The organism is Pseudarthrobacter oxydans, assembly GCF_013314975.1.
GTDB classification, from domain to species: Bacteria; Actinomycetota; Actinomycetes; order Actinomycetales; family Micrococcaceae; genus Arthrobacter; species Arthrobacter oxydans.
The window spans coordinates 53,801-111,471 of sequence record NZ_JABTYH010000002.1 but is presented as its reverse complement, the minus strand read 5'-3'; the positions used below and the strand labels follow the sequence as shown (position 1 = coordinate 111,471).

Annotated in this window: 49 protein-coding genes (1 of these 49 cut by a window edge); 27 read left to right on the top strand and 22 right to left on the bottom strand. The window is 65.2% G+C overall.

Annotated features, from left to right (window positions below; translation table 11 throughout):
• Positions 1–161 precede the first annotated feature (161 nt).
• Complete coding sequence (locus tag HTS88_RS02080) at positions 162–1,253, top strand: SDR family oxidoreductase (RefSeq protein WP_174174990.1); 1,092 nt, start codon at positions 162–164, stop codon at positions 1,251–1,253.
• Between the two features lie 78 nt (positions 1,254–1,331).
• Here the strand turns inward: HTS88_RS02080 and katG are convergent, their stop codons facing one another.
• The 5 genes from katG to HTS88_RS02055 form a co-directional block, all read right to left on the bottom strand.
• Positions 1,332–3,626 (bottom strand): catalase/peroxidase HPI, encoded by a 2,295-nt coding sequence (gene katG / locus HTS88_RS02075; protein WP_174174988.1) that lies wholly within the window; start codon positions 3,624–3,626, stop codon positions 1,332–1,334.
• A 97-nt stretch (positions 3,627–3,723) separates the two neighbouring features.
• Complete coding sequence (locus tag HTS88_RS02070; protein WP_174174985.1) at positions 3,724–4,047, bottom strand: antibiotic biosynthesis monooxygenase; 324 nt, start codon at positions 4,045–4,047, stop codon at positions 3,724–3,726.
• Between the two features lie 80 nt (positions 4,048–4,127).
• A complete protein-coding gene (locus HTS88_RS02065) occupies positions 4,128–4,448 on the bottom strand; it encodes a DMT family transporter (protein ID WP_174174983.1) in 321 nt (106 codons plus the stop codon).
• The gene (locus HTS88_RS02060) at positions 4,445–4,801 is read right to left on the bottom strand and encodes a DMT family transporter (RefSeq protein WP_174174981.1); all 357 of its coding nucleotides are present in this window, start codon (positions 4,799–4,801) and stop codon (positions 4,445–4,447) included. Before HTS88_RS02060 ends, HTS88_RS02065 begins: the two co-directional genes overlap by 4 nt.
• Positions 4,802–4,919: 118 nt before the next feature.
• Positions 4,920–5,528: an isochorismatase family protein gene (locus HTS88_RS02055; protein ID WP_343044869.1), complete on the bottom strand. Its 609-nt coding sequence runs from the start codon at positions 5,526–5,528 to the stop codon at positions 4,920–4,922.
• A gap of 164 nt (positions 5,529–5,692) precedes the next feature.
• On the opposite strand from HTS88_RS02055, the gene HTS88_RS02050 reads away from it, so the two are divergent.
• Positions 5,693–6,652, top strand: coding sequence for a GlxA family transcriptional regulator (locus tag HTS88_RS02050; RefSeq protein WP_174174980.1), 960 nt, complete (start codon positions 5,693–5,695; stop codon positions 6,650–6,652).
• Between the two features lie 104 nt (positions 6,653–6,756).
• On the opposite strand, the gene HTS88_RS02045 is transcribed toward HTS88_RS02050, so the two are convergent.
• The 9 genes from HTS88_RS02045 to HTS88_RS02005 all read right to left on the bottom strand — a co-directional run bounded on the left by HTS88_RS02045 (position 6,757) and on the right by HTS88_RS02005 (position 17,817).
• The gene (locus HTS88_RS02045) at positions 6,757–10,287 is read right to left on the bottom strand and encodes a glycosyl hydrolase (RefSeq protein ID WP_246255899.1); all 3,531 of its coding nucleotides are present in this window, start codon (positions 10,285–10,287) and stop codon (positions 6,757–6,759) included.
• A gap of 76 nt (positions 10,288–10,363) precedes the next feature.
• Entirely contained in the window at positions 10,364–10,780 is a 417-nt protein-coding gene (locus HTS88_RS22110) for a substrate-binding domain-containing protein (RefSeq protein WP_343044863.1), read from the bottom strand.
• A gap of 281 nt (positions 10,781–11,061) precedes the next feature.
• Positions 11,062–11,385, bottom strand: a complete 324-nt coding sequence (locus HTS88_RS02035) for a putative quinol monooxygenase (protein ID WP_174174976.1) — start codon at positions 11,383–11,385, stop codon at positions 11,062–11,064.
• 68 nt (positions 11,386–11,453) lie between these two features.
• Positions 11,454–12,626, bottom strand: coding sequence for a levoglucosan dehydrogenase (locus tag HTS88_RS02030; RefSeq protein WP_174174974.1), 1,173 nt, complete (start codon positions 12,624–12,626; stop codon positions 11,454–11,456).
• Between the two features lie 68 nt (positions 12,627–12,694).
• Positions 12,695–13,510, bottom strand: a complete 816-nt coding sequence (locus HTS88_RS02025; RefSeq protein WP_174174972.1) for a sugar phosphate isomerase/epimerase family protein — start codon at positions 13,508–13,510, stop codon at positions 12,695–12,697.
• A 62-nt stretch (positions 13,511–13,572) separates the two neighbouring features.
• Positions 13,573–14,556 (bottom strand): ABC transporter permease subunit, encoded by a 984-nt coding sequence (locus HTS88_RS02020; protein ID WP_174174970.1) that lies wholly within the window; start codon positions 14,554–14,556, stop codon positions 13,573–13,575.
• 3 nt (positions 14,557–14,559) lie between these two features.
• Positions 14,560–16,068 (bottom strand): sugar ABC transporter ATP-binding protein, encoded by a 1,509-nt coding sequence (locus tag HTS88_RS02015; RefSeq protein ID WP_174174968.1) that lies wholly within the window; start codon positions 16,066–16,068, stop codon positions 14,560–14,562.
• 55 nt (positions 16,069–16,123) lie between these two features.
• A complete protein-coding gene (locus HTS88_RS02010; protein WP_174174966.1) occupies positions 16,124–17,284 on the bottom strand; it encodes a substrate-binding domain-containing protein in 1,161 nt (386 codons plus the stop codon).
• 50 nt (positions 17,285–17,334) lie between these two features.
• Positions 17,335–17,817, bottom strand: a complete 483-nt coding sequence (locus HTS88_RS02005; RefSeq protein ID WP_174174964.1) for a hypothetical protein — start codon at positions 17,815–17,817, stop codon at positions 17,335–17,337.
• Between the two features lie 217 nt (positions 17,818–18,034).
• Here HTS88_RS02005 and HTS88_RS02000 point away from each other — a divergent pair, with 217 nt between their 5' ends.
• The 11 genes from HTS88_RS02000 (at position 18,035) to HTS88_RS01950 (ending at position 28,689) form a co-directional block, all read left to right on the top strand.
• Positions 18,035–19,099 (top strand): LacI family DNA-binding transcriptional regulator, encoded by a 1,065-nt coding sequence (locus HTS88_RS02000; RefSeq protein ID WP_174175284.1) that lies wholly within the window; start codon positions 18,035–18,037, stop codon positions 19,097–19,099.
• Positions 19,100–19,146: 47 nt separating this feature from the next.
• Positions 19,147–20,880, top strand: coding sequence for an ABC transporter ATP-binding protein (locus HTS88_RS01995; protein ID WP_174174961.1), 1,734 nt, complete (start codon positions 19,147–19,149; stop codon positions 20,878–20,880).
• Positions 20,877–22,895, top strand: a complete 2,019-nt coding sequence (locus HTS88_RS01990) for an ABC transporter ATP-binding protein (RefSeq protein WP_281358965.1) — start codon at positions 20,877–20,879, stop codon at positions 22,893–22,895. The genes HTS88_RS01995 and HTS88_RS01990 overlap by 4 nt, the downstream gene beginning before the upstream one ends.
• Before the next feature lie 404 nt (positions 22,896–23,299).
• Complete coding sequence (locus HTS88_RS01985; protein ID WP_174174959.1) at positions 23,300–23,674, top strand: hypothetical protein; 375 nt, start codon at positions 23,300–23,302, stop codon at positions 23,672–23,674.
• Positions 23,671–24,534: a hypothetical protein gene (locus HTS88_RS01980; protein ID WP_174174957.1), complete on the top strand. Its 864-nt coding sequence runs from the start codon at positions 23,671–23,673 to the stop codon at positions 24,532–24,534. Before HTS88_RS01985 ends, HTS88_RS01980 begins: the two co-directional genes overlap by 4 nt.
• Positions 24,531–24,920 (top strand): holo-ACP synthase, encoded by a 390-nt coding sequence (gene acpS / locus HTS88_RS01975; protein WP_174174955.1) that lies wholly within the window; start codon positions 24,531–24,533, stop codon positions 24,918–24,920. Before HTS88_RS01980 ends, acpS begins: the two co-directional genes overlap by 4 nt.
• Complete coding sequence (locus tag HTS88_RS22390; RefSeq protein ID WP_217432130.1) at positions 24,910–25,278, top strand: helix-turn-helix domain-containing protein; 369 nt, start codon at positions 24,910–24,912, stop codon at positions 25,276–25,278. The genes acpS and HTS88_RS22390 overlap by 11 nt, the downstream gene beginning before the upstream one ends.
• Positions 25,275–26,402, top strand: a complete 1,128-nt coding sequence (locus HTS88_RS01965) for an ImmA/IrrE family metallo-endopeptidase (RefSeq protein ID WP_174174953.1) — start codon at positions 25,275–25,277, stop codon at positions 26,400–26,402. The genes HTS88_RS22390 and HTS88_RS01965 overlap by 4 nt, the downstream gene beginning before the upstream one ends.
• A 71-nt stretch (positions 26,403–26,473) precedes the next feature.
• Positions 26,474–27,082, top strand: a complete 609-nt coding sequence (locus HTS88_RS01960; RefSeq protein WP_174174951.1) for a C1 family peptidase — start codon at positions 26,474–26,476, stop codon at positions 27,080–27,082.
• Positions 27,079–27,678 carry a dTMP kinase gene (locus HTS88_RS01955; RefSeq protein WP_174174949.1) on the top strand — a complete coding sequence of 200 codons (600 nt, stop codon included), beginning with the start codon at positions 27,079–27,081 and terminating at the stop codon, positions 27,676–27,678. Before HTS88_RS01960 ends, HTS88_RS01955 begins: the two co-directional genes overlap by 4 nt.
• 15 nt (positions 27,679–27,693) lie before the next feature.
• Positions 27,694–28,689, top strand: coding sequence for a thymidylate synthase (locus tag HTS88_RS01950; RefSeq protein WP_174174947.1), 996 nt, complete (start codon positions 27,694–27,696; stop codon positions 28,687–28,689).
• Here HTS88_RS01950 and HTS88_RS01945 read toward each other — a convergent pair.
• The 3 genes from HTS88_RS01945 to HTS88_RS01935 all read right to left on the bottom strand — a co-directional run bounded on the left by HTS88_RS01945 (position 28,661) and on the right by HTS88_RS01935 (position 32,464).
• The gene (locus tag HTS88_RS01945; RefSeq protein WP_174174945.1) at positions 28,661–29,749 is read right to left on the bottom strand and encodes a nucleotide kinase domain-containing protein; all 1,089 of its coding nucleotides are present in this window, start codon (positions 29,747–29,749) and stop codon (positions 28,661–28,663) included. The two genes, HTS88_RS01950 and HTS88_RS01945, sit on opposite strands and share 29 nt — an antisense overlap.
• A gap of 484 nt (positions 29,750–30,233) precedes the next feature.
• A complete protein-coding gene (locus tag HTS88_RS01940; RefSeq protein ID WP_174174943.1) occupies positions 30,234–30,458 on the bottom strand; it encodes a hypothetical protein in 225 nt (74 codons plus the stop codon).
• A complete protein-coding gene (locus HTS88_RS01935) occupies positions 30,455–32,464 on the bottom strand; it encodes an nSTAND3 domain-containing NTPase (protein WP_174174941.1) in 2,010 nt (669 codons plus the stop codon). The genes HTS88_RS01940 and HTS88_RS01935 overlap by 4 nt, the downstream gene beginning before the upstream one ends.
• A gap of 288 nt (positions 32,465–32,752) precedes the next feature.
• Between HTS88_RS01935 and metH the strand changes: the two genes are divergently transcribed.
• Both metH and HTS88_RS01925 read left to right on the top strand, forming a co-directional pair.
• The gene (gene metH, locus HTS88_RS01930; RefSeq protein ID WP_174174939.1) at positions 32,753–36,394 is read left to right on the top strand and encodes a methionine synthase; all 3,642 of its coding nucleotides are present in this window, start codon (positions 32,753–32,755) and stop codon (positions 36,392–36,394) included.
• Positions 36,395–36,424: 30 nt separating this feature from the next.
• A complete protein-coding gene (locus HTS88_RS01925; RefSeq protein ID WP_174174937.1) occupies positions 36,425–37,657 on the top strand; it encodes a saccharopine dehydrogenase family protein in 1,233 nt (410 codons plus the stop codon).
• 22 nt (positions 37,658–37,679) lie between these two features.
• Here HTS88_RS01925 and HTS88_RS01920 read toward each other — a convergent pair whose 3' ends face one another.
• Positions 37,680–38,504, bottom strand: coding sequence for an alpha/beta fold hydrolase (locus tag HTS88_RS01920; protein ID WP_174174936.1), 825 nt, complete (start codon positions 38,502–38,504; stop codon positions 37,680–37,682).
• 183 nt (positions 38,505–38,687) lie between these two features.
• On the bottom strand, positions 38,688–39,380 hold the full coding sequence (locus HTS88_RS01915) for a GntR family transcriptional regulator (RefSeq protein ID WP_120692522.1): 693 nt from the start codon (positions 39,378–39,380) through the stop codon (positions 38,688–38,690).
• 139 nt (positions 39,381–39,519) lie between these two features.
• Between HTS88_RS01915 and HTS88_RS01910 the strand changes: the two genes are divergently transcribed.
• Entirely contained in the window at positions 39,520–41,244 is a 1,725-nt protein-coding gene (locus HTS88_RS01910; protein ID WP_174174934.1) for an L-lactate permease, read from the top strand.
• Position 41,245: 1 nt separating this feature from the next.
• Positions 41,246–44,125, top strand: a complete 2,880-nt coding sequence (locus HTS88_RS01905) for an FAD-binding and (Fe-S)-binding domain-containing protein (protein WP_174174932.1) — start codon at positions 41,246–41,248, stop codon at positions 44,123–44,125.
• Between the two features lie 97 nt (positions 44,126–44,222).
• Here the strand turns inward: HTS88_RS01905 and HTS88_RS01900 are convergent, their stop codons facing one another.
• Both HTS88_RS01900 and HTS88_RS01895 read right to left on the bottom strand, forming a co-directional pair.
• Positions 44,223–47,105: an ATP-binding cassette domain-containing protein gene (locus HTS88_RS01900; RefSeq protein ID WP_174174930.1), complete on the bottom strand. Its 2,883-nt coding sequence runs from the start codon at positions 47,103–47,105 to the stop codon at positions 44,223–44,225.
• Positions 47,102–47,659: a hypothetical protein gene (locus HTS88_RS01895; RefSeq protein ID WP_343044862.1), complete on the bottom strand. Its 558-nt coding sequence runs from the start codon at positions 47,657–47,659 to the stop codon at positions 47,102–47,104. The genes HTS88_RS01900 and HTS88_RS01895 overlap by 4 nt, the downstream gene beginning before the upstream one ends.
• Before the next feature lie 118 nt (positions 47,660–47,777).
• Here HTS88_RS01895 and HTS88_RS01890 point away from each other — a divergent pair, with 118 nt between their 5' ends.
• Complete coding sequence (locus tag HTS88_RS01890) at positions 47,778–48,557, top strand: DUF222 domain-containing protein (protein ID WP_174174928.1); 780 nt, start codon at positions 47,778–47,780, stop codon at positions 48,555–48,557.
• Between the two features lie 54 nt (positions 48,558–48,611).
• Here HTS88_RS01890 and HTS88_RS01885 read toward each other — a convergent pair whose 3' ends face one another.
• Positions 48,612–49,085, bottom strand: coding sequence for a GNAT family N-acetyltransferase (locus HTS88_RS01885; protein WP_174175276.1), 474 nt, complete (start codon positions 49,083–49,085; stop codon positions 48,612–48,614).
• 210 nt (positions 49,086–49,295) lie between these two features.
• Here HTS88_RS01885 and HTS88_RS01880 point away from each other — a divergent pair, with 210 nt between their 5' ends.
• The 9 genes from HTS88_RS01880 to HTS88_RS01840 form a co-directional block, all read left to right on the top strand.
• Positions 49,296–50,429 (top strand): alpha/beta hydrolase, encoded by a 1,134-nt coding sequence (locus HTS88_RS01880; protein WP_174174926.1) that lies wholly within the window; start codon positions 49,296–49,298, stop codon positions 50,427–50,429.
• Between the two features lie 75 nt (positions 50,430–50,504).
• Entirely contained in the window at positions 50,505–51,401 is an 897-nt protein-coding gene (locus HTS88_RS01875; RefSeq protein ID WP_174174924.1) for a helix-turn-helix transcriptional regulator, read from the top strand.
• Positions 51,402–51,568: 167 nt separating this feature from the next.
• A complete protein-coding gene (locus HTS88_RS01870; RefSeq protein ID WP_174174923.1) occupies positions 51,569–52,108 on the top strand; it encodes a cyclophilin-like fold protein in 540 nt (179 codons plus the stop codon).
• Positions 52,109–52,159: 51 nt separating this feature from the next.
• Positions 52,160–53,431, top strand: coding sequence for an MFS transporter (locus tag HTS88_RS01865; RefSeq protein WP_246255898.1), 1,272 nt, complete (start codon positions 52,160–52,162; stop codon positions 53,429–53,431).
• A gap of 52 nt (positions 53,432–53,483) precedes the next feature.
• Entirely contained in the window at positions 53,484–54,635 is a 1,152-nt protein-coding gene (locus HTS88_RS01860) for a PQQ-dependent sugar dehydrogenase (RefSeq protein ID WP_174174921.1), read from the top strand.
• A gap of 178 nt (positions 54,636–54,813) precedes the next feature.
• The gene (locus HTS88_RS01855; RefSeq protein WP_174174919.1) at positions 54,814–55,674 is read left to right on the top strand and encodes a PI-PLC domain-containing protein; all 861 of its coding nucleotides are present in this window, start codon (positions 54,814–54,816) and stop codon (positions 55,672–55,674) included.
• 30 nt (positions 55,675–55,704) lie between these two features.
• Positions 55,705–56,745: a metallophosphoesterase family protein gene (locus HTS88_RS01850; protein WP_174174918.1), complete on the top strand. Its 1,041-nt coding sequence runs from the start codon at positions 55,705–55,707 to the stop codon at positions 56,743–56,745.
• A gap of 178 nt (positions 56,746–56,923) precedes the next feature.
• A complete protein-coding gene (locus HTS88_RS01845; protein ID WP_174174917.1) occupies positions 56,924–57,397 on the top strand; it encodes an SRPBCC family protein in 474 nt (157 codons plus the stop codon).
• Positions 57,398–57,446: 49 nt separating this feature from the next.
• A protein-coding gene (locus HTS88_RS01840; RefSeq protein ID WP_174174916.1) for an alpha/beta fold hydrolase crosses the window boundary here: on the top strand, positions 57,447–57,671 show its beginning. It continues 597 nt past the right edge of the window; only the first 225 of its 822 coding nucleotides appear in the window; it begins with the start codon at positions 57,447–57,449; its stop codon lies off the right edge, out of view.

The following is a 57,671-nucleotide window of genomic DNA, read 5'->3' as shown; positions in this document are numbered from 1 at the left end:
CGCAAGCGCGCCGCCCCCGGTCAAGGGTTGCCCGGCGCAGCAGTCCCAGCTCCTTAAGTCTAGGAGTGCCGTGGGGTCGAGGAATATCTTCCGGGGCCGGCGGCTTGCAGCAAGGGGCCAGTGCGCCCACGCGTAATTCAGCACAAACCAGGAGGAGCTCCATGACTAGTGGCGCAGGAACAACCGCAGGGACCGAAAAGACCGCTCTTGTTGTGGGAGCGACCGGCATAGCGGGGTCTGCCCTCGTCGACACACTGGCGGGCGAGGGGTGGAGCGTGCTCGCCCTCTCCCGGACGCCCGGTGCTGAGCGTCCCGGAGTCCGGTGGCTCTCCGCGGACCTGACCTCGGCAGCGTCGCTGGCTGCCGCGCTCGGTCCGGAGAATCCCTCCCATGTCTTCTTCACAGCATGGTCGCGGCAGGACACTGAAGAGGAGAACATCTCCGTCAACGCGGGAATGGTGCGGGACCTCCTGGCGGCACTTCACGGCAAGGACGTAGCCCACGTTGCATTGATGACCGGCCTCAAGCACTACCTCGGGCCCTTCGAGGCGTACGCGGCCGGGGAAATGCCGGACACTCCCTTCCATGAAGAGGAGCCGCGCCTGCCGGTCCGGAACTTCTACTACGCCCAGGAGGACGAGCTCTCGGCAGCCGCGGCGGAGCAGGGGTTCACCTGGTCCGTGCACCGCGCGCACACGGTGATCGGGCACGCCGTCGGCAATGCCATGAACATGGGCCTGACGCTCGCCGCCCAGGCCACGCTGTGCCGGGACAGCGGGGAGCCGTTCGTCTTCCCGGGTTCCGAGACACAGTGGAACGGCCTGACGGACATGACGGATGCGGGCCTGCTCGCCGAGCACATGCTGTGGGCGTCCACCACACCGGCGGCCGCGAACGAGGCCTTCAACATCGTCAACGGCGATGTGTTCCGCTGGCGCTGGATGTGGCCGAAGCTTGCCGCCTACTTCGGCGTGGAGTGGGAGGGATACGAGGGATCGCCCCGCCCCCTGGAGCAGTCGATGGCGGGCCGGGAGGACCAGTGGCGGGACATCGCCGCGCGCCACAACCTCAGCGAGCCGGACCTGAACCGCCTGGCGTCCTGGTGGCACACGGACGGCGACCTGGGGCGCGGCATTGAGGTGGTCACGGACATGGGGAAGAGCCGGGACGCCGGGTTCACCGGATACCGGCGGACGCTGGACGCCTTTACCGCCCTCTTCGACCGCTACCGGGCGGAGAACCTGATTCCGTGAGTCGCCGGTAACCACTGGCAAACGTCCGGGCCGGCCGCAAAACGCAGCCGCCCGGACGCGGTTGTCACTGAGGCAGGATCACTTCAGGTCGAAGCGGTCCAGTTCCATGACCTTCACCCAGGCGGCCACGAAGTCGTTGACGAACTTCTCCCGGGCGTCGTCGCTCGCGTAGACCTCGGACATCGCCCGGAGCTGGGAGTTGGAGCCGAACACCAGGTCAACCGGTGTGGCGGTCCACTTCAGCTCGCCGGTGGCGACGTCGGTGATCTCGTAGACGTTCTCCTCATTCTCCGAGGCTTTCCACTTGGTGCCGGGGGAGAGCAGGTTGACGAAGAAGTCGTTCGTCAGGACCTGCGGCCGGTCCGTGAGGACGCCGTGCTTGGAGCCGCCAACGTTGGTGCCGAGCGCACGCATGCCGCCGATGAGCGCCGTCATCTCGGGTGCGGACAGGTCCAGCAGGTACGCCTTGTCCAGCAGGAGGGTTTCCGGCTGGAGCTTCTCGCCGGGACGCACGTAGTTACGGAACCCGTCAGCGCGCGGCTTCAGGTACTGGAACTGCTTGACGTCGGTCTGTTCCTGGGCGGCATCGGTGCGTCCCGGACGGAACGGCACCGTGACGGGGACGCCGGCGTCGCTGGCCGCCTTCTCCACCGCGGCGCAGCCGCCGAGGACGATCAGGTCAGCCAGCGAGACCTTCTTGCCCCCGGCCTGGGACGAGTTGAAGTCCTGCTGCACGCGCTCAATGGCCTGCAACGCCGTCGAAAGCTGCCCAGGTTCGTTGACCTCCCAGCCGCGCTGCGGCTCCAGCCGGATCCGCGCGCCGTTGGCGCCGCCGCGCCTGTCGGTCTTGCGGAAGGTGGAGGCGGCAGCCCACGCCGTGCCGGCAAGCTGGGAGACGGACAGTCCCGAGTCCAGAAGCCGGGCCTTCAGGCTCGCAATGTCCTGCTCGCCGATCAGTTCATGGTCGACGGCGGGAACGGGATCCTGCCAGAGCTGGGCTTCCGGAACCCACGGCCCCAGCATGTGCGGGCCCACCGGGCCCATGTCGCGGTGCAGCAGCTTGTACCAGGCCTTGGCGAAGGCGAGCTGGAACTCGTCCGGGTTCTCCAGGAAGCGCCGCCCGATCTCCTCATAGACAGGGTCGAAGCGCAGCGACAGGTCGGTGGTCAGCATGGTGGGCCGGTGCTTTTTGTTGGGGTCGTGCGCGTCCGGGATGATCTCCGGAGCGTCCTTGGCAACCCACTGGTGGGCGCCGGCGGGGCTCTTGACCAGCTCCCACTCGTACTCGAACAGGATCTCCAGGAAGCGGTTGCTCCAATGGGTGGGCTTGTCGGTCCAGGTGACTTCCAGGCCGGAGGTGATTGTGTCGCCGCCCTTGCCGCTGCCGTACGTGCTGAGCCAGCCAAGGCCCTGCGCCTCAAGGTTGGCGCCTTCGGGTTCGGGACCTACGTGCGCGTCGGCGTCGCCGGCCCCGTGGGTCTTGCCGAACGTGTGGCCGCCCGCGATCAGCGCGAAGGTCTCTTCATCGTTCATGGCCATCCGCTTGAACGTCTCGCGGATAAACGCTGCTGCGAGCTTGGGGTCCGGATTGCCCATGGGCCCCTCCGGGTTGACGTAGATCAGGCCCATCTCCGTGGAGCCGACTTCCTCCGACATCTGGCCTTCGCCGATGTAGCGCTCGTCGCCCAGCCAGGTGTCCTCCGGCCCCCAGAAGATCTCCTCCGGCTCCCACACGTCCTCCCGCCCGAAGGCGAAACCGAAGGTCTTGAAGCCCATGGATTCGAGGGCGACGTTGCCGGCGAGGACCAGCAGGTCCGCCCAGGAGAGTTTCTGGCCGTACTTCTGTTTGACCGGCCACAGCAGCCGCCGGGCCTTGTCCAGGTTGGCGTTGTCCGGCCAGCTGTTGAGCGGGGCGAACCGCTGGCTGCCGTCCCCGGCGCCGCCGCGGCCGTCGTGGACGCGGTAGGTGCCCGCGGCGTGCCAGCTCAACCGGATCATCAGGCCGCCGTAGTGGCCGAAGTCCGCGGGCCACCAGTCCTGGGACGTGGTGAGGACCTCGGTGATGTCCTGCTTCAGTGCCTCGACATCGAGCTTCTGGAACTCCTCGCGGTAGCTGAAGTCCGGGCCGAGGGGGTTGCCCTTGGGGTGGTGGGCGTGGAGGACGGAGAGGTCCAGCTGGTTGGGCCACCAGTCCGCGACCGTCCGCGGCCGGTGCCCCTTGGGCTGGGGTGAGTCAATGGCCGGGTTTTCGCTCTCGCTGCCGTGCGCGGTGACGCTGCCATGGTCCACCGGGCATCCGCCCTCGACCTTGCTGTCCAGGCCTTGGGCGCTTCCGGGAGTGGGTAGAGGAGGGTGTTCCGGACGATCGGTCATGTGCTTCCTTCCATCTGGCCGAGGCCGTGGAGCGGACTCGGGCGGCCGGTTCAACCTTCCCATTTGAACATAGTCGGCGGGGCTGGGGGAGGGGCAGTCACATGGCGGGTGAGTGGCCCTGCTGGGGGACCGAACTGACCAGGTTGAAGTGCTCGACGACGGGAAACGGCTCGTAGAACCGGTGCAGGAGGGCGCGCCACTGCTGATATTCAGGGGATCCCCGGAAGCCAACGGTGTGGTCCTCCAGCGTGCCCCACTCCACCAGCAGAAGGTACGTGCCGGGGGACTCGACGGACCGCGAGAGTGACAGGGAGCGGAACCCGGGCATGGAGGCGATGATGGGCTGGGCGCGGGCGAACGCCGTCTCGAATGCCTCTTCCTGGCCGGGGACAACAGGCAGCAGGGCGTGTTCAGTAATCACCCGGCAAGTCTTGCAAACTTCGCGCGCCGGAGTGTGCACGTCCAGCTCCTGCCGGCAGTCCGGACGACGGGGGCGGGTGCTCAGTGCGCCGCGCCCAGCTCGATCAGCAGGACGCCGCCGATGATGAGTCCGAGCCCCAGCATCATGACGGGGGTGATTGTCTCCTTGAAGAAGACGCGGCTGGCCAGGGCCGTCAGCGCGACGCCGGCCGCGGCCCAGATGCCGTACGCGACGCCGAGGTTCATGCCCTGTTCGAGGGTCAGCGTCAGGAGGGTGAAGGCCAGGAAGTATCCGACGGCGACCGGCACGTACCAGCGCCGCTTACCGGTGGACGCGACCCGCAGCAACAGGGTAGCGGTCACTTCGGTGAGGATGGCTCCTGCCAGAAACAGCCACATCATGAGAGGACCATTTCTTGTTCGGGTTCTGCTGCCGGCGCCTTGTGCGGCCCCAGTTCAACGCAGAGCACGCCTCCGATCACCATGGCGACGCCGACCATCATCACAGGCGTCAGCGCCTCACCAAACAGGAGGGCGGCCAGCAGCACGGTGAGGGTGACTCCCAGCGCGGCCCAGATGCCGTAAGCGACCCCGAGGCCCAGGCCCTTGCGGAGGACTGCGGCGAGGAAAGCGAAGGAGGCGGAATAGCCGAGAACCACCACGATAAAGAAGGCAGGATTATCAAGGGCCGCCTTCAAGGAGAGGGACGCCGTCACCTCGCTCAGGATTGCGCCGGTGAGAAGAATCCACTTCATGAGAAAAGTCCTTGAATGTCGTTGGGGCTTGGTCCCCGTGTGATGCAACCGCAGGAGTGCTGCTGGTGTTCCCGGGCTTCCCACCGCCGAGAACGCTGGGGAGGCCCGGGACGGCTGGTTACGCCTGCGGGACCAGCTCCAAACCGGCAACTGCGGAGCTTCCGAGGTCACTCCCTGGAAGGGCCTGATTCGCAGCCAGGGCACTGGTCCAGGTGTCAGTATCCGCTACTGCTGCCCAGTTCGAGTTCAGTAGCGCGAGCAGCGTGGTGTGCACGGTCTTCGCGTCGGCGGAGCCTGCGTGGTTGGCGAGGTTGATGGCGCCGGTGGCGTCTGAGAGGACTTCGGTGGTGAAGCCAAGGAACTCTGCCTCCACGGCGGAGGCGAGCACGCAGTTGTTGGTCATGTAGCCGGCCAAGGTGACCGTGTCGACGTCGTGCTTCCGCAGCCATTCGGCGAGATCCGTGCCGGCATAAACGGAACCGTACTGTTTGACCAGCTGCTTCCAGTCGCCGGTTTTACGGCCCTCAACCTCGGGGTGCAGCTCGAACCCGGGTGTGCCCGGGGCAAACACGGGTGCACCAACGCCCGCGGAGTGCTGGATCACGGCAACCGGAATGCCTGCGGCAGTGGCGGCGTCAATTGCCCTAGCAATCGTGGGCAAGGACTCCTGATGCGGCGGGTACTGGATCTCGAGGGGTCCGCTGAAGTACTGCTGCTGCACGTCAATGAGGATGAGGGCGCGGCGGGGGGTGCTCTTAATCTTGTTCTCCCTGGTGTTTCTCTCGGCTGCCTGCTTGCAGCTTTTCCAGTCTTCCCGTCGCGGGCGCAGGCTAACAGTGGCACGAAGGCAGATATACGATGGATTCGGGCCAAGCTGTTGGGAGGGGCAGGATGAAGATCGCGGTCTATGCGTTCGATGGGGCAACGATGTTCCACCTCGCCGTTCCACAGATGGTTTTTGACGAGGTTGCCCGCCAGGGCCTTGCGGAGTGGAAGACGGTTCTTTTCTCTGACCAGGAAGGCGAGGTCACCACCGCTGAGGGCTACCGGCTGGGCAAAGTGGAAGGGCCGGAAGCCGCGGAGGCGGCGGACGTGGTGGTGGTGCCGTCATGGTTCGACGACGGGCGCCTGCCGAGTGATTCGCTGCGGCAGGTGCTCCAAGAGGCGCACGGGCGCGGGGTGCCGATCTTGGGTTTGTGCCTTGGGGCAATCCCCGTGGCCGACGCCGGCTTGCTCGCGGGGCGTCGGGCGGTCACGCACTGGCAGGCGTTCGTCTCCCTTGCCGGACGGCACCCTGATATCGCCCTGGACCAGTCCGTGCTCTACATCGACCACGGCGACGTGCTGACCTCGGCCGGAACAGCCTCCGCGCTGGACGCGTGCCTTCACCTGGTGCGTGCACGGCTCGGGGCGGAGGCGGCTAACCAAGTGGCACGCAGCCTGGTCATCGCTCCGCACCGCGAAGGGGGACAGGCGCAATACATTGAGCGGCCGGTGCCTTCCCGCTCCACGGATGATCCAATCTCCCGGTTGCTGGAATGGGCACTGGGCCACCTGGCGGAGCCGCTGACCATTGACCTGCTCGCCGCCCAGGCACACCTGAGCCGCCGGACTTTCGTCCGGTCCTTCCGGGCAGCAACAGGAACGACGCCGGCCGCCTGGATCCGCGCCCGACGCCTCGACGCAGCCCGGCGGCTGCTCGAAACCACAGACCTGTCAATAGACCAGATCTCCGCCGACTGCGGCTTCGGCAACTCCGTTACCCTGCGGCAGAACTTTGCTGCTGCTTTTTCCACGACGCCCACGGAGTACCGGAGGCGTTTCGGCGTCCGGACTGAAAAGGCTCCCTAGTGCGGTGACTTTCAGGGGCCGCCCCGGGACGGCAGTCAAAGCGGTGGCCCGGCAATGGGCAGCCGCTCCGGCTCATGCAGAGTCGGAGCGGCTGCCTGCAGGGCCTACTTGGTCGAGGCCGTCGTCGACAGCCAGGCGCCGGTGCCAACTTCGCTGACCGCCGCAATCCGCACCTGGTACTGGGTCTTTCCAAGGAGTCCGGTGATCTTGGCGCTGGTCGCAGTGCTGACCCCGTCTCCAAAGGTCTTCCAGTTGACCCCGTCGGTGGAGGTCTCAATCACATAGTCCGTGATGGGAAAGCCGGCGTCGGAAATGGGAGCAGTCCATGACACCAGCAGGGACTTGCCCTGGACCTTTGTCACCGCACCGCGGGGAGCGGATGGTGCGGGGAAGGTGCTGGCGGCCACGGGCTGGGAGAACTCGCCGAGTCCTGCCGCCGATACCGCCTGCACCCGTACCTGGTACTCGGTGCCGGCGCTCAGCCCTTGGATCCGGGCTCCGGGCGTGGACGTTACGGCGTCATACACTGGCACCCACTCCGAGGCGCCGGTGGCACGGTACTGCAGCCGGTAGTCGGTGACCGGAGACGAGCCGGTGACGGTCGGGGCAGCCCAGAGGACATCAATGGCGGAACCGCTGACAGGCGTCAGCTTCACTTCGGAGGGACTGCCAGGCAGCCCGGAGGGCTCCGGATCCGGGTCCGAACCGCCGCCGGTGAGGGTGAGCCCTGCAAAGGGAGCCTTGACCACCGAGGTGGCGAGGTCAATGGTTGACGGCGACGTGCCCAGGACGTTCCATAGCTCAACCTTCATGGAACCATCCACCAGGTTCCCAAGCTCGCCCTCAACGGAGGAGAAGCCGAGTTGCGAGGTGTACCGCTCGTATCCCGCCACCGGGTCGGTGGGGAAGTAGTTGTAGGTTTCGATCCGGTCAAAGGTGCCGTCTCCGGTCAGGTCATATGAGACCCTGATGCGCGTTCCGTTGCCTACACCTGCCGTGTCCACCCCGATATCGAACGCGGTCCTGCTGCCTGCAAAGGTGCCGTTCAGGTTCTCTGCCGTCAAGGTGAGGCCGGTTGCCGGATCACCGATTGCGTCCTGTCCGCTGCGGGGTGCGAGCGTTGCCACCGGAGCGGTCCCCGGCTCGGACAGGAATGATCCGTCGGCGCCGAGGTAGAACGTGGTGGTGGTCGGCGCGGGCGGATCGGTGGGATCCGTCGGCTCTTCCGTGCCGCTCGGCGCACCGCCGCCGCTCCAGGTATGAGCCCCGGACGTTGCCGTCTTGCCTGCAGCGACCTCGAGCACGGTGCCGTCGGAGAAGGTAACAGCCAGGGGTTCCTGGGTGATGTTGCTTGCCACGTAGGTCCTGGCGCCGTTCTTAGTGAAGACGGCGGCCATCGGGTCATCAGCGTGAACGCTGCTGTCCAGGGTTCCCAGGGATGCAAGGTTGGCGATCCAGTGGTAGGTGTGGGCCCGGCTCTCGCCTTCCTCCTCCGGGTATTCGCGGTCATTGTCCAGGGCGGAGAGGGCTGCCTGCCCGTCCCCGAGGGCCAGGTAGGACCAGAGGATGTCCTGCCACACGGTGGGGTTGCCGTTGTTCACATCCACCATTTCGGCGTAGTTGGACACCACGTCATCCGGCCGCAGGCCGAGGTACAGGTGTCCGCCGGTAATGGGCAGGGTGTTGATGCCCTGGATCATCTCGGCTTCGGCGCTGAACCACGTGGAATAGGTTCCGCCGTCGCCCCAGATCATGCCTGCGGTGCTGTGGCCGAACGAGTCGGGCATGGCGCCGGATTCGTCGAACCAATACTGCTGGATTGCGGCGGTCTGGGTTGCGTAGAGGTAGATTCCGGCGTCACGGGTTGCAGTGTCTCCGGTGGCCGTACCCCACTGGATGAGGCCGTTGGCGAAGTTCTGTCCCTCGGAACTTGATTCCTGGTTGTTTCCGGCGCCGAAGGCGCCATGGCCGGAAGCCCAGTCGTGGCCGGCGTAGATGTCGAAGTCGCGCAGGTACGGGTAGCGGGTGTCGGCGCGGTCGAAGTTGTTGGCATCGGCGATCAGTTCATCCACCATGCCCCCGAAAGCCGCATCTGCTGCCCACTCAGGGTCGAACCGTGCCAGTGTGGCAGCCGCCACCACGAAGTAGCCATAGTGGAAATGGTGGTCGTTGAGTTCCTTGTCAGAGCCGTACGACGCCGGGAACCCCACGAGGGTGCCCCAGTTTGAGTTGTAGGCGAAGACCTGTTCGGTTTCGCCCGGTGAGGCGGTGAACCAGTTGGTGAGCGTCTCCTTCATCTGGGCAAGGGCAGTGTCGCGCACAGCCGTACGGTCGAGCTGGTCGGCGATTTCCACGATGCGGGCGGCGCGGCCGAGGGCCTTGCCGGTCCAGTAGGTGTCGTCCTTGTCGATGCTCATCGGGTCGGCGGCGACCTGGTCGAGCAGGACGTCCAGGCGGGCGTTCGCCTCACCGGCGCCTGTCGCCACGGCGGGGACCTCGGGCAGCACGCCGGTGAAGGGGGTGTGTGTGGTGAAGGAGGTGGCGCCGACCAGCGTGGTCATGGCCCCGCGCGGGGACACGTAGGTGCGGTCGAGTTTTGCGCCGGCGGAGGGTCCGTCGCCGGTCGCGCCGCCGAGGTAGGCGCTCTGGTGGGGGTAGAGCGAGAGTACGGTGCCGGAGTTGGTTCCCTCCCGCACCTCGGTCTCGGCCGAGTAGGTGGTCTCGACCACGCTCTCCGCCACGTTGTAAACGAAGTCGGCCCGTGTTCCAGTGACCTTGGCATAAGCGTAGGGCGTGTACTGGTCAGCGACGGCCGTGCGTCCCGCGTCGGTATCGGTGGTGCTTGTCGGCAGTGCGGCCACCGAGAGATACCCCTTGCCGTTAAGCGTGCTGCTCAGTTTTGTCCCGGAGACGGTCCAGGCAGCGCCGGTGGGCGCGAAGGCGACGTAGTCCCCGCCGCCGGAGCTGAACCCGATGCGCTCGCCGTCGTTGAGCCAGATGCGCAGGTCGGCGCCGGCGGTGATAACGGCGTCTCCGCCGGCGATGTCGTACCAGCTAAAGGGCAGACCGTGCCCGATGGTGGCGGTCATTGACCGGGTGCCGTCGCTCCAGGAGGGGGTGACGGTCCAGTCGGTCCAGTCGGCGACTTCGACGACGGGGGCGGTGAGCCCCGCGACGCCGACCATGAGGTCTTGGGCGTAGGCGTAGTGGAATTCACCGATGCCGCCCGGCGTGCCGCTCATCGTCGGCGTCGTGGTGTTGGAGAGCCCGAGGCCGGCAGCCTCGGGGAGATAGGAGAGCGGATGCGCGTGCAGGGGCTCGCTGCCCACGCAGTTGTACTTCTTGAACAGGAGGGAGGACCACCAGTCATTGGTGGGAACCGCCCCGGCCGGGGCGGTATCGGTGACGAAGGCCCGTGCATCGGTGGCGAGCGGCGCGCAGCCCTCGGGCGCCGGTCCGATGGTATCGGTGGTGTAGCTGCCGCTGCCGACTGGCAGGGTCTCCGCGTTGGCCGCCCCGGCCGGGATGAGCCCGCCCAGGAGAACGGCGGCCACGCTGAGCACGGCAAACCGGGAGGCCGCAGGGCCTCTTCTCCGGTTCCCCCCGGGTGCCCGGACGTTGTAATGGATCGTCAAGATGTCCTCCATGTGAGTTTCGTGCCGCATCGTTGCTACACGGGTGAGCCGCCCAGAAGTAAACCCGCACTGGGGGTTATGGGAGCGCTCTCACCAACCCTAGGTATTTGTGATGGGAAACACAAGGATCAGTTTCGAAGCGACCATATCCACCATCGGCCGGGTCACATTGGTCAGGTCCGGTGCGTTGGCCGTCGGGAGGGAATGTGCCCGCGCACGCCCTGGGCTCAGAATGGGAATCGGGCCCGCACCCCTGGCGGCCTAGGTCTTCTGGGGTGCGGGGCCACTGCTCTCGCGGACAACCAGTTCCGTAGCCAGTTTCGATGCTGCGCGGGTGCGGGTCGGTGCCTCGCGCCATGCCGAGAATCATCCGGACGGCTGTTTCTGCCATCTCGCTGAGCGGCTGGTTGATGGTGGTCAGGGACGGGGCCACCCATGCTGCGAGGGGGAGGTCGTCGTAGCCGACGACGGACAGGTCGCGCGGGACCTCCACGTTTCTTTCACGTGCGGCCCGGAGCGGTAGCAGAACTCGGCAGCGTACCGTTGGTGGATGCCGTGGCCACGCATGATGCCGAGGACGGACGTGCCGCGGTATTCCTCGTCAACCGTTCGCTCAGTGAGGAGATGACGGTCACCGTGAACGTGGTGGCGCTGGGCAGGCCAACGGCATAACCTCCCGGCTCCAGCACAGCCGCAGCCCGCCGTCGTCATGCAGGTGGACGGTGGTGCGGGTGAACGGGCGGTCATGTCAGGCCCTCGTGGGCTCGGCAGGCCTCAGGAAAGGGGCGTCAGGGAAGTTACGGAGAACGGCACTGACAATAGCGGGTCCACTGCCCTTACAAACTCCTTGACGTGGTCCTGTTCGTTGTGGGCTTCGAGGTCCTCGCTGCGGGCCCAGCCTTCGAAGAGGACAAACGTGCCGGGCTGCTGTTCGTCAGTGAACACAGTGTATTCCAGGCATCCTGGGTCTTTCCGGCTTAGCGTCTGCAGGGAGTGGAGGGCTTCCTGCAGCTCGGCTTCGTGCCCTGCTTTGGCGATGAATACCGGCATTAGCCAGGTTTCCGGTGTCTCCTGGCGGTGTGGCAAGGGCTTGGGCATCTTGTCTTCCTGGATGGTGGTGGTGCGGTTGGGGGAGGGACAGCCTTTCGCCGTCCCTCCCCAACTGGTCAAGCGGTGATCTGCGGAACTTCCACCCATGATTCTTTCGCGGCGGATTCGACAATGGCGTCGTCGATGAGGGCGACCTGGTAGCCGTCTGCGAAGCTGGGGCTTACGCTGCCGCCCTCAGCAATTGCCTTGAAGAAGTCGTACGCTTCGATGATCTTCGTTTCCCCGTAGCCAATGCCCAGAGCTGGAATCGGCCAGAGGCCTTCTCCGTACGGATGGGCCGGTCCCGTGTAAACGGTCCGGAATCCGCGGCGGTCGGCCTGGTCGGAGGCGAAGCAGACCTGCAGCTCATCGCGCCGTTCGTAGTTGAATACGATGCTGCCCTCGGTTCCGTGGATTTCGAAGGTGATGTAGTTGTTCCTGCCGTGCGCGTTGCGTGTCGCCTCCACGGATCCCACGGCTCCGTTTGCGAAGCGGATCATCGTCATGACCTCGTCGTCGACATCCACCTGGCCCCGCGGGCCCTCTCCGCCCCGTACGGTGCCAAGAGCGTCGGCCCCGCCCGCCTGGAGGGGCCGCTCCGGGATCCAGGTGGACAGGACGGCGTTGACGGCGCTGAACTCGCCGACAAGGTAGCGGGCCATGTCGATGACGTGCGTGGCGATGTCGCCCAGGGCCCCGGAACCTGCGATTGATTTCTGGAAACGCCAGGACAAGGGCGAGTTGGGGTCGGCGCTCCAATCCTGCAGGTACGTCCCGCGGAAGTTGAGAATCTGTCCTATTGCACCTTCCTCGATGTACTTCTTGGCCAACGCGACTGCGGGCGTGCGCCGGTAGTTGAAGGCAACCATGTGGACGATGTTCTTGTCTTTGACTGCGTCATACATCGCCTTTGATTCCTCGCCCGTGCGGGCAAGGGGCTTTTCGCAGATGATGTGCTTGCCCGCTTCAGCCGCGGCTATGGCGATTTCAGCGTGGAGATGGTTGGGCGTTGCGATATCCACGACGTGGATGTCTGGATCCTCGATGATGGTGCGCCAATCCGAAGTGGAATTTTCGAAGCCGAAGCGTCGGGCCGCTTCGGCCGCAAGCTCCGGATTCGCCTCCGCAATGACCTTGCGGACCGGAAGAGCCGGTGCAGGCCAAAAGAACATGGGCATGGCGGCGTAAGCGAGGGAGTGGGCTTTGCCCATGAAACCCCCACCAATGAGGCCGACGTTGAGGTTCTGCATGTGAACTGGGTTCCTTTCGGAAAAGACGGGAGTCGCCGAGGCTGGCTATCCCTGGCGGTCAGGATTGGTTAGAGGATTTTCTCGAGGTACTTCTTGCTGATGGCGGCAGCGTCCCGGGGATCGCCGTCGTAGCCGTCGAGTTCGACCATGAGCCAGCTGTCGTATCCGCTTTCCCGAATCGCGGCGATGATGTCCGGGAAGTCGAGTTCGCCCTGGCCCAAGGGAAGGAAATTGAACGGGTCCTGCTGAAAATCTTTGAGGTGGACGTGCCGGATCCGGTCGGGATACTTCCGGATGACTGCGGCGGGGTCTGCGCCGCCAGCTGCAAGATGCGCCGTGTCCGGGCAGAAGCCTATGCGGGTGAGCGGCATGAGCTTGTCCAGCTCGTCGGGGCTCTCCACGATGGTGCTCAGATGTGGATGGTAGCTTGCCGACAGCCCAAAGCTTTCTGCGATGTCCGTGACGCTGTCCAACGCTTCCCCGAGGCGGCGGTAGTCCTCTTCGTTGGTTCCGGCGGCGCGCCGTGCTCCACCACCAACGACGAGCCGTTCCGCTCCGAAGCCGGCTGCCAGCTCGGCGGCCCGGTGGATCCGGTGCATTTCGTCCGGGAGGATGTCTGCGTAAATGAAGTTGGCCCCGGTATAGACGCTTGCCAGGGAGACTCCCGAACTGCTGAGGATTTCTTTGAGTTCCTCCGGCTTTTCTGCATACTCCGCAAGGTTGCCGTCGAACATCTCAACGCCTTCGTAGCCGACAGATGCAATGTCCCGTACGGCGTCACGCATGGATCCATGGGTCAGATAGAAGAGGTCCTTGACGCTCGTCACGCCTTGGGCGTGGCCGACGACGCCTCCCCATGTGATGGAGCAGTAGCCAAGTTTCATTGTTTGTGCCTTTCGACTGCAGGGATGAATTGCATGGTGGGCGCCGGAATCACTGGCACTGTTTATTTCTTTCGTGCCATGGCGACGGCCAGGATGATGATGGCGCCTCGGACGACCTGCTGCTGGCTGCTGTCCAGCCCGGCGAGGATCAGTCCGTTGTTGATCAGGCCGATCAGGAGGGCGCCGAAGAGGGTGCCGATGATGGAGCCAAACCCGCCGAAGAGGCTGGTTCCGCCCAGGATGACGGCGGCGATGGCGGAGAGCTCGTCTCCCGATCCCCACTGGAACCGTCCGGACTGGAGGCGGCCGGCGTAGAGCATGCCGGCGACGCTTGCCGCCATGGCCGAGATGAGGAGGACCTGGAATTTGATGCGTTTGGTGTTGATGCCGGTGAAGTCCGCCGCGTTGCGGTTGCCTCCCGTGGCCAGGACCTGGCGGCCGAACCGGGTGCGGTTCAGGACGACGGCGCCGATGGCGACGAAGATGGCGCTCCAGACGACCAGCCCTGGGACGGGGCCGAAGTTGCCGGATCCGAACAGCGTGTTGAAGGTGTCGTTCAGGATCGGCTGGGGTGCCGAGGCGGTGATCCATTGGGCGACGCCGACCGCTATCCCCAGCATGCCGAGCGTCACCAGGAAGGACGGGATGCCCAGGAGGCTGACAAGCGCCCCGTTGATTGATCCGACCACCAGCCCGACGGCGAGGCCCGCCAGGATCCCCGGAACCAGGCCAAACTGGGACAGCGCCATGGCCGTGCAGACGCTGGAGAGCCCGGCCACGGAACCGACGCTCAGGTCGATCTCCGCGCATGCGATCACGTAGGTCATGCCGACGGCGATGACGGTGATGGTGGCCGTCTGCCTAAAGATGTTCAGCAGGTTGTTCGGCGACAGGAAGCCCTGGTCGCGCAGCAGGATGGCGAAGAAGATGAAGACGACGACGAAGCCGATGTAGATGACGTAGCGCCGCCAGTCGAGTTCCTTGAGGACGGTGCCGAAATTGCGGGCCGCGGTGTCCCGGGGCGCGATGGTGTTTGACTTGCTCACTGTTCAGACTCCCTGGACTGCAAGTTGGAGATATTCCTCGTCAGCGATCTCGCTGCGGGGAATGTCGCGGATGATGGAGCCGTCCTTGAGGACGAGGACGCGGTCGCTGACCGCGAGTAGTTCGGGATACTCGGAGGAGATGACGATGACGGCTTTGCCGGCACTTGCCAGCTCACGGATCATGTCCAGGATTTCGCTCTTGGTGCCGATGTCCACGCCGGCCGTTGGCTCGTCCAGGATCAAGATGTCCGGATCCGTGCCCAGCCACTTGGCGATAACCACCTTCTGCTGGTTGCCGCCCGAGAGGAGCCGCACCGGGCGGTTGGGATGGGCCACCTTGACTGCGAAACGCTTGATAAGGGAAGCAGACAACGCCTTGCCTTTGGCGCCGTCCAGGAGCGGCCCCCGCTGGATCTGCCCGAGCAGCGGCAGGAGCAGGTTGTCCTGGACGGAGTGCTCCAGGACGAGGCCTTGGGCCCTGCGGTCCTCCGGGATGAGGGCGACGCCGGCGTTGATGGCCTGCTGTGGCGAGGCAAGGTTGACCTTCTTGCCCCGCAGGAGGACGTCACCGCTGTCCAGTTGGTCAATGCCGAAGAGGGCACGGGCCAACTCGGTGCGTCCGCTTCCCATCAGCCCCGCCAGACCGAGGATTTCCCCGGGGCGGAGCGTGAAGGAAACGTCCCGCACCCGGTTCCCGGCGTTGAGCCCGCGGACTTCCAACAGCGGTGCGCCATCGTGGTCCACACGATCCCGTGCCCGGTAGGAAAGCTGCCCTTCGATCTTCTTGCCGACGATGCCTTCAACGATCTGCTCGGGAGTGACGTCCGTCAGAGGCGCGGTGAGGAGGTGGCGGCCATCGCGAAGGATGGTGATCCGGTCCGCCAGCCGGTACACCTCGTCCATCCGGTGCGAGATGTAGATGATCGAGATGCCGCGCTGCTTCAGGCGGTCGATCAGTTCGAAGAGCGCCTCGGACTCGTGCCGGGCCAGGCTGGCAGTGGGTTCGTCCATGATCAGGACCTGGGCGTTCTGGGCCAGGGCCTTGGCGATCTCGGTCAGCTGCCAGTATGCAGTCCCGAGCCGGGAGACCTCCGCGCGGGGGTCGACGTCGACCTCCATCTCAGAGAAGACCTCCCTGGCCCGTTTCACCGCAGTGCGATCGTCGATGAGCCCGCCCCTGCCGAGCGGTTCGGCAGCGAGGAAGATGTTCTGTGCAACTGTCAGGCTCGGTACCAGGCTGAATTCCTGGAAGACCATCCCGATCCCGGCGGCCTTCGCGTCCTGGATGGAGTTGATGGCGGCTGGCTTCCCGCCGATGAGGATCTCTCCAGCGTCGGCTTGGTAGACGCCCTGGAGGATCTTCATCAGCGTGGACTTCCCGGCGCCGTTGCCCCCGGCGAGTGCGTGGACCTCGCCCTTCCGGACGTCGAAGCTGACGTCCTTCAGCACGGAAACGCCGTTGAAGCCCTTGGAGATCGAGCGCATTTCGACGACATTGTCTGCGGTGTTCATGGTTGCCCTTTCGGAGTGGCGCGGGGGTTGGGACCCCCGCGCCGTCGGGTCTTGGCTACTGCTTGTAGGAGTCCTGGATGTCCTTCGGGGCGTCCTCGTGGTAGACCTGCTTCCAGGCTTCCAGGACGTTGGAGTGGTCCACCGGAAGGGCGCTCAGCGCCACGTAGGCGGGTGCTTCCTTGCCGATGAGCGCGCCGGCAGCCAGCCGAGCCTCTGTCACACCCTGGTCGAACGGAACCTGCGCTCCGAGGCCGACGATGAGTTCGTCCTTGGCCAGGGCGATGGCGACATTCTTGCCGAGGTCCTCCGTGGCGATCTTCAGGTCCGGGCGGCCGGCGGCGCGGGCGGCAGCCATGACACCTTCTGCGGGGACGTCCCACACGGCCCAGATGCCGGCCAGGTCAGGGTACTTGCTCAGCATTGCGTTTGCGGCAGCCTGGGCGTCTCCAGCGAAGTCCGGCCCGGCAATACCCTTTTCCTCGACGATCTGGATGTCCGGGTATTCCTTGGTGATGGTTTCCTTGAAGCCGTCGTAGCGCTGTTTGGTGACGAAGAAGTCAGCCTGGTGGAAGACAAGGCCGATCTTGCCCTTGCCGCCGAGCGCTTTGGCCATCTGGTGGGCAGAGACGACGCCGTTGCCGTAGTTGTCAGCGGAAACAACAGAGACATAGTCCTGGCCGGCGGTGAGGCCCTGGGGGATGTTGTCCATGAAGACAAGCTTCGTGCCGGCCTCGGCGGCCTTCTTGTACGCGGAGGCGGTGGCCACGGGGTCCGTGGGGATGGACACGATGATGTCCGGATCCTGCGTCATGACGGTCTCGATGTCCGAGACCTGCTTGTCCGGCTTGAAGTTTGCGTCGGTGGTGGCAATGACCTTGATGCCCAGCTTCTCGAATTCGCTCTTGAGTCCGTTCACCTGGGCGGTGGCCCAGTCGTTGCCGCCGTAGTGCATCACGATTGCGGCTTTGGCGTTGAGTCCCTTGACCTTCTCGATCTCCTCCGGAGTCAGATCCGCGACGGAGGCCGGCGAGGGCGTCTCGCCGTTGGGGCCTTTGCTCAGGACCTGCCCCTTGATCTTGTCGAGGGCCTGCTGGGCCTTCTCGGAAACGCCGGCGTCGGGGGCGTTTGATGTGGCAGTTGTTGAACTGCTGCAGGACGCAAGGGAAAGTGACAGGGCTGCGGCCAGGGCCACGATGGGAAGCCTGCGGATCATCATTGTTCTCCAGTGCTTTTGGGTGGATGGATGGGGTGGATGCCTGCGGTGGATCAGGCGAGCGCTACTGCCAGGGCGGGGGGGACCGGTGAGAGGACCAGCCCGCCGGCTGCCGAGGCTGTGCGTAGAGCGGCGGCTTTGTCTGAAGCTCCCAGGAGGGCTTCTGCATGCCCTTTGTCGACGAAGAGGCCCAGTGAACACGGCCCTTGGTGGGCTTGGACCCACCGCACCGCTTCGCCTGCGGCTTTAGCCATTTCTCCGCCCGACCGGGCCACCGTCCCGTCAATGGTGGACACGGACGCGGGTGCACCGGAATTGTCCACAGAAACAACCAGGCTTGCCCAAAGACAGTTGCCGTCGAAGATTCCGACGACGGCCGAGGAACCGGCGGAGACGAAAGTGCGGACAGCGGCTGCGAGATCCATTGGCGCCGTGTCCTTCAGGAGCTCTTCCAAATGTGCCCACTGCGCCTGGTCGACATTCCGAAGCCCAGTGCCGGGGTCGAGCGCGAGTGCGTCGACGATGCTGTCAGCCATCTCGCTCCCTTCCTCATTGAATTAGCTGCACCGTAAGCGTTTACGAGGTTACCGTGAACGTTTACGGACATCATCGTAAACGTTTACGGACGAGAGTGTCAAGCATCACAGGAATGGACCGTCCGGGCCTGTGGGGCAGCCGGGCCGACGTAAGATTAATCGACGGACCCCAGTGGTTCGGTCCAGGAGGTGCGTGACAGGAGAGAACGTGGCAGGCATGGCGGTTCCCCGTGAGGCGAGCGAGAGGCTAAGGGACGCCCCGATGCGCCGTAAGCCCACCATCAACGATGTGGCCCAGGTAGCCGGGGTCTCTTTCGGAACAGTCTCGCGGGTACTGAATGACGCACCGGACGTGAGCGCGGCAACGCGAAAGCGGGTGTTGCAGGTCATCAAGGACATCGGATACCGCCGGAACCGGGCAGCCACCGCGTTGGTCACCAGTCGGTCGATGTCCATCGGCATCCTGTCCGACGGATCCCCCCGGTTCGGCCCGGTTGGAACACTCATGGCCCTGGAGAACGTCGCTCGTAAGAAGGGCTACGCCACAACTGTCATCAGTGTCGAGAAACCCCACGAAGAGTCAGTGCAGGCAGCCCTGGACACCTTGGATGACACCGGCGTGGGGGGAATCATTGTTATTGCCCCCCTTGTGGAGATGGCAGCAGCCGTCTGGAATGCGTCCTTCCGAGTGCCGGTGGAGATGATTGCGGCAGGGGCGTCATCGACCCCAAACGTCTTCACCTACTCCGAGAACCAGGAGCTCGGAGCACGGCTGGCCACCCAGCATCTCATTGACCTTGGCCACACAGACATCGCCCACATTGCCGGCTCGATGGATTGGTTCGACGGCCGGGTCCGCAAGCGCGGCTGGGAGGCCGCGCTTCGTGACGCTGGCCTCCCACAGGGGCTCTGCATCGAGGGCGACTGGAGCCCTCGATGGGCGTACGAAACCGGCCTCAAGCTCGTCCGCGAGGACAGGGTCCCCCAGGCGATTTTCGCCGCCAGCGACCACACTGCGCTGGGGCTTATTCGCGCATTCGCTGAAAATGGCGTGCGCGTCCCGGAGGATGTGAGCATCGTCGGTTTCGACGATATCGAAGGTTCGGATTTCTTCCTGCCTCCCCTGACCACCGTCCGCCAGGACTTCGCTGCGTTGGCGACTATGAGCATGGAGGTGCTGACCGGTGCGATGGAGGGGCGGGAGGTAGACCGCACTCCGATCGCGCCGACGCTCGTTGTCCGCAACAGCTCCACCCGCGCAGTTCCCAGCCTCCGGACGTAAACTGACCTTCGCACCACCTCTTGTGGACAATGTGTCAGGAGCCGCCCATGCTCTGGAAGCTGCTTGTTGAATACCTGCGGCCGCACCGCACGCTGCTGCTCGCCGTCGTCGTTTTCCAGCTGGCGCAGTCCATCGCGTCCCTGTATCTGCCCACGCTGAACGCGGACATCATCGACGAGGGCGTGGCCAAGGCGAACATCGGCTACATCCTGAGCCTGGGCGGGGTGATGCTGGCGATCACGCTGCTGCAGATCGTGTGCGCGGTGATCGCTGTGTACTTCGCGGCGAAGGCGGCCATGGGTGTGGGCCGGGACCTCCGCGGCGCGATCTTCAAAAGGGTGGGGGAGTTCTCCGAGCAGGAAGTCACCAAGTTCGGCGCACCAAGCCTCATCACCAGGTCCACCAACGACGTCCAGCAGGTCCAGCAGCTGGTCCTTATGTCCGCCACCATGCTGGTCACCGCGCCCATGCTCAGCATCGGCGGCGTGATCATGGCGATCCGGCAGGACGTCCAGCTGTCCTGGCTGATTGCCGTCGCCGTCCCGGTGCTGCTGGTCGCCGTCGGCCTGCTCACCGCCCGGATGGTGCCGCTGTTCCGGAAGATGCAGAAACGGATCGACACCGTGAACCGGGTCCTCCGCGAGCAGCTCACCGGCATCCGCGTGGTCCGCGCGTTCGTCCGCGAGGACATCGAGACCGGCCGCTTCGCCCGTGCCAACGAGGACGTCACGGACACCGCCCTCCGCGCCGGCCGGCTGATGGCGCTCGCGTTCCCGGTGGTGATGCTGGTGCTGAACGTCTCCAGCGTGGCCGTGATCTGGTTCGGCTCGTTCCGCATCCAGGACGGCTCCATGCAGGTGGGCACGCTCATCGCCTTCCTGAGCTACCTGATCCAGATCCTGATGTCCGTCATGATGGCCACGTTCATGGCCGTGATGATCCCGCGCGCCGCCGTCTCCGCGGACCGGATCGGCGAGGTGCTGCGCACCGAGTCGAGCGTCCGGCCCCCAAAGAACCCCCTCAGCAGCGAGGTCCGGCGCGGCGAGCTGGAAATGCGCAACGTCGGATTCGCCTACCCGGGTGCCGACCAGCCCGTCCTTTCCGGCATCAGCTTCACCGCAAGGGCGGGGCAGACGACGGCGATCATCGGCAGCACCGGGTCGGGCAAGACCACCCTGGTGAACCTCATGCCCCGGCTGTTCGACGCCACCAGCGGGGCAGTACGGATGGACGGCGTGGACGTCCGCGAGCTGCACCCGGACCTGCTCTGGGGGCACATCGGCCTGGTCCCGCAGCGGCCCTACCTGTTCAGCGGCACCGTGCGCAGCAACCTGCTCTACGGCAAGCCGGACGCCACCGAGGACGAGCTCTGGACTGCCCTGGAAATCGCCCAGGCCAAGGAGTTCGTGGAGCGGATGGAGGGCGGCCTGGACGCACCCATCAGCCAGGGCGGCACCAACGTTTCCGGCGGTCAGCGGCAGCGGCTGGCCATCGCCCGGGCCCTGGTGAAGCGGCCCGAGTTGTACATTTTCGACGACTCGTTCTCCTCGCTGGACACCGGCACCGACGCCCGGCTCCGCCAGGCCCTCAAGCGCAGCACCGCCGGCGCCACGCTGGTGATCATCGCCCAGCGCGTCTCCAGCATCGTGGACGCGGACCAGATCCTGGTGCTCGACGACGGCAGGATCGTGGGGCGCGGAACGCACAGTGAGCTGCTGGAGACGTCCGAGACGTACCGCGAGATCGTCAGCTCCCAGCTGGCGGCGGAGGAGACGGTATGAGCCGGCAGCCCTCTCCCGGAACCGGCGCCAAAGCCGCACCGGCCCCCGCAGCGGGCGGCGCCGCCGTCGCACGCATTCCCCGTCCCATGGGCGGGCCGGGACGCGGCGGGCCGTTCGCCGGGATGAACGTCCCGGCGGAGAAGGCGATGAACTTCTGGCCGTCGGCCAAGCGGCTGCTGGGGAAGCTGCGGCCGGAGCGGGCGTGGCTGCTGCTGGTGTTCGTGACGGCGGTGGCCGGGGTGGCGCTGTCCGTGATCGGGCCGCGGCTGCTGGGGGAGGGCACCAACCTGATCTTCGCCGGCGTAGTGTCCCGCGAGATGCCTGCGGGGGTGACCAAGGAGCAGGTGATCGCGCAGCTGCGGGCGTCGGGCGAGGGGCAGCGCGCGGACATGCTCAGCGCCATGGACCTGGTGCCGGGGCAGGGGATCGACTTTGCCGCGCTGGGTAGCGTGCTGACGTGGGCGCTGGTGCTGTATGTGCTGTCGTCGGCGTTCATGTGGGTGCAGGCGTATGTGCTGAACGGGGTGGTGCAGCGGACGGTGTTCGGGCTGCGCCGGGAGATCGAGGCGAAGATCCACCGGCTGCCGCTGCGGTATTTCGACTCGATCCAGCGCGGCGAGCTGCTCAGCCGGGTCACCAATGACGTGGACAACATCTCGCAGAGCCTGCAGCAGACCATCAGCCAGGCGGTCACGTCGGTGCTGACGGTGCTGGGCGTGCTGGTGATGATGTTCATCCTTTCGCCCACGCTGGCGCTGATCGCGCTGGTGACCATTCCGCTGACGCTGGGGATCACGGCGCTGATTGCCAAGCGCTCGCAGAAGCTGTTCGTGGCGCAGTGGAAAAACACAGGTGAGTTAAATGGACAGATCGAGGAGACGTACACCGGGCATGCGCTGGTGAAGGTGTTCGGCCGGCAGCGCGAGGTGGAGGAGCGGTTCCGGCAGAAGAACGCGGAGCTGTATGACGCGAGTTTCGGGGCGCAGTTCATTTCCGGGCTGATCATGCCGGCCATGACGTTCATCGGGAACCTGGTGTACGTGGGGATCGCGGTGGTGGGCGGGCTGCAGGTGGCGTCCGGGGCAATGCAGCTGGGCGATGTGCAGGCGTTTATCCAGTACTCGCGGCAGTTCACCATGCCGCTGGCGCAGCTGGGGTCCATGGCGAACCTGCTGCAGTCCGGAGTGGCGTCCGCCGAGCGGGTGTTCTCGCTGCTGGATGAGGAAGAAGAATCTGCGGAGCCTGCGCCTTCTGCCGGGCCCGTGTTTGGGCGGGGGCGGCTGGTGTTTGAGGATGTGTCGTTCTCGTATTCGCCGGACAAGCCGCTGATCTCCGGGTTGTCCCTGGTGGCGGAGCCGGGGCAGACGGTGGCGATTGTGGGGCCCACCGGGGCGGGGAAGACGACGCTGGTGAACCTGATGATGCGGTTCTACGAGCTGGATGCGGGGCGGATAACGCTCGACGGCGTGGACGTCACCTCGGTGCCGCGGCGCGAGCTGCGCTCGCGGCTGGGGATGGTGCTGCAGGATACCTGGCTGTTCGCAGGGACGATACGGGACAACATCGCGTATGGGCGGCCTGGGGCTACCGAGGCGGAGATTCTGGAGGCGGCGCGGGCGACGTATGTGGACCGGTTCGTGCGGTCACTGCCGGACGGTTACGACACACTGCTGGAAGATGAGGGGTCCAACGTGTCCGCGGGGGAGAAGCAGCTGCTGACGATTGCCCGGGCGTTCCTGGCGCGGCCTTCGGTGCTGATCCTGGACGAGGCGACGTCTTCCGTGGATACCCGGACCGAGGTGCTGGTGCAGAAGGCGATGAGTGCGCTGCGGTCCGACCGGACGTCGTTTGTGATTGCGCACCGCCTGTCCACCATCCGCGACGCGGACCTCATCCTGGTGATGGAGGCCGGCCAAATCGTGGAACAGGGCACGCACGCTTCACTGTTGGCCGCCGCTGGGGCTTACGCGCGGCTGTACGAGGCGCAGTTTGCGGCTCCTGCCGCAGAGGTTTAGTCAGCGCGGAACCGGCATAGGATTGTGCTCCCTAGCACCGAGGATCCGGAACTGGGAGCCGCAAGGGCTACTTCTCCCGTGCTGTAAGGGCCGATGACCGGGTCCTGTGAACCTACGGCGAAAGAGGAGAATACTCGGACTCCCGTTCAGCATTGAACCATTGCTATGCAGTCGGAGATTGTGATGCTGATCCAGTAGCAAGACAAAACCGCCTTCAAAGTTTTGGGCAAGGCACTAATCTTCCCCTCGGCCTTGGCATCAGATCCTGAAACCGCCCGGTCTTCAGATGGGCATCAACCTCAGGCAACTGGGACGCGCCGGCAGGCAAAGGGAGGCGCTGGGTTGACCGGCGGATTGGGCCGGAATACTTGACATGTATGTCAGAAAATCTGACAATAGCTTGTATGACAAATAACACGTTGGCGGTGGCGGGCGGGTTCAACCAGCACTCCGCAATACCCGCGCCCGTGATTGGGCCGAACGGCGTGATTTTTGACACGCTGGGGATGCCGATGTCGGTGGCCGCGGCAAAGACGATGACAAAGACAGCCATTGAGGCTGCGTTATCCAGGACTCTGGCAAAGCTCCATCATGAGTCGGTGGATTCTGTCGATGCCACCGCCGCGATAGATTCCATTGAAGTCGTGTTCCTGGTCGGTCGCTTTTACCGGAATCTGGACCGTAAACAGCCGGATCTGAGCAAGATCCACCGTGACCGCTGGTCAAACCTGGAAGGTATCGCTGAGGTCCTCCAGGACACGGTGGGGGAATTGGCATGAGCCTGCACGTCTCGGCCCAGCACATATCGGATGCCTGGATTCAGACCCTGGAGACTGTGAATTCCAAACCTCACGGCACCGCAACTCACACGCTCGTGTCGATCAGCGCCCCGCAGGAGGGTACCCACGCTGAGGTCTCCGGGGTGGTCGACAAGGCGCTGCGCGGCCGTGATAGGCATGGCATCTTCACCGTCGCAAACACTATTTTTCCTTCTGCTCTCTATAACGATCCCGGTCTAGACTGGTCTGCGGAGCTTTCCAGCGAGGAGACAGCTCTACTGGACGGCGCCGCAGCTGAGCTTTACGAGGCTTATCTAGATACGCTGCCGACACTGCGCCATATCCACGCCAACAAGGCGGGAACGTATTTCTCCCGGATGATTTCCTGGCCCGGCAAGAGCGCGACCGGTACAAATCAGCTGGCCGCCCGCATCGAGGCATTGCGAAACGAGCGGCGCCGGCGCGTGGGGACCTCGAATTTCAGCGACATCAGCCTCGCCGGCGAGGCTGATGGAGCAGGGGGAGGGCTGGAAGAGTACGCTGTGTCTGACACACGGACGCAAGGTTTCCCCTGTCTGGTGCACATCGACATCAGTGTCCGCGCCGGAGCGTTGTCTCTTCTAGCCGTTTACCGGCACTGGCACCTCATTACCCGCGGTTATGGCAACCTCATCGGGCTTGCCAGGTTACAGGAGTTCCTCTGCCAGCAGACCGGCTTCACTATAGGGGAGCTTGCCGTCGTTGCCGGCCACGCCAATGCCGAGCACAGCGCCTATTCCGGAAAGTCGGGCGTGGCGAAGATCCTCACCGATGCCAAGGCCGCGCTCGGCAGCGGCGGCGAATCTGCCGCGTCGGCATGATTACCTCACCCATCACCACTGGTGTTGACCTCGTCGACTGTGGTCGTATCGCGAGGATGCTCGAGGAAGACAGAACATTTCTGGACCTCGCGTTCACGGAGGCGGAGCAGGAGGACTGTCAGGCCGACCCAGCTCGACTGGGTGCCCGATGGGCGGCCAAGGAGGCGGCGATGAAAGCGCTCGGTCAGGGGATCGGCGCGATAGCGCCACTGGACATCGGAGTGCGCCGGGATGAAAACGGGGTTCCAATGATGGAGCTGTCGGGTTCAGCAAAAGCCCGGGCAGATGAATTGGGGATTACTGATTGGAGCGTCGCCCTCAGCCATGAAGGTGGCTTCGCCGTGGCGTTCGTCGTCATGTTGAAAGGAGGAGATCGTGTCAGATAACGAGCTACAAGTTGTAGCCGCCCGCATACGGGAGGCCCGGGAGTCGCTTGGACTCACACAGGAGGAAGTCAGTGGGGCGCTTGGGATTCCCCGAACCAGCGTGCACGCCATGGAGACAGGCAAGAGGGGTGTTTCCGCCCTGGAGCTTCGTCGCCTTGCCCGGTTGTACCGCCGCCGGGTGGAGTGGCTGCTGGGAGAGGACGAAGCGCCGGTCGCGGCTGCGGACGGCGCGTTGTTCCGGGCTACTCGTGGTTTGTCGGACGAAGATAAAGACCAGGTGCTCCGTTTCGCGGAGTTCCTGGCGGCGGGGCCGGTTCCACGCGGCCCACGGCCTCATCTACGGAAGGAGGGTTCTTGAGTCAGCTTAAAGCTGTTCAAGCGGCAACTACCGCGCTCAATGAACTCGGGATTGACCAGTCTGAGCCGGTTGATCCCTTTGAGGCGATTGAGGACGCCGGCCTGTTGCTCCGGTTCCAGCCACTGAAGGACCTCCTTGGCGCTGTTCTGCCGGGAGATCCCGGCGGCGTGCTGATCAACAGTGCCCGGCCGGCGTCGCTGCAGCGCTATACAGCGGCCCATGAGCTCGGGCACTGGTACATGGATCAGGACGTGCTGAGTCTTGATACCGATGAGGCAGTGTTCGGGCACCCTCATGGTGAAGCACGCGAGTTGGACGCACAGGTTTTCGCTGCCCATTTCCTGATGCCGCTTGAACTGCTCTATACCGTTGCCCGCCGGTATGGGATACGTCGCGGGCAGGCAGCTGACGCAGAGCAGGTCTACCAGGCGGCGCGTGACATGCACGTCAGTTACGAAGCTACGGTGCGGCAGCTTATGAACACCCGGCTGATTTCTCCGTCCAACGGCAACCAGTTGCTCAAGACACAGCCCGCAGCCATCAAGCAACGGTTGACGGGTGGACTCAGGCTGCCCAATGCGCGGGGAGACGTGTGGATCGTAGAGCATCCCGAGGATCAAGCTGAAGTCGAAGCTTTCGTAGGGGACGCCATCCTGCTCCGGCTCACCGAATATCCTGCCACCGGGTACCGATGGTATGCCGAGGAGACACTGACGGAAGCTACGATCCACCCGTTTCGTCCGGCGCCGCCACCGTTCAACGGGGGCCAGGCATTCACAGATGCTGCCCCCGCACCGGGCGGGGGCGAGGTGGTTCCGTTCCCGGCCATGGCTGAGGCCTCGGATGTTGTGTCCCTTCTGCAGGACAGGTTGGTGCAGGAACCGTATCAGGCGGGGGCAACGGCTGTCGGCGGTGCTGTGACCCGGCTGGTTGCCTACACCGCGGACGCTCCCGGTGACGAAGCCATTCAGTTGAACCACGTCAGGCCGGTCCGGCCGAATGCGCCCGTGTCGCGGATCAGGGTCACTACCCACGTGCGTGGTGTGCCTGAAGTTGAGTTCCGCCGGCGTCTTATTGCCGCGTTTGCCCGTGGTGAGGCGGAAGGAACCGAGTGGGATTACTGATGCGGGACGACATTGATCTTCGCCCTTTAGTGGGCGGCAGCATATTGGACCAAGGGTTCCGCCCCACCTGCGTGGCTTTCGCATCCTCCGTCGGGCACGAAGCGCTGCAGGCCGACTCACCGGTTCAGCATCTTGCGCCGGAGGCGCTGTGGTGGCAGGCGACTGCAGCCGGCCACACCTCCCGCGGCGGCATGGTCTTAAGGAACGTCGGGCCTGCTCTTAGCGGTCACGGGCAGCCTGAGCTGGCCTCCTGGCCCTATAAGCCGACACTGGGTGCGGGTACAGAAGACCCGCCGGCTGGGCTTGGGCAACCTCCCTGGAACCGCGCTGGCCTCACACCCCTTACCCTGCACCATGACGGCATCGAAGACGAACTCGAAGACGCGCTGGCCCGGTCACACCCGGTCATCCTAATCGTGGAGGTCTCCGACGAGTTCCGGGAGCCCGATATCGACGGAATCGTTGCCGTGCCCGACGTCCGGGCCACCGTGGGCGGGTATCACGCGGTGACGTGCGTTGGCGCAGCGACCCACCCGGTCAGCGGAAGGCTTCTGTTGATCAAGAACAGCTGGGGAACGGACTGGGGCCTTGGCGGCTACTGCTGGCTTCCCGTGGACTACCTCATCGCATTCGGCGCTGAAGCTGCAACTGTAAACAACATTCAGGGGAATGTACAATGATGAACCACTCACTCAAACCCGGCACTCTCATCGTCCTGGAAGGCCTGGACAAGACGGGAAAAAGCACCCAGACAAATGCCCTCCGCCAGGCACTGGATCGGAATTCGACCGCCCACGTCCACATGCCCAGCGGCCTGAGCACCTTCACGGATGAGACCTATTCCATGCTGGAGTCCGGATATCGTGCCCCCGCGTCCGGGGTCGCAAAACAGCTTGCCCACCTCGCATGCCACGCGGAGAGCGTTCCCCGCATCAAGGAGCTGCTTGCAACGCAGGCAGTCGTACTGGACCGCTGGTGGTGGTCCACCATGGCCTACGGCTGGTACAGCGGTGACTTCCCCGCGGCCGGCATCACTGAAGCAACGTTCCGGAACCTGATCGAGAGCATCTGGTCCCAACTGAACGCGTCCGTCGTCTTCCTGTTCGACAAGACATACGAGGATGATGCCAACAACTCCGACCCCATCCTGGATGGCTACCAGCAGCTGGCGAAGTCACACGAAGACCTCACCGTCCGCGTCCCCCAGGGGGCACCCTCAGACGTCACGGCGTTCCTGCTGAACGCTCTGCGCGACCGCGAACTGCTCGCAGGCTGAGGCGTAAGCCGGACTATGCGGGCCTTCCACACCATCGACGACGCCTTCCAGGGCATGCTAGCCATTCTGCTCGCCGAAGGAAAGAGGGTCGACAGCCGCAACGGGCCAGCAATGGAACTTCCCTCGCAAGCCTTCGTCATTCAGAAACCCCAGGACCGTTTCCTGCACACGCCCGGCCGCAACAACAACCCCTTCGCGGCGATCGCGGAAACGATGTGGGTCTTGGCAGGCCGCAACGACCTGGGCTATCTCACCCCATATTTGAGGCGCGCACCGCAGTACTCCGATGACGGCGGGAACACCTGGCGGGCCGGTTACGGACCGCGGCTTCGGAACTGGCGCGGGGTGGACCAGGTAGCGGAAGTCCACAACCAGCTCAAGGCCTCCCCATCATCACGGCGTGCCGTCATGAGCCTCTTCGATCCGGAGCTTGATTTCCGGGACAGCGCAGACATTCCCTGCAACAACTGGCTGCACTTCCTGGTCCGGGACGGACGGTTGAATCTCAACGTGGTGGCGCGCAGCACCGACATCTGGTTCGGTTTCTCTGCCATCAATGCTTTCGAGTGGAGCGTCCTGCTGGAGATGATGGCCCGGTGGCTGCACCTTGAGATGGGTGACCTGACTTTCTTCACCTCATCACTGCACCTCTACTGTGAGTTCGAAGACCGGGCACGAACCATATTGGAAAGTCATGCAGGGGCCGTCGACTCCGCAAGCCTAGGCGGCAGCTTTCGCTACGACACCGACTGGGAAAGATCCGCCGAAGCGCACGGGAAGTGGATGGGCCTGGAGCATCGTCTCCGGGCCGGGGCCGACCTTGAAGATTTACACATCCCGTTCAAAGACCCGATGCTCGTCGCTTACGTCCGGGCAATTGATATTTTTTGGTCCTTCAAACGGGGGAACACCGCCGACGCCCTCGAACCCCGTCTGGCTTTGCTGGGGGACAGTGATCTGGGTGCCGCCGCCAGGGAGTTTGTCACCCGAAGGCAAGCACAGGAGCACTGACCGCCCCAAGGATCACAGCATCTCCCCGTCGGTCCTCCGGACCATCAGCCGGACCGTTGCTGGGCAGCACGTTTTTTACAGCGTCATTGATCCCCCACTTTGGCGGAAAAAACGGGGCCGCAACCGCGCGGCCGGGAACGTACCGCTGTTTGATCCGTACCCTCGCACCTATACCGGCGGCCTCGGGGTGGGCGACTCTGGCGTATTTGTCGGTTTCGCAGAACAGGTTCTGGCAGTCGATCATCTTCAGAGGGCGGCCGAAAAGATCCTGGAAGTCAAGCCCGTAACGTTCAAATTCGTCTTCCTGGTGGTCAACCATCCAGCGGATAACGTCTTCGGGCCCGAAACCGTCAGTATCAAGGAAACATTTCGCGAGCCCGCTCCTGGCACCGGGGCCGGCAACAACGAACTCGTTCTCGTCGAAGTCAATGAGGGTGGAGTAGTTCAGGTCAATGGTCAATTGAAAGGCCAAAAAGGGGCCGAGCGAGGGATAGGCAGAAAGAATTCTGTAGACCTGCTGGAGGCTGGAAGCGCCAGCTATTTTTTTGCCGGCTCCGGAAGCCAGGATGTGCTCGATGAGCCGCAGGTGGTTGAGATGTTTCCGCCGCGCCCCGAAGGGCGGGGGTGGGATGATGTACGCGGGGGAGTACACCCGCTCACCGCGCCCCATTGCATCTTCAAGGACGCCGTCCAGGACTCCAATGTCGAATGTAGCTGTTGAGACGACACTGACGGCCTCCTCAATCAGGCACCAGGTCTCCGGTTTGTTGAAAAAACGAAAAAGCAGCGTCCGGAGCAGGATATTATCGGGGTCTTGGGGTCCCTCATATTGAACACGGATAAGATCCTGGGACACCCGATCCGCGGCCCGGTAGGCGTTAGTAAAGCGGTGGGCAGTAAGGATGGGGTCCTCTGACCAAGGCGCGGGCCGACCGTTTAATTTGCCGTGGTAAATCCGTTGCCGTTCCGACGCGACAAACCAGTAACTTCCCAGGACCGGACTTGCCACCAGTTTGCGGGCTCCTACGCGAATGGATCTCACCACACCTCCTACAGGCATACATGTTAATTAGGGGCACAATCTGATCGCGGAGTGTCAGTCGTGCGGCTGCTCACTCAGCCCAGCTTTCTAAGTTCCTAGATTACGCCCTGTAACAGAGCGTACTCAGCAGGTGCTCTGCAGTGATGTCCGCAGCTGTGCTGAATCTTGAGATCAAGGTCCACAGGTCTCCCGTGAAAGATCTCTGATGAAACAGTCCGGGGGTAGGGGAGCGGAACAATCGGGCTTCCCGCTCTGCTCGCACGTCAGGAAAGCTGTCCCTTGATCTAATTTCTCTGGCGTGGAGCTTTCGTGCCTTGCAAGTCCTCCTGAATACTGACGCCTATCGCCGTTGATCCACAGGGCAGCTACCTCTTGTTGTTCCGCACTCCCAGCTGATAAGTCTGAAGAATGAGGCGATACCTTCGCCGTGCATGTATAGGGGTATGAGTGTGTCAGTAGTCCCGGACGGCCAGCGCGGCCGAAGGGGCGATCACTTACTTGGTTAGGTGATGTCAGGAGACTGGGGGAGGAACCGATCGAACAAGGTGCGAAGCTCAGTATCGGTTCCAACGTCGGTAGTTCTGCTTGACCATCCTTCACGGCTGTCATTAACAAATTGTTCATACTCGGACACCCTTCGACCGTGGTCTTCAAGTTCTTCCACCACCGCTGATAAACCAAGATCTGATGCCATTGAGATAAGTCCCTCGATATTCGTGAGGTTCATTCCCTGCGATTCCATAGCATTATACAATAGGCTTCGAAGTCATCAACGAGTTCGACGGGTATGCCGCTCTCAAATAAATTTGTGAAGATATCAAAGGATATAGCCCAGTCTTCGTCATAGTCCGTGTCGAAGGCCAGAAGGAGTGCACGGGCTGATTCTTCAAGAGAAGTCCTATGCTTGGACCACAACGCGCTGTCCATCGCAAATTCAACTATACTTTTCACGGCCGAGGGGGTGCCAATACCGTCCTTCCAGATTCTTTCGATAATAGTCAGTTGTGCGTCCCACCAAGATTCCGGAAACAGTGACTCAAATGAGAGGGTTGAGACTTCGGATAAGTCGTGCACCCTTTGACTCTTCTCACGGTCGTTCATGCAATGGGCACCCTGTACTGGCAGGAGACGCGTTATAGCTCTACTGACGTTGTCTTGTATGCGAGAAAGTGGGAGCGGGCCACTAACGCTGCGGTGCACCAAATAATCTGTTCCCACCCTTGCCAGTCGGGCGATCTGATCTATAGATACGGCATTATCCACAACGGTACTTAGCGCCATCCTATCCGCACGCAAGACTCCGAGGATAAATTCTCGAACCGCCGGACTATGGAAAGAAATATGAACTTCGCCGATAATCTGCGAGGTGCGAAGGAAGGTTTGATCCAAGGTCTTCAAGGATCGCCGTATACGATACCCTGTGATCGGTCCGATTTGGGACTCATAGGGCTTCAGCGAGCCCTCCAGTTCTGAGTACGTTATTCCACCGTAAGAACACATAACTTGCAGTATTGTGCGATCGATCGCGTTGATATGGTTTTCATACGCGTTACTCCAGAGCTCCTGGGGGTTGTCCAAAGTATTTAGAAAGGCCTCCAAATACGGCCCATCCAACTCAAAAGCCAACCTACTCGTCGCATATCCTATGAGGCGAGGATTGTACCCTTTGTGGTCTACTATCTTCTTCCAGGCATCATTGGCAAATTGTTCTCGGTATTCCTGAGGCAATGAGGAGTGGAACAAATGATTGTACAGAATTCGGCCGCGATCACGTCTGTTGTAGTGTGGCATTTCCAAAATGAGGCGGCGGGACGCCTCGATGTCTTTAAGAAGCGGATACGACTGTTCCGCATCTTTCAAAATGTACTCTCGCGTGGTCAATATAAACTTATGCTTTCCGCTTTTTGCAATTTGTTTGATGAAGCTCACAAGTCGGCGATCTTCCTTCTTTGACAGGCGCTCACTGAGGGCGAGTTCTCCGAGGAAATCATCGTAGAGAAACACCTGCTTGGTTGAAGCGTCGAACGCTGCCCACCCTTCCTCAACGTCGCTCGAAATCTCGATTGGCATGTATCCATCGGACATTAAGCCCGCAACTAGTGCGTGGGAGAGCATGGTCTTTCCAACGCCGGGAGCACCCGCTATCAAGCAGACATTTTCATTTTCGAGAGCGGCATTTGCTGCGGCAAAGGCTTGAGTCTCAACGAAGCGCGGAAGTTCCTCTTCGACTCGCTCCGCTAGAGCTCGAGAGCGATTGTGGAGTGAACTGTTCGTGGCCCAAAAAAGCTGAAGACCGGTATGGAGCCATAGCTTGAGGTGACGTGTTTCTACGCTTGGATTTGCGTGGAGCAGATCATTGATCTTTTCTGCACTCCACACGTCCTCAATGGATTTCATCCACTCACTGAACAGGTCGTATAACTGTTCATTCTGAGTTTCTACAGTGGATTGTGAAGTCATGAAAACGTATTGCGATGGGTTATTCTCTCTTACCTTCGGAAGTTCGGCCTTGGCGGCCGCGAGAAGCTGCGAAAAAGTTGACTTAATATAATGCTTACACTGCGCAATTCCTAGGCCGGTGTCTTCATTCCAGATAAGGTCCTTTCCTTTGTCTTTCCCGCTGGCGTACCTTCGCACAGCTACGCCAGCAGTGGTGGCGAGGAGATCAGCGCACAACTCCTCGAACTCGATGTCGGAAAGAACAGAAAAATTTCGCATCTGATCATCATCCAACGATCATTCCGCAAATTGGGAATCAGATGGGGCAGCTGTGCACAGATGGTGTCGCTGGCACGCAAGATACTCAAACCCTCGCCCGTCCGGCCGGGGTTAGCTGCATGTGGCCCCCGCATTTGACCAAGGGCGCCGCGGTTGAAGTGCCGCCTGCTTGAGAATGTTGACGGGACGGACGAACATGAGTGTCAGCACTTGGGACGGCAGGGGCATGGCAAATTGCATCCCCCTGCCGTAGTACACGGACACACAGCGCAACGTTCCGGCCCCCACACGTAACCTGTTTAGATGCCTCGTTTTGCGCTTGATATTGAGTCCGTGCCCCGCCCTGCCCGTTCGCAGGAGCTGCTGGACGCCGTGAACCACCGCGTGGTTATTGCCGACGGCGCCATGGGCACCATGCTGCAGGGCCGGGACCTGTCGCTCGAAACGGACTTCCAGAACCTCGAGGGCTGCAACGAGATCCTCAATGACACGCGCCCGGACGTCATCGGGGACATCCACGACGCCTACTTCGCCACCGGCATTGACGCGGTGGAAACCAACACCTTCGGCGCCAACTGGTCCAACCTCTCCGACTACGGAATCGACGACCGCATCACAGAACTCGCGCTCAAGGGCGCCAAGATCGCCCGCGAACGCGCCGAAGCCGCGGAAGAAACCGACGGCCGGATGCGCTGGGTCCTCGGCTCCATGGGCCCCGGCACCAAGCTCCCCAGCCTCGGACACACCAGCTACGACTACCTCAAGCAGACCTTCGCCCTGCAGGCCGAGGGCCTCATCGACGGCGGCGCGGACGCGTTCCTCATCGAAACCAGCCAGGACCTCCTGCAGACCAAAGCCGCGGTCAACGGCTGCAAGCAGGCCATCGTCTCCAAGGGAATCCGCCTCCCCATCTTCGTCGAGGTGACGGTCGAAACCACCGGAACCATGCTCATGGGCTCCGAAATCGGCGCCGCGCTCACCGCCCTCGAACCGCTCGGCGTCGACGCCATCGGCCTGAACTGCGCCACCGGCCCGGACGAGATGAGCGAGCACCTCCGCCACCTCTCCAAGCAGTCCTCCGTGGCCATCGCCTGCATGCCCAACGCCGGCCTGCCCATCCTCGGCGCCAACGGCGCGCACTACCCGCTCACCCCCACCGAACTGGCCACCGCCCACGAGCAGTTCGTGCGCGAGTTCGGCCTGGGCCTGGTGGGCGGCTGCTGCGGTACGACGCCGGAGCACATGGCCGCCGTCGTCGAACGCCTTGCACCCTTCCGCACACGCGAGACGGGAGCCGGCAGCACCGGCCCCGCCCGCGTCCCCACCGAGCGCGAGGCCGGCGTCGCCTCCCTCTACCAGCACGTGAACTTCGACCAGGACGCCTCCTACCTCGCCATCGGTGAACGCACCAACGCCAACGGCTCCAAGGCATTCCGCCAGGCGATGCTCGAAGAGCGCTGGGACGACTGCGTGGACATCGCCCGCGAGCAGATCCGCGTGGGCGCGCACCTGCTGGACGTCTGCATCGACTACGTGGGGCGCGACGGCGTCGCTGACATCAAGGAGGTCGTCTCGCGTTTCGCGTCGGCCTCCACCCTCCCGCTCGTCATCGACTCCACCGAACCGCCCGTGCTGCAGGCCGGCCTGGAACTCATCGGCGGCCGGCCGGTGGTCAACTCCGTCAACTACGAGGACGGTGACGGCCCGGACAGCCGCTTCGCGCGCATCATGCCGCTGGTGAAGGAACACGGCACCGCCGTGATCGCCCTGACCATCGACGAACAGGGTCAGGCCCGCACCACCGAGGGCAAAGTGGCCATCGCCTCCCGCCTCGTCGACGCCCTGGTGGGCGAGTGGGGGATGCGCGTCGAGGACATCATCGTGGACGCCCTGACCTTCCCCGTCGCCACCGGCCAGGAGGAAACCCGCCGCGACGGCATCGAAACCATCGAGGCCATTCGCCAGATCACCACCAAGTACCCCGGGATCAACACCACGCTCGGCGTCTCCAATGTCTCGTTCGGCCTGAACCCGGCCGCGCGCATCGTCCTGAACTCCGTGTTCCTGCACGAGGCCGTGCAGGCGGGCCTGACCAGCGGCATCATCGACGCCGCCAAGATCGTGCCGCTCGCCTCTCTGCCGGACGAGCAGCGCAAGGTGGCCCTGGACCTCGTTTATGACCGCCGCGAATACGACACCGACGGCAACACCACCTACGACCCGCTGGCCATCATGCTGGACATGTTCGCCGGCGTCGACACCGCAGCGCTCAAGGACCAGCGCGCCGCCGAACTCGCGGCACTGCCCACCGGCGCCCGCCTGGAGCGGCGCATCATCGACGGCGAAGGCAAGGGCCTCGAAGAGGACCTGGACCTGGCCCGCAGCGAGGGCATGACCCCGCTCGGCATCATCAACGACCACCTCCTCGAAGGCATGAAGGTGGTGGGCGAGCGCTTCGGCGCCGGCGAGATGCAGCTGCCGTTCGTGCTGCAGTCCGCCGAGGTGATGAAGAACGCCGTCGCCCTGCTCGAGCCGCACATGGAGAAGTCAGATTCCTCCGGCAAGGGCACCATGGTGATCGCCACCGTCCGCGGCGACGTGCACGACATCGGCAAGAACCTGGTGGACATCATCCTCACCAACAACGGCTACAAAGTGGTCAACATCGGCATCAAGCAGGGCATCGCCGAGATCATGGCTGCGGCGGAGGAGCACAACGCGGACGTGATCGGCATGTCCGGGCTGCTGGTGAAGTCCACCGTGGTGATGAAGGAAAACCTCGCGGAGCTGCAGTCGCGCGGCCTGGCGAAGAAGTGGCCCGTGATCCTCGGCGGCGCAGCCCTGACCCGCGCCTACGTGGAGCAGGACCTGGCCGAGCAGTTTGACGGCGTGGTCCGGTACGCCAAGGACGCCTTCGAGGGCCTCGCCCTCATGGAGCCGCTGGTCCGCGTGGCCCGCGGCGAATCACCGGACGACGTCGGCCTTCCGCCTTTGAAGAAGCGCATCCACAAGGGCGGCGCGAAGTTCACGGTCACCGAGCCGGAAGCGATGCCCGGCCGGTCCGACGTCGCCACCGACAACCCGGTACCCGCGCCGCCGTTCTGGGGCACGCGCATCGTGCGCGGCGTCTCGCTCCACGAGTACGCCGCCTTCCTTGACGAGCGCGCCACCTTCATGGGGCAGTGGGGGCTCAAGCCCGGCCGTGGCGAGGACGGCGCCTCCTACGAGGAGCTGGTGGAACGCGAGGGCCGGCCGCGCCTGCGCTATTGGCTGGACCGCATCCTCGGCGAGGGCATGCTGGACGCGTCCGTCGCCTACGGCTACTTCCCGGTGGTTTCTGAGGGGGAGCAGGTGGTGGTGCTGCACCATGGGGAGGATCGCGACGGCGTCCTGGGCACTGCGGGGCTCCTCGCCCCGGACGGTGGTTCAGGCGGTCCGATCGGCACCGACCGGCTGAGCTTCAACTTCCCGCGCCAGCGCCGCGACCGGCACCTGTGCCTGGCCGACTTTGTGAAGTCCCGCGAATCCGGCCAGATCGACGTGCTGCCCGTCCAGCTGGTCACCGCCGGCTCGAAGATCGAGGAGTTCACCTCCAAGATGTTCGCCGCCAACCAGTACCGCGACTACTACGAGCTCAACGGCCTGGTCATGCAGCTCACCGAGGCGCTGGCGGAGTTCTGGCACGCGCGGATCCGCAAGGAGCTGGGCTTCGCGGCCGAGGAGCCGAAGGACACCGCAGGGTATTTCAAGCTCGAGTACCGCGGTGCGCGGTTCTCACTCGGCTACCCCGCGTGCCCGGACATGGAGGACCGCCGCAAGGTGACCGAGCTGTTGAAGCCCGAGCGGATGGGCGTGATCCTGAGCGATGAGCTGATGCTGCACCCCGAGCAGTCCACCGACGCGTTCGTGTTCCACCACCCGGAGGCCAAGTACTTCAAGGTGTGAGTTGCAGTGCCGCTGTGAAAGGCTGCAGTTATGGACACCTCATCTCGGGAACATGACCTCGTTCTTTATGGAGCGACGGGTTTCGTTGGCAGGCTGATCGCCGCCTACCTCGCCGAGCATGCACCGGCCGGGATGCGGGTCGGGCTCGCTGGCCGGTCCACGTCCAGGCTCGAGGCGCTTCGGTCCGAGTTGCCGGCCGCGGCGCACGGGTGGGCCCTCATCGAAGCCGACTCGGGGGAAGCGGACTCAATCGCCGCCCTGGCTGCGAACACCCGCGTGCTCTGCACCGCCGTCGGTCCCTACGCGAAACACGGACTGCCTGTCGTCGAGGCCTGCGCCCGGGCCGGTACCCACTACGCCGACCTCGCCGGTGAGGTGTCCTTCATCCGGGAGGCGATCGATCGCTACGACGCCCTGGCCAGGACGACCGGGGCACGGATCGTGCACTCCTGCGGCTACGACTCCGTGCCGTCTGACCTCGCCGTACTGCTGCTGCATCAGGCGGCAGTAGCCGATGGCGCTGGCGGTCTGGCCGAAGTGCAACTCGTTGCGAGGGCCAAGGCCGGCATCAGCGGAGGCACGCTGGAATCGATGCGCGGGCAGCTCGATGCGATGCGATCGAGCACCGCCCTGCAGTCATTAGTCGCTGACCCCTTCGCCCTGAGCCCCGACCGCACACGGGAGCCGACGACACCACAGCCTCCTGACGCCGGGCCTGTGCGCCGTTCCGCTGACGGCACCTGGACCGCGCCTTTCATCATGGCCCCGTTCAACACCCGGATAGTGCGCCGCAGCAACGCATTGCAGGGCTGGGCCTATGGCCGCTCTCTTCAGTACGGCGAGGTGATGGAGGTGGCCCCCGGACCGGCAGGAGCGGTCATCGCAAGGGCAATGGCACTCGGGCTCCGGGCATTCACGGGCGCGATGGCATTTCCACCAACCCGGAAGGTGCTCGACCGCTTTCTTCCGGTACCGGGCACGGGTCCGAGCACCAGCATGCAGCCCGCGGGCTGGTTCCACTCCCAGGTGACCGCCCGCACCGAGGACGGCCAGCGTTACCAGGCGATTGCTGCTGGCCCCGGTGATCCCGGCTATGCCGCCACCGCCGTGATGGCAGGGGAGACAGCACTCGCTCTTGCCCTCGACGGTGACCGGCTGCCGCCCGCGAAAGGGTCGCTGACACCGGCCACGGCACTCGGCAACGTGCTCATAGAGCGGCTCCGCGCGGCCGGCCACACCTACCAGGTACGCAAACTCGCCTGAACCCGGATCTGCAGGTCACCTGTCAGGAGCGGGGGTCGAGGTAGTGCAGAATCGCCCGGGCTGTTTCCTCCGGGGCACTGACGTGGGGGCAGTGCCCGGTGGCCTGGAGCTGCACCAGGGTGCTGTGTTCCAGATTCTTGTGCAGGTAGGCACCCACTTCCGGCGGGGCAAGCCGATCGTTGGAGCACTGCAGTATCAGGCAGCTGGTGCGTACCTTTTTCAGTTCAGGGCGGGTGTCGGAGAAGAAAGTTACCCCCGCGAAGTGCCGTGCGATGGTCGGATTTGTCCGGCAGAAGCTAACGCGCAAGTCCTCCGCTAATTCGGGCTCCTGCGGGTTGCCCATCACCACGGGGGCCAAGGCCGCGGCCCAGGCGAAGTAGTCGCTGTCCAGAGATGCCAGCAGGCCCTCGATGTCTTCCCGCGAAAAGCCGCCCACGTAGCCGTCGTACGGGTCATCCGTATGACGGGGCGAAGGAGCAAGCAGGACCAGGTGGGAGAAGCGGCTGGGGTCCTGCACGGCGGCGATCACGGCGATCATGGTGCTGACACTGTGGCCCACCAGGATGACGTCCTCAAGTTCAAGGGCGGCGCAAATCTCCAGCAGGTCCGACGCGTACCCGTTCAGGGACCCGTACTTCTCCCAGTCATAGGCGCTGATGTCGGAGTGTCCTGCGCCAACATGATCAAAGAGCACCAGCCGGTAATCGTCAGCGAAATAGGGCAGCAGCTTCCGCCACATAGCCTGGTCGCAGCCGAAACCGTGGGCAAACATCATGACAGGCCCATCATCCCGGCCGGATATGGTGACGTTGTTCCGGCCGATGACGGCAGCAACTGCTTCGATCACGTTCTCACTGACCCTCCGTCGCGTGGCGTCCTGTCCCAGACTATCGACGGGAAATAGCGAATCCTAGCGATCCTCCCACTATGACTTCCAGGGCGACGTCCGTTCAGCCCCTTGCACGCGGCACGGCTTACGCGGCTCCCCGACTCATCCGGCGCATGAGTACCTGGCATACAGCCAGGCTCGTTACTCGGCTACCAGGTCGGACGGCAACTGGGCTTCAGGTCCGGCCTCGCCACCCATTGCAGCGACCAGCCGTTCACGGGCGCGCCCCAAATGGACGTCGAGCAGGCCGGCGGCCTCGTCGCCCCGGCCTTCCTCAATCAGTTCCAGCAGCCTCTGGTGCTCCGCCTGGATCAGGGCGGTGTCGAGGAGGTGCAGCGACTGTACACGGGACATGCACAGGCGGACTTCCCCAACGAGCGACCGGTACATCTTGCTGATGCGCGTATTGCCCACAGCATCGATCAGGCTGGTGTGGAACCTCATGTCCGGTTCCACCACGTCCAGCGGCGCTCCGCTCTTCACTGCGGCAATGTCCTTGTTCGCCTGCACGGCTCCGGCCGGAACGGTCCGGCCGGAGGCAAGCCGGCGGAGCACTTCGCTTTCCAGGTAGGCCCTGGCCAGGTAGATGTCCCGGACCGACTCCGGTCCCAGATCCACCACGCGTGCCGTCTTGTGCGTTCCCCTGTCCAGCAGCCCTTCGGCCACGAGCTTTTCAATGGAGGCTTTGGCGGTGGGGCGGGCCACCTCGTAGGTGGAAGCGACGTCCGTCTCGGTGAGCGCCTCCCCGGAACCGAGCTCACCGGAGAAGACGCGGCTCCGCAGATCTGCGGCGATCGCCTCCACGATGGAGACTGCTGCAATGCGACCGGGCACGTGCGTTCCCTCCCATGGTTCTTTCCGACGTACTTCATCTTGCCAGACAGAACAACATCGATACTTGACCAACATGTGTACTTGTTAGACAATCGAAGGGCGCCACGGTGTTGTGACGCCTAACACAATCTGGAGACACATGTTTCAGCAGATCCTCGACCCCCTCGCCGGGTCCCTCGTGATTTCAGCCCTTTGCGCGGCACTTCCCCTCGTCCTGCTTTTCGTCCTCCTTGGCGTCTTCAAGGTCAAAGCACCTTTCGCCGCCCTGGCCGGCCTGGCCCTGTCACTGGTGCTGGCCGTCGTCGGCTGGCAGATGCCGGTCAACCAGGCCCTGAGCGCCACGGCGGCCGGCATCTTCTACGGGCTGTTCCCCATCCTGTGGATCCTGGTGAACGCGCTCTGGATCTACCGGCTCACCGTGGCCACGCCGTGGTTCGAGGTTCTGGGGCGCACCATCCGTTCCATCTCCAACGACCTCCGGATCCTGGCCATCCTCATCGCCTTCTGCTTCGGTGCGCTGCTTGAGTCGCTGGCCGGCTTCGGCGCACCCGTGGCAATTTCCGCCGCCATGCTGATGGCCGCCGGCATGAAACCCCTGAAGTCCGCAATTGTCTCGCTGCTGGCCAACACCGCTCCCGTGGCATTCGGCGCCATGGCCGCACCCATCATTGCCCTCAACGGCGTCACCGGCCTGACCCTGAATGAGCTGTCCGCCATGGCCGGACGCCAGACGCCGTTCATCGCCCTGATCGTCCCGCTGCTGCTGGTGTTCATCGTGGACGGCCGCCGCGGCGTCAAGCAGACCTGGCCCGTGGCACTGGTGGCAGGCGCCGCCTTCGGCCTGGCCCAGTTCGTCACCTCCAACTACTTCGCCGTGGAACTCACGGACGTCGTCGCCGCCGTCGTCACCGTGGCCGCGGTCCTGCTCATGCTGAAGGTCTGGCAGCCGAAGGAAACCGTGGGCATGGGCGGCGCCGTGGAGGCTGCTGCGGTCCCCGCCGTCGTCAGCGCCGGCGGAACGGGCGGCTCCGCAGCCCAGGAAGGTACGACGGCGGCACGCGGCAGCGGCGGCAGCGCCCTGCCTGCAGACCCCGCCATCCCCACGGACAACTCGCGGCCCGGGCCGCGCCAGATCTGGATGGCGATCGCGCCCTACCTGATCATCATTGCGGTGTTTTCCGTGGCCCAGATCCCTGCCGTCAAGGCCTGGCTGACCCAGGTTGGCAGCGTCACGTTCGCCTGGCCCGGCCTGGACATCACGGACTCGGCCGGCAAGCCGGTGGCGGCCACCAAGTTCAAGCTGGACCACCTCAAGGCCACCGGCACCCTGCTGCTGTTCTCCGGCCTGCTTACCATGCTGCTCTACAAAATCAGTACATCCCAGGGCCTGCGCATCTACCGCGACACCGTGGTGCAGCTGCGCTGGACCATCGTCACCGTCACCGCCGTGCTGGGCCTCTCTTTCGTGATGAACCTGTCCGGCCAGACCACCACTTTGGGCTTCGCCCTGGCCTCCGCCGGCGGCTTCTTCGCCCTGCTCTCGCCGCTGATCGGCTGGATCGGCGTGGCACTCACCGGCTCGGACACCTCCTCCAACTCGTTGTTCGGGCAGATGCAGGCCACCGCAGCGGAGCAGACCGGACTTTCACCCGTGCTGATGGCTGCGTCCAACTCCTCCGCCGGCGTGATGGGCAAGATGTTGTCCCTGCAGAACCTGGCCGTGGCCTCGGCTGCGGTGGGCCTTGACGGTGCCGAGGGAACCCTGTTCCGCAAGCTCATCGGCTGGAGCCTAGGCCTCCTGGCGCTCATCACCGTGCTGATCTTCCTGCAGTCAACCCCCGTCCTCGGCTGGATGGTTCCCTGATATGGCATCGCTGGACCTCGCAGCCCTCCGCTCCGCCGTCGCCGATCCCGCCCACGTCAAAACCCGGGCCATCGACCTGCACGCAAACGCCCACGACGCCTCCCACTTCCTGCTGATCCCGCAGGCCGTGGTCACCGCCGGAAGCGCAGCCGACGTGGGCGGGCTGCTCCGCGCGAGTGCCGCCCAGGGCGTCCCGCTCACGTTCCGCTCCGGTGGAACCAGCCTCAGCGGACAGGCCGTCACCGACGGCGTGCTGGTGGACGTGCGGCGCAATTTCCGGGACGTTGAAGTGCTCGACGGCGGTGCGCGCGTCCGGGTGCAGCCCGGCGTCACGGTGCGGGCGCTGAATGCCCGGCTGGCACCCTACGGCCGGAAGTTCGGGCCCGATCCGGCCAGCGAGGCCGCGTGCACCATCGGTGGTGTGGTGGCGAACAACTCGTCCGGCATGAACTGCGGCACCGTGGACAACGCCTACCGTACGCTCGAGTCCCTCACCGTAGTGCTCCCGTCCGGGACAGTCATTGACACCGGCGCCCCGGACGCGGACACCAAGCTGCGCGCGCTGGAGCCGGAGCTTTACCACGGTTTGGCCCAGCTGGCGGAGCGGGTGCGCGGAAACAGTGAGTCCGTGCGCAGGATCCGGCAGCAGTTCGCCATGAAGAACACCATGGGCTACGGCCTCAACACGCTGCTGGACTTCAGCAGCCCGGTGGACATCATGGCCCACCTGATCGTCGGCAGCGAGGGAACCCTGGGCTTCGTGGCCGAGGCCGTCTTCCGCACCATCCCGCGGCTGCAGCACGCCGCCACCGGACTGCTCGTCTTCCCGGACCTGCGGGCGGCGAACGCCGCCTTGCCCGCGCTGGTGGAAACCGGCGCAGCCACGGTGGAGCTCATGGACGCGCTGTCCCTCAAGGTGGGCCAGACGCTGAAGGGGACTCCCGCCGTCGTGCGTGACCTGGTGGTGCGGGACCACGCTGCGCTGCTGGTGGAATACTCGGCCGAAGGGCAGGACCAGCTCGCGGAACTGCAGCAGGGCGGTGAAAGCATCCTCAAGGAGCTGAGCCTCTCCGCCGAAGCCCACTTCACGGGTGACGCCAAAGCACGTGCGGGGCTCTGGCACCTGCGCAAGGGCCTGTACGCCTCGGTGGCGGGAGCCCGGCCGCAGGGGACCACCGCTCTGCTGGAGGACATCGTGGTCCCGGTTCCCGTGCTCGGCCGCACCTGCCAGGAACTCATCGGGCTGTTCGACAAGTACAGCTACAGCAACAGCGTGATCTTCGGCCACGCCAAAGACGGGAACGTCCACTTCATGCTCACGGACGGGTTCAGCACCGCGGAGGAGCTGGACAGGTACAGCTCGTTCACCGAGGACATGGTGGACCTGGTGCTGGGGGAGGGCGGCTCACTCAAAGCCGAGCACGGCACCGGACGGGTGATGGCGCCCTATGTGCGGCGGCAGTACGGGGATGAGCTGTACGGCGTGATGCTCAGGATCAAGGAGCTGTTCGATCCGCGCGGGATCCTCAACCCCGGCGTCATCCTGGACGACGATCCCGAGGCGCACCTCCGGCACATCAAAACGGCGCCACCCGTGGCCGAAGAGGTGGACCGCTGTGTCTCCTGCGGCTACTGCGAGCCGGTGTGCCCCAGCAAGGACCTCACCCTTACGCCGCGGCAGCGCATCGTCACCCTGCGTGCCATCGAGGCCGGGCGCCTGGCCGGGGACACGGCACTCGTGGAACAGCTGGAGAAGGACTACGACTACGAGTCCGTGCAGACCTGCGCGGTGGACGGCATGTGCCAGACGGCCTGTCCGGTGGACATCAACACGGGGCTCCTGGTCAAGCGGATCAGGCGTTCCGACGCCGGGTCCGTGGCCAACGGCGCCTGGAACGCGGCTGCCAAGCACTGGGAAGGGGTGACCCGCGGCGCTTCGCTCGCGCTCACCGTGGTCAACAAGCTGCCGGCAGCCGCGCTGGTCCCGCCAAACAAGGCAGCCAGGGCGGTCCTGGGCACCGACACCGTCCCGCTGTACTCGGCCGAGCTGCCGGGCGGCGGTTCCGCGCGGAAACGTCCGACGCCGGACCGGGCACCGGACGCCGTCTACTTCCCCGCGTGCGTGGGGACCATGTTCGGGCCGGCCGGTGCGGATCAGTCCGGCACGCCCGGTCCGGGAGTCCAGTACAGCTTCGAGCAGCTGTGCGAACGGGCGGGGATCACCCTGCTGGTGCCGCAGGGCATCGATGGCCTGTGCTGCGGCACCCCCTGGTCATCCAAGGGCATGGTGGCCGGCCAGGCGACCATGCAGGAGAGGACCCTGGCCGCGCTGCGGGAAGCCACCCGGGACGGCGAACTGGCCATCATCTGCGACGCGTCGTCCTGCACGGAAGGCCTTCGCCAGGCCGTGGAATCGGATGTTCCCCTGGTGGGGCAGCGTCCGCTGCGGATTGTGGATGCGGTGGACTTCGCGGCCGAACGCATCCTGCCCATGCTCCCCGACCACAAGAAGCTGGATTCGCTGGCACTGCACCCCACCTGCTCGTCCACGCGTCTGGGGATCAACAGTTCCCTGGATGCTGTGGCCGGTGCTGTGGCCGAGAAGGTGGATGTCCCTGTGAACTGGGGCTGCTGTGCCTTCGCGGGGGACCGCGGCATGCTTCACCCCGAGCTCACCGAGTCCGCCACCCGGAAGCAGGGGGAGGAGGTCGCGGAGCTGGGCGCGTCAGCCCATGCGTCCTGCAACCGCACCTGTGAGCTGGGGATGACCAGGGCAACCGGTGCTGAGTACCGGCACGTGCTGGAGCTGCTGGAGGAAGTGACGCGGCCCGGGGAAGGCGTCGTAACGACCCCTGAGTTTCGCAGCTCGACGGGTGCATAGGATGGCTTTCCTGGGCAGGAGAAACCGCCCCGACCTTGAGGTCCGCGAGCAGCGCCCTGAGTTTCCCGCAGCGCGAGTGTGGGTCCCAGCGGTTTGCTCAGACCCTAAGGTGCAGCCGGTCCCCGGCCTGGTCGGATGACGCCTGCGGGGCGTGCCCGCCGGCGCCTCCGCCCGCGCTGGAGACCGGCTTCACCCGCCGGAGCGCGGCGAGGATGGCCCGTCCCACCGCGGCGATGCCGATGATGGTGGTGACGGCGCGCAGGGTGTCCCAGCCCGCCGTCGACGTCACCAGCGAGTACAGCAGGAAGCTGCTCAGGTTGGTGCCCAGCGGTGCGCCGGGCACATAGGAGATGCCGGTTCCGGCGCCCACGGCGAACGGCCAGAACCACAGGTTGGTCAGCAGGCCGAACAGGTAGGACGCCACAATGCCGTAGCCGCACAGCATCCACAGTTCCGCCTTGCCGCGGACCCGGCGGGGGAGCAGTCCGGCGCCCGCGCCCACCCACGCGCAGGCGAAGATCTGGAACGGGGTCCACGGCCCGATCCCGCCCCACAGGGCACTTGAAAGGGCGATGGTGGCGGCGCCGAGCAGCATGCCGAACCGGGCACCGAACGCCCGGCCGGCCAGGATCAGCAGGATAAACACAGCCTCCACGCCCCCGACGCCGGTGCTTGCCACCCGCACCGCCGATCCCACCGCTGCCAGGACGCCGAGGAGCGCCACGGTGTGCGCCGAGCGGACCGAGCCGTCCAGGGACACAATGATGGCGACGACGGCGAGCGGCGCGATGGCCAGCGCCGCGTAGGGGAGGGCGGCGGCTGCGTCCTGGGGAAGCGCCGCGGCGAGCAGCGGCCAGCAGAAGGCAGCAAGGGCCAGGAGGTTCGCTGCTGCGAGGACGGCGAGCTCGACGCCGCGCGGCATGCGGAGGCGGCGCTTTCGTTCCGCTGCGGGGGATCCTGGTTCGATGGTCTTCGGTTCCGGTCCGGTTGCTGCGTGCCGGGGGAGCGCGAGGAGCGGCTCGGGTTCTTCGGCCGGTGCCGCTTCGGAGGAGGGCGCGACGCCGTCACGCATCGGCAGGATACGGGCGCCGAGGCTCTGGGCGAAGTCGTGGTCGTGGGTGGCGACCAGGACCGCCGCGCCGGAGTCCGCCGCGGCTGTCAAAGCCGCCGCGACGGCTGTGCGCGCCGCAGGGTCGAGTCCGCGGGTGGGCTCATCGATCAGGAGGACCTGGGGATCGTCCATGGTCTGCAGCGCGATGGCAAGGATCCGGCGCTCGCCGGCAGAGAGGTCCCGGGGGTGCTCATGGCCAATGGGGACCGTGGCGCTGCCCCGCAGCCGGGCCAGGCGCGACGCCGCAAAGCCGGGCGCGGGCTGTCCGCCGTTCTTTCGGCGCGCAAGGCGACGCTCGGCCGCGCGCAGCTCGCCCGCCACCGTATCCCTGGTGAAGAGGTCGTCCGAGGCGTCCGGCACCAGGGCGACCCGGCCGCCGTCGAGCGTTGCCACCACGCCTCCGCTTTCGCCACCAGCCCGTAGACCGCCGCTGCCCTCACGCAGGGCCAGCGCCACCAGGAGGGATGACTTTCCGGCACCGTTCGGGCCCACCAGCGCCACCACTTCACCGCGGTGCAGGGTCAGGGACGCGTCGCGCACCAGGGTGTTGCCCTTGCGGTGGACGGCGAGGTTAGTCGCCGTCAGCACCGGGGCGGGGTCGGCTGGCTGAGAAGGGAGCTGGCGGCCTTCGACCGATGCCGAGGTGGACGACGCCGGGACCCCTGCGGTTGGGATCAATGTGCCGCCCTCGACGGTCCACCAGGAGTCGGCAACCGGGACGAGCGCTGACGCCCGGTGCTCCGCCACCATGACAAAGACGCCGGCGTCTCGGGCCAGGGTGTTGAGCACGGCGATGACGTGCCTGCGGGTTGTGGTGTCGAGGTCGGCCAGGGGCTCGTCCACCAGGAGCAGGGCCGGATTTTCCACCATAGCGGCGGCGATGGCCACGAGTGTTGCCTCGCCCGCGGACAGGGTGCTGACGTTCCGGTCCAGGAGTGCCGCCACGCCGATGCGCTCCGCCACCTCCAGCACCCGGGCCTTGGCAGCCCCGGACGCCACGCCGCGCAGCTCAAGGGCCAGGGAGATTTCGTCCCGGACCTTGGTGGTGGCGAAGGCGGCGCGGGGATTCTGCAGGACGACGCCGACGGCTTGGGCGGTATCGCGCGGCGGCGTGGCGGCGCGGTCCAATCCGGAAACGCGCACGGTGCCGGAGATGTCTCCGCCGTCCACGTGGGAGAGGAGCCCGGCGATGCCGCGCAGGATGGTGGACTTGCCGGAGCCGGTGGGCCCGGTGATCACCGTGATGGACCCGGGCCGCGGCGCGAAGTCCGGGACTTCGACCTGCGCGTCGCCGATGCGGAACTGGGCGTCGCGCACCTGAAGCGGGCCGCCGTCGTCGTTCCCGGGACGGTGCCCTGCCCGGCTCCCGAAGCCGCGCAGCTCCAGGGCCGCGGCAACCCTGCCTGCGTGCTCAAGGGTGCGCTCGAGGACGGGCACCAGGGCGCGTGGGCCGAAGCGTTCGCCCCGCAGCCGGAACGCCAGGCGGACGGAGGTGACGGCGTCGGACAGTGCGGGGAGCGCCGCCCAGGCCACCACCAGCATCCGCCCGATGCCCTGCATGGGGCCGCGGCGGGCCAGGTGGACGAAGCCGCGGGCCACGTCCACAAACGCGTTGAGCAGGCCGAAACCGAGGAACATCGCGGCAATCGGCAGGGCGGACAGGACCGCCGCCCACAGCCCGGGTCCGCTGACCGGGCCGAGGAAAACCACGTGGGCGTACGGGGCAGGCAGGCGCATGGCCGGCAGGTCGAGCAGGACCGGCTCGCCGATGCCCGCCCCGTTGAAAAGGATGCGGTAGATGACCCGCGCCACGATGAAGACGACGGCGAGGGCCGCCGCGGCGCGTAATGGCGCGGGCCGGAAGGTCATGCCGCGGGGGCGGCCGGTTCGCCGTCGACCGTGAAGAGCAGTTCCAGGCTCTCGCCCGGGCTCACCTTCAGGGTGGCGAGGCCCTCCTGGGCGTAGGCCCAGTCACCGGCGGCCGGCTTGACCCAGAGCGCCCAGTAGGCGAAGGCGGCGGGCATGCCCTGGCATTCTTCGCGGTACGTGCCCTCCTTGTGCGTGATGTCGAAGTCCGCGGCGGGCACACCGTTGACCCGGCACACCAGTTCGTTGGGGTACTGCGTGGTGCCCTCTGTCTCCACGTCTGCCTCTTCGAGGATCTCGGCAGCGACCGTGGGCCCGTCCACGGGCACGCACACTGAGGTGTCGGCGGCTTCCTGCTTCAGGGCGCCCGAGTCGACGATGACCTTCACGCCGTCGCAGGGAGCGTCGGCGGCGGTGGATGACGCCGCGGCCGAGGGCGACGGTGCGGAGGTGGTTGGCTGGGTGGTGGCCGGCGCGGAACAGGCGGCGAGGGACAACAGGAGACCGGCAGCGGCGAGGGAGCTCGCGGCGGCGGTGCGCATTTTAGTCAAAGTCACAGGTTAAGGGTAGGGCGTTGCCTGGCCTGATCCGGAGGCGGCCGCGTTTTGTGACGTTGGGCTTCAGGCCGGGGGCAGGCGCGCCTCTTGACGCCAGCGGACGACGGCGGGAGGTTAGGTGGCACAAGTCGCATGCGCGCTCACCATCGGCGAACGCGCCGCAGCCGCCCTGCTGGGAGAATCCCACGCGCTGGCCACGTCCTTGCCGGCGGCACTCGATGCGCTGCAAACCGGCGCCATCGGCTGGCAGCACGCACGCACCGTGGTGGATGAGACAGCCGGCCTCACTCCCGCAGCAGTCTCCGCCCTGGAGGCCCACTTCTTCGGCCCGGACGCGGGCCGCGGCGCCGCGCCCGGAGAGCTGGTGCCCGCCCGGTTCCGGCGGAAGCTCCGGGCCTGGCGTGAACGCCACCACCCTGAGTCGCTCGAGGAACGCCATGCGAAGAGCGTGGCGGACCGCCGAGTGGAGTTCAGTCCGGACCGGGACGGCATGGCCTGGTTGTCGCTCTATCTTCCCGGCGACACGGCCTTGGCCGTCTGGAACAAGTCGACGGCACTGGCCCGCGGCCTGCAGGGCCCGCGGGAACCCCGCAATCTCAGCCAGTTGGGCGCCGACATTGCGGCAGGGCTGCTGCTGGGCAGCGCGAACCAGGACGTTGGAGACGTGCCTTCCCCCAAGGCTGATGTCCTGGTGACCGTTCCGGTCCTCTCCTTCCTCGGCATTACCGACGAACCGGCCGAGATCGACGGGCTGGGGCCGGTCCCGCCGGTACTACCCAGCCGAGCACCCGGACCGGGAACCTCCGTTCATCCCGCCCGACTGCCTGCCGGTTTTTGTCAGCCCCCTGGAACAGGTGCTGCTGACGCGGCTCGCTGCCTGACGCGCTTTGCTGCATGAAGCAGCGCAGCCTGGCACCCCGCGCTGTCTCCGCCGTGTCCGCTGGAGCAGGTCCTACAGACGGAGCTCCATAAAGACGCTGTTGGGGTCCAGGACGTAGCCGGCGAACGGCGGGCACTCCGTGAAGCCGTTGCGGGCGTACAGCCGGCGCGCGGGGGCGAAGTAGTCCTCGGTGCCAGTCTCAAGGTAGACGCGCTCAAGGTTCCGGGCGCGGGCGTCGTCGAGGATATGGCGGAGCATCAGGGTGGCCACGCCGCGTCCCCGGGCGCTTGCCGCAGTGCGCATCGACTTGATCTCGCCGTGCACCGGTGATCCGGGACTAGCTTCAAGAAGTTTGAGTGCGCCGCACCCCAGCAGCCCGCCGTCCTCACGGGCCGTCCAAAAAGTGATGGACGGCGCGGACAGGGCGGAGTGGTCCAGGGCATGGACGCTTTCGGCCGGGGAGGTGGCGAACATGTCCGCCAGGTGTTCGCTGAGGAGCTGATGGACGTCGCCGCGTGAGGGGTCGTCCCGGTCAATGAAAATCACCGAGCCAAATTTACCGGCTGACGCTGCGGACTTCATGACGCCACTATCCGAGGCCGGTTCGCCGCAGGAACCCTTTCGCGTCGTATTCCAAGGGGGCTCTGGCAGGACCAGCCTTAGCAGGGACTCCCGTTGGCCGTTCCGGCCGTGGTGTGCTCGAAAGGACAACGAGGTCCACCACATACGTAACCGACAATCCCAAGGATGAAGACGATGAGCACGGACTGCAACGCACAGGACCCTACGACCCAAGGAATCCAGGCCGGCGTGTCACGCCGCAACATCATCAAGCTGACAGGTGCAGGCGCGGCGGCCATCGGGCTCTCCAGCGCGGCAGGGCTGGCAGGAGCCGGGCCGGCTTTCGCTGCCCCCGCCTCCCGGAAGGACCTGGAACCGGGCGACACCTCCAACGGCGCGGACAACTTCTACACCAGCAACCAGGTCACGGTGAAGAAGATCTCGTTCAAGAACAAGTACGAGATGAAGGTCGTCGGCAACCTCTTCGTCCCCAACAACCTGGACCGGGGGGCCACCCACCCGGCACTGGTGGTAGGCCACCCGATGGGCGCCGTGAAGGAACAGAGCGCCAACCTCTACGCCACCAAGATGGCGGAGCAGGGCTACGTGACGCTCTCCTTCGACCTCTCGTTCTGGGGAGAGAGCGCCGGCAAGCCCGGAAACTCGGTTTCGCCTGACATCTATGCCGAGGACTTCAGCGCCGCCGTCGACTACCTGCGGGCGCAGGCCTTCGTTGCCAAGGAGCGCGTCGGGGCTATCGGGATCTGCGGCAGCGGCAGCTTCGTGATCAGCGCGGCAAAGATCGATCCCCGGATTAAGGCGATCGCCACGGTGAGCATGTACGACATGGGCGCCGCCAACCGCGACGGGCTGGACAAATCGGTAACCCTGGAGCAGCGCAAGGCGTTCATCGCGCAGGCTGCTGCCCAGCGTGACGTCGAGTTCGCCGGCGGCGCGATCGAGTACACCGGCGGCACACCGGATGAGCTCACGGCCGACTCAACTGCCGTGGACCGCGAGTTCTACGACTTCTACCGGACCGCGCGTGGCTACCACCCGAACACCACCACGCACCCGGCCCTGGCCATCAACACCAAGTTCATGAACTTCCACCCGTTCAACGACCTGGACCTGATTGCCCCGCGGCCGCTGCTGTTCATCGCCGGTGACCAGGCGCACTCGAGGGAGTTCAGCGAAGAGGCCTACCGGCTCGGAACCGGCCCTAAGGAACTCTTCTGGGTTCCCGGAGCCGGCCACGTGGACCTTTACGACCGCACCGGCCTGATCCCCTTCGACAAGCTCACGGACTTCTTCCGTGCACAGCTCTAGGAAGGCAGGGGCCGTCGGGAGGGAGGCCCTGGAAGGGACTCCCTCTTGCCCGGGGGTTGGCCTAGCGTGGAAAGCATGGACAACCGAGCTGAAGTACGCGAATTCCTCGTTTCGCGGCGTGCCCAGGTTTCGCCCCAGCAGGCTGGCTTGCCTGCCGGGGCGAACCGGCGCGTCAAGGGTTTACGGCGAAGCGAAGTAGCAATCCTTGCCGGTTTGAGCGTTGAGTACTACACGCGCCTGGAGCGCGGGGCCATCAGCGGCGCCTCTGGCCAGGTGCTGGAGAGCATCGCCAGGGCTTTGCGCCTGGACGACGCCGAGCGGGCGCACCTGTTCGACCTTGCGCAAGCTGCGGGCCCGGCCGCGCGGCCGCCGCGGCGGCGGAGCTCGAAGTCCTATGTGCCGCACCAGAGCCTGCAGTGGGCCCTTGATGCGGTCACAGCCGGTCCCGCGTTCGTCCGCAACGGCCGGATGGATCTGTTGGCCGGCAACCCCCTGATGCGAGCGTTCTACAAGGACTGCTATGACATGCCCGGCCAGCCACCGAACATCGCCCGGTTCACGTTCCTGGATGAACGGGCCCGCCGGTTCTATCCGGATTGGGATGCCTTTGCGCAGGTGACTGTTTCGATCCTGCGGACGGAGGCTGGCCGGGATCCGCGCAACAAAGAACTCCATGACCTCGTCGGTGAGCTGGGAACCCGCAGCGAGGAGTTCCGCAAGCTGTGGGGTGAGCACAACGTCCGTCATCACGGCACCGGGTTCAAGACCTTCAACCACGCCATCGTGGGCGAGATGACCCTGGCGTTCGAGGGATTGGAGATGGCCGCCGAGCCGGGACTGACGCTCACGATCTACACAGCAGAGCCCGGATCGCCGTCGGCTGAGCGCATGCAGCTGCTCGCCTCCTGGGCGGCCAGCGAGTACGGGAATGCCGTCCATGCTGAACCTGGACGGACCCGGACAGAGAGCTGACGAGCGCCGCCCACCAGCTACGAGGGAACCGGCCGACGCCGGGCGTGCCCACCGGTATCGGTAGGGGCCCTCCCAGTACCCCTCACAACAGGGGCTCCCACCCAGCCTTGGCAACTGCTTGGCTGGAATGGACAGAACTTTTCCTGATGGAAGGGGAACCACCTCCCATGCGCCAAGAGAAACCCACCTTGGCAGCCATCATCGCGCTGGCTCTGCCCCTCGCCGGGTGCAGCACCCCTTCACCGGGCACGGACTCCGGCCCTGCACCGCCGACCTCCCCGCAGGAAGCATCCTCGACGGCGGCCGGGTCGTCCCCGCCGTCGCAAGGATCGTCCGCCGCAACAGCAGCAGAAACCACTCCGATCACCATCGACATCGACGGCGGGACCGTGACAGGTGCCTTGTCCAGCAACGCAACTGCACGCTCCCTGATCCAGCAGCTTCCCTTGACGCTCTCCTTCAGGGACTACGGCGGCCAGGAAAAGATCGCAGAGCTGCCGGAGGCGCTTTCGCTCGACGGCGTGCCCGCCGGGGACAGCGCAGAACCACTGACGATCGGCTACTACGCGCCCGATCAGGCCCTCGTCCTCTATTACGAGAGCGTCGGATACTCCCGCGGAATTGTGCGGATCGGATCGTTCGATGACCTCGCGGCGATCCGGGACCAAACAAGCGGTTTTACCGCCAGGCTGGCTCCCGCTGACTGAGCGGGATGACACGGCTGCTCCGAACATTCTCCACAAAAGAACGGAACCGTTTTGACCCGAGCAACCTTTGAGGATGGCGCCCGCGAGGCGCCCATCGATGCCCTGCCCTCCGAAAACACCAGCATCACTGACGAAACAAAGAATTCGGGCCCGGCAAGCGATCCTTCCGTGCCGGCCGGGCGCTTTCCTTGGGCGGCCCTGCTGGTCATGGCACTGATGGGATTCCTCCTGATTTCCACCGAGACCATGCCCGCCGGACTGCTGCCGCAGATCGCCTCGGGACTGGACATCACCGAGGGGACCGCGGGACAGTTCGTCAGCGCCTACGCCCTGGGAACAGTCCTTGCGGCCATGCCCGCCGTCGCGTTGACACGGGGCCTGCGCCGGAAGCCTGTTTTCCTCGCCGGGATCCTCGGCTTCCTGGCCGCGAACCTCATCACGGCATTCTCCACGGACATCGTCCTCTCCCTGGGAGCGCGGCTCCTGGCCGGTGCATTCTCCGGCCTGCTGTGGGGGATGACTGCCGGCTACGCCCGGCGTATCACGGCGCCGCACCATGCCGGCCGCGCCTTGTCCGTTGCGTCGGTTGGAACCCCCGTGGGCCTGGCAGTGGGAACGCCCTTCGGCTCCTGGCTCGGCGCGGCCTTCGACTGGCGCTGGTCCTTCGGCGTACTTTCGCTTCTCACGGTTGCCACCTTGCTGCTGGCGTTCTTCATGGTCCCGGACGCGCCCGGCCAACGGGCCGGGACACGGGTACCCCTCGCGCGGGTCCTGGCCATCCCGGGCGTGGCGGTTGTCCTCGGCGTCATCGTCAGCTGGATGCTTGGGCACAACATGATGTACACCTACATTGGCTCCTACCTCCGCGCGGCAAGCCTGGATCTCCCGGTCGACGTCGCGCTCGTGGTGTTCGGCGCGGCCGCCATTGTGGGGATCGCCATCACCGGTGCCGTGATTGACAAGGGCCTTCGACGTTTGGTCCTGCTCAGCCTTGGGAGCTTCATGGTGGCCGGTGTGATCTTCATTGTTGGCCACACATCCGTGGTGGCAGTCCTGGCAGCGATCGTCCTCTGGGGGATCGCCTTCGGCGGCGCAGCAGCACAGCTGCAGACGGCCATCAGCGCTGCAAGCGGGGACAATGCCGACGTCGCCAACTCGATGCTCGGCGTCGCGTTCAACCTTGCGATCTTCGCCGCGGGTGTGGCCGGCGCGGTGGCGATCAGCACCTTCGACGGGATGGTCCTGCCGGCCGCCCTGGTGGGACTTGCCGCCGTCGCGCTCGCCGTCGCTGCTGCCGGATGCCGCACGGCATTTCCCCGGTAGCCAACAAAGCGGCGCCAGCCAACAGCACACAGCAACGAACAAGGAGAGACCCATGAACGCCATCCCCCTCCGCCGGCCCACCCTGTTGGCCGCCGCCCTCGGAGCCGGCCTGCTGCTCTCGTCCTGCACCACCACGCCGCCGGCGGCACCCCCAACGCCGGTTTCTCCCGCGGCGACGCCGGAAGTTCCGTCCCCGTCCCCCTCCCCAACAGAGACAGCGGCGAGGGCGGGAAATGCCACCCCGACGGGCACGCCCCGGACCGTGGCCACCGGGCTGGAGGCTCCCTGGTCCGTAGTGTTCCGCAACGGCACTCCGTTGGTCAGTGAGCGGGACAGCGGGCGCATCCTCGAGCTCAGCCCTGACGGCACCACGCGCACCGTTGGAGACATTCCCGGCGTGGCGGCTGTGGGGGAAGGCGGGCTGCTGGGCCTGGCTGTGGACGGTCAGGGCCGTCTGTACGTGTACTCCACCGGGACAGACGGTAACAGGCTGCAGCGCTTCGGCGTCACCGGCGAACCGGGATCCCTGGCGCTGGGGCAGCCCGAAACGCTTCTCGAGGGGATTGCCTCCGCGAGCTATCACGACGGCGGCCGGATCGCCTTTGGGCCCGACGGCATGCTCTACGTGGCGATCGGAGACGCGGGCCGGCGCGACAGTTCCCAGGACCTGGATTCCCTGAATGGGAAGATCCTGAGGATGACCCCCGACGGCGGCGTCCCGGGCGACAATCCCTTCCCGGACTCGCTCGTCTACAGTTACGGACACCGCAACCCGCAGGGCCTGGCCTGGGCGGAGGATGGCACCATGTTCGCCACCGAGTTCGGGCAGAACACGTGGGACGAGCTGAACATCATCACCGCGGGAGCGAACTACGGCTGGCCGGCCGTAGAAGGGATAGCCACCACAGGGGACTTCACCGACCCCGTTCAGCAATGGGAGCCCACCGAGGCCAGCCCCAGCGGCATGGCGCACATTGACGGGACCCTGTTCATCGCCAACCTGCGCGGACAGGTGCTCCGGGCGGTTCCCGTGGCCGACCCGTCCACGTCGACCACGTACTACGACGGCGAATTCGGCCGCCTCCGCGATGTCACTGAGGCTCCGGACGGGAAGCTCTGGTTCGTCACCAACAACACCGACGGCCGGGGCAGGCCCGGGCCCGATGACGACCGCATCCTCAGCGTGGACCTGGCCCTGCAGTAATTCGGGTGCCCGTGCGCCCCACCGCCAACCGCAACCCTGTCGATGTCCCGCCCAATTCACCCGCTGGCAACCCGCCGGCCCCGAAGCGTTCTCCCGCAACCAGCAGTCTTTTCACGCCCCCTTTTGCCCGGCACCCAAACAGCCGGGCGGACATTCCAGCTGTACGTAGGAGTACTCCGTGTTCGTTCAAAGCACCCTCGCCGCCGTCGCCGTCCTCGCCTCCCTGGCGGGAACAGCGGCAGCCCCGGCCCAAGCTGAGGCAGCCAAGCCGGCTCCCGTCGTCGTCGGCCAGCCCCTCGCCCAGGCCCATGCGCACAACGACTACGAGCATGGGCGTCCCCTGTTCGACGCGCTCGAGCACGGCTTCACCAGCGTCGAAGCGGACGTGTGGCTGGTGGACGGCGAACTGCTGGTGGCCCATGACCTGGAGGACGTCCAGCCCGGCGTCACGCTCGAAAGCCTCTACCTTGATCCCCTCCAGGACCTGGTACGGAGCGAGCCCGGCCACGGCGTTTACCCGCACTGGGACGGCAGCCTGCAGCTGCTGATCGACATCAAGAGCGAAGGCGAAGCCACCTACGCCGCCATCGAGCAGGAACTGGCCGAGCACCGCGACATCATGAGCCGCTACACCAACGGCACCACCAAGACCGGCCCCGTCACCGCCGTGATCAGCGGCAACCGCCCGCTCGCCACCATGCAGGTACAGGAGAAGCGGTTCAGCTTCTACGACGGCCGCTCAGCCGACCTCACCTCCGGCAAACCCGCCGCCCTCATGCCGCTGGTCAGCGACAACTGGACCAAACTCTTCGCCTGGCAGGGTGTCGGCCCCATGCCGGAGGCCGAGCGCGCCAAGCTGCGCGCGTACGTGGCCGAGGCCCACGCCAACGGCTACCGCGTCCGCTTCTGGGCCACCCCGGACCAGCCCGGCGCAGCCCGCGACGCCATCTGGACCGAGCTCGCCGGCGCCGGCGTGGACCACATCAACACCGACGACCTCGCCGCGCTGCAGCAGTTCCTTACTGCCCGCGCCGCCTAGGCCCTTTCCAGCAGAATCAGGAACACACCCATGCCTTCAAAGACTTTGAAAACGACGACGGCGGGAGCCGTCCTGGCGCTCGGCCTCCTTGCGTCCCAGCCCGCCCACGCGGTCAGCAACTCCTCCAACAGCGAGGCGTTCACCTTCGGCGTCATCGGCGACATCCCTTACGGCGACGCTGAAGTTGCCAAGTTCCCCGCCCGCATCCAGGACATCAACGCCGATCAGGACCTGGAGTTCGTCACGCACGTTGGCGACATCAAGAACGGCTCCTCCGTCTGCTCGGACGAGTACTTCGCCAACATCCGCACCCAGTTCGACACGTTCGAGCATCCGCTGGTCTTCACCCCGGGCGACAACGAATGGGTGGACTGCCACCGCACCAACAACGGCGCCTACAACCCGCTGGAACGGCTGGACAAGCTCCGGGAGGTCTTCTTCAATGAACCCGGCAAGACCCTCGGCGCCACCATGCCGGTGAAGGCCCAGGAGGATGTTGGGCTTCCGGAAAACGTCCGGTTCACCGAGAACCGGGTGGCCTTCTCCGTGCTGAACATCCAGGGCAGCAACAACTCCCTGCAGCCGTGGACGGGCCTCGGCGAAACCACGGCCACGCCGGAACAGCTTGCTGAGGTGGAGGCCCGGACGGACGCCGCGCTGGAGCAGATACGCGGCACGTTCGCTGATGCCGAGCGCCGCAACGACCGTGCCGTGGTGCTCATGACGCAGGCCGACATGTTCGATCCGTCGCTGCTCGCCGCAGCCACCGCCAACCCGGAGATCATGTCCGGGTTCCGGGAGATCGTGGCTGCCATCGTCGAGGAGACCAACAGCTTCGATGCGCCGGTGTACCTGATCAACGGCGACAGCCATGTCTTCGCCGAGAACCAGCCACTCGCCGCCGGCTCACCTTGGCTGGAGACCTACGGGCAGCCCGCCGCGGACAACCTGCAGCGCGTCACCGTGGACGGATCCGCCAACGCCACGAACTATGTGCGCTTCTCCGTCGCCGGCAACAGCGCCGTTGGCGGGCCTGTCCTGAGCTGGGAGAAGGTCCCCTTCAGGTCCTAGGCACCAAACGTAAGCGGACGACGGCGGGCGCCTCCCGCGGTCGTCCGCCGGGGAATTGCGGGGGTCTGGACACCGGTGGCAGCCGGACTTATCGTGCAGGAGTGGCGGCTGCCTGACTGGCAGGATGGCAAGCTCTGCCGGTCCGCTGTTGCGGCCGTTTGTCATGAGGAGGAAGCAGATGGAACGCGTTGAAGAGACCGTTGAAGTCGATGTCCCGGTGCGGACCGCGTACAACCAGTGGACCCAGTTCGAGTCCTTTCCACAGTTCATGTCCGGCGTGGAATCCGTAACCCAGCTGACGGACACCACCAACCACTGGGTCACCAACGTGGGCGGCGTCCACCGGGAATTCGACACCGAGATCGTCGACCAGGAGCCTGACGACCGGATCGCCTGGCGCAGCATCGACGGCAAGTCCCATGCCGGCATCATCAGGTTCATTCCGCTGGATGCCAACCATACGAAGGTCAAAGTCCACTTCGAATGGGCGCCGGAAACCGCCACGGAAAAGGCAGGCGCGGCACTGAAGATCGACGAGATGCAGGTCAGGGCCGACATGCGGAAGTTCAAGGACTTCATCGAATCCCGAGGCACCGAAACCGGCGGCTGGCGCGGTGAAGTCAAGGACAGCGGCCCCGCCGGTCAGCTCTGACAAACAGAAGGCGGTCGACGGCGGGCGCCTCCCGCCGTCGCAGCCAGCCATGCGACAGCACACAGTGGAAACAGCCGACGGCGGCCACCTTCGCGTTTTCAGCTTTGGGGACGGACCGGGTGTGGTGCTGGTGTGCGGGACAAATACCGTTGCGCCAACCTACTTCAGAACCGCGAGGCGACTCAGCAAGGGCCTGTCCGTCCACGTCTACGACCGACGGGGCCGGCCCGGCTCCAGCCTCCAGCCCGAAGACTATTCGCTGCACACCGAGGTC

Bases quoted from the DNA above. Each gene is read 5' to 3' on its own strand.
- HTS88_RS02050 (WP_174174980.1), top strand. From the start codon at position 5,693: ATGAAGATCGCGGTCTATGCGTTCGATGGGGCAACGATGTTCCACCTC.
- HTS88_RS02015 (WP_174174968.1), bottom strand. From the start codon at position 16,068: ATGAACACCGCAGACAATGTCGTCGAAATGCGCTCGATCTCCAAGGGC.
- HTS88_RS01980 (WP_174174957.1), top strand. From the start codon at position 23,671: ATGAGCCTGCACGTCTCGGCCCAGCACATATCGGATGCCTGGATTCAG.
- HTS88_RS01950 (WP_174174947.1), top strand. From the start codon at position 27,694: ATGCGGGCCTTCCACACCATCGACGACGCCTTCCAGGGCATGCTAGCC.
- HTS88_RS01900 (WP_174174930.1), bottom strand. From the start codon at position 47,105: ATGACCTTCCGGCCCGCGCCATTACGCGCCGCGGCGGCCCTCGCCGTC.
- HTS88_RS01905 (WP_174174932.1), top strand. From the start codon at position 41,246: ATGGCATCGCTGGACCTCGCAGCCCTCCGCTCCGCCGTCGCCGATCCC.
- HTS88_RS01990 (WP_281358965.1), top strand. From the start codon at position 20,877: ATGAGCCGGCAGCCCTCTCCCGGAACCGGCGCCAAAGCCGCACCGGCC.
- HTS88_RS02030 (WP_174174974.1), bottom strand. From the start codon at position 12,626: ATGCAGAACCTCAACGTCGGCCTCATTGGTGGGGGTTTCATGGGCAAA.
- HTS88_RS02035 (WP_174174976.1), bottom strand. From the start codon at position 11,385: ATGCCCAAGCCCTTGCCACACCGCCAGGAGACACCGGAAACCTGGCTA.
- HTS88_RS01955 (WP_174174949.1), top strand. From the start codon at position 27,079: ATGATGAACCACTCACTCAAACCCGGCACTCTCATCGTCCTGGAAGGC.
- HTS88_RS02025 (WP_174174972.1), bottom strand. From the start codon at position 13,510: ATGAAACTTGGCTACTGCTCCATCACATGGGGAGGCGTCGTCGGCCAC.
- HTS88_RS01985 (WP_174174959.1), top strand. From the start codon at position 23,300: ATGACAAATAACACGTTGGCGGTGGCGGGCGGGTTCAACCAGCACTCC.
- HTS88_RS01850 (WP_174174918.1), top strand. From the start codon at position 55,705: ATGCCTTCAAAGACTTTGAAAACGACGACGGCGGGAGCCGTCCTGGCG.
- HTS88_RS01940 (WP_174174943.1), bottom strand. From the start codon at position 30,458: ATGAACCTCACGAATATCGAGGGACTTATCTCAATGGCATCAGATCTT.
- HTS88_RS02010 (WP_174174966.1), bottom strand. From the start codon at position 17,284: ATGATGATCCGCAGGCTTCCCATCGTGGCCCTGGCCGCAGCCCTGTCA.
- HTS88_RS01845 (WP_174174917.1), top strand. From the start codon at position 56,924: ATGGAACGCGTTGAAGAGACCGTTGAAGTCGATGTCCCGGTGCGGACC.
- HTS88_RS01880 (WP_174174926.1), top strand. From the start codon at position 49,296: ATGAGCACGGACTGCAACGCACAGGACCCTACGACCCAAGGAATCCAG.
- HTS88_RS01995 (WP_174174961.1), top strand. From the start codon at position 19,147: ATGCTCTGGAAGCTGCTTGTTGAATACCTGCGGCCGCACCGCACGCTG.
- acpS (WP_174174955.1), top strand. From the start codon at position 24,531: ATGATTACCTCACCCATCACCACTGGTGTTGACCTCGTCGACTGTGGT.
- HTS88_RS01860 (WP_174174921.1), top strand. From the start codon at position 53,484: ATGAACGCCATCCCCCTCCGCCGGCCCACCCTGTTGGCCGCCGCCCTC.
- HTS88_RS01925 (WP_174174937.1), top strand. From the start codon at position 36,425: ATGGACACCTCATCTCGGGAACATGACCTCGTTCTTTATGGAGCGACG.
- metH (WP_174174939.1), top strand. From the start codon at position 32,753: ATGCCTCGTTTTGCGCTTGATATTGAGTCCGTGCCCCGCCCTGCCCGT.
- HTS88_RS01875 (WP_174174924.1), top strand. From the start codon at position 50,505: ATGGACAACCGAGCTGAAGTACGCGAATTCCTCGTTTCGCGGCGTGCC.
- katG (WP_174174988.1), bottom strand. From the start codon at position 3,626: ATGACCGATCGTCCGGAACACCCTCCTCTACCCACTCCCGGAAGCGCC.
- HTS88_RS01910 (WP_174174934.1), top strand. From the start codon at position 39,520: ATGTTTCAGCAGATCCTCGACCCCCTCGCCGGGTCCCTCGTGATTTCA.
- HTS88_RS02005 (WP_174174964.1), bottom strand. From the start codon at position 17,817: ATGGCTGACAGCATCGTCGACGCACTCGCGCTCGACCCCGGCACTGGG.
- HTS88_RS01870 (WP_174174923.1), top strand. From the start codon at position 51,569: ATGCGCCAAGAGAAACCCACCTTGGCAGCCATCATCGCGCTGGCTCTG.
- HTS88_RS02065 (WP_174174983.1), bottom strand. From the start codon at position 4,448: ATGATGTGGCTGTTTCTGGCAGGAGCCATCCTCACCGAAGTGACCGCT.
- HTS88_RS02000 (WP_174175284.1), top strand. From the start codon at position 18,035: ATGGCGGTTCCCCGTGAGGCGAGCGAGAGGCTAAGGGACGCCCCGATG.
- HTS88_RS02060 (WP_174174981.1), bottom strand. From the start codon at position 4,801: ATGAAGTGGATTCTTCTCACCGGCGCAATCCTGAGCGAGGTGACGGCG.
- HTS88_RS01945 (WP_174174945.1), bottom strand. From the start codon at position 29,749: ATGCCTGTAGGAGGTGTGGTGAGATCCATTCGCGTAGGAGCCCGCAAA.
- HTS88_RS02080 (WP_174174990.1), top strand. From the start codon at position 162: ATGACTAGTGGCGCAGGAACAACCGCAGGGACCGAAAAGACCGCTCTT.